This window comes from Cellulomonas denverensis (assembly GCF_012396125.1).
GTDB lineage: Bacteria > Actinomycetota > Actinomycetes > Actinomycetales > Cellulomonadaceae > Cellulomonas > Cellulomonas denverensis.
The window spans coordinates 514610-570314 of the sequence record NZ_JAAXOX010000001.1 but is presented as its reverse complement, the minus strand read 5'-3'; the positions used below and the strand labels follow the sequence as shown (position 1 = coordinate 570314).

55 protein-coding genes, 1 tRNA gene and 1 pseudogene (2 of these 57 cut by a window edge) are annotated in these 55705 nt (G+C 71.5%); 30 read left to right on the top strand and 27 right to left on the bottom strand.

Going from position 1 to position 55705, the window contains the following annotated elements; all coding sequences use genetic code 11:
* The 4 genes from HGA03_RS02560 to HGA03_RS02545 all read right to left on the bottom strand — a co-directional run.
* Positions 1-1137 carry the 5' end (the start) of an LPXTG cell wall anchor domain-containing protein gene (locus tag HGA03_RS02560; protein WP_168628620.1) on the bottom strand. It extends 1254 nt beyond the left edge of the window, so the window shows 1137 of its 2391 coding nt (coding positions 1-1137); the start codon lies at positions 1135-1137; its stop codon lies off the left edge, out of view.
* A 157-nt stretch (positions 1138-1294) separates the two neighbouring features.
* Positions 1295-1561, bottom strand: a complete 267-nt coding sequence (locus tag HGA03_RS02555) for a GlsB/YeaQ/YmgE family stress response membrane protein (protein ID WP_168628619.1) — start codon at positions 1559-1561, stop codon at positions 1295-1297.
* Positions 1562-1630: 69 nt separating this feature from the next.
* Complete coding sequence (crcB, locus tag HGA03_RS02550; RefSeq protein WP_168628618.1) at positions 1631-2008, bottom strand: fluoride efflux transporter CrcB; 378 nt, start codon at positions 2006-2008, stop codon at positions 1631-1633.
* Positions 2005-2439 (bottom strand): fluoride efflux transporter FluC, encoded by a 435-nt coding sequence (locus HGA03_RS02545; RefSeq protein ID WP_168628617.1) that lies wholly within the window; start codon positions 2437-2439, stop codon positions 2005-2007. Before HGA03_RS02545 ends, crcB begins: the two co-directional genes overlap by 4 nt.
* A gap of 231 nt (positions 2440-2670) precedes the next feature.
* Between HGA03_RS02545 and HGA03_RS02540 the strand changes: the two genes are divergently transcribed.
* The 15 genes from HGA03_RS02540 to HGA03_RS02470 are packed head-to-tail and all read left to right on the top strand — an operon-like array spanning position 2671 to position 16881.
* A complete protein-coding gene (locus tag HGA03_RS02540; protein ID WP_168628616.1) occupies positions 2671-2976 on the top strand; it encodes an urease subunit gamma in 306 nt (101 codons plus the stop codon).
* Positions 2977-2979: 3 nt separating this feature from the next.
* On the top strand, positions 2980-3909 hold the full coding sequence (locus tag HGA03_RS02535) for a sirohydrochlorin chelatase (RefSeq protein ID WP_168628615.1): 930 nt from the start codon (positions 2980-2982) through the stop codon (positions 3907-3909).
* On the top strand, positions 3828-4244 hold the full coding sequence (locus tag HGA03_RS02530; RefSeq protein ID WP_168628614.1) for an urease subunit beta: 417 nt from the start codon (positions 3828-3830) through the stop codon (positions 4242-4244). The genes HGA03_RS02535 and HGA03_RS02530 overlap by 82 nt, the downstream gene beginning before the upstream one ends.
* Complete coding sequence (gene ureC / locus HGA03_RS02525) at positions 4244-5968, top strand: urease subunit alpha (protein WP_168628613.1); 1725 nt, start codon at positions 4244-4246, stop codon at positions 5966-5968. Before HGA03_RS02530 ends, ureC begins: the two co-directional genes overlap by 1 nt.
* Before the next feature lie 7 nt (positions 5969-5975).
* Positions 5976-6671, top strand: a complete 696-nt coding sequence (locus HGA03_RS02520) for an urease accessory protein UreF (protein ID WP_168628612.1) — start codon at positions 5976-5978, stop codon at positions 6669-6671.
* A 10-nt stretch (positions 6672-6681) separates the two neighbouring features.
* Positions 6682-7314, top strand: coding sequence for an urease accessory protein UreG (ureG, locus tag HGA03_RS02515; RefSeq protein WP_168628611.1), 633 nt, complete (start codon positions 6682-6684; stop codon positions 7312-7314).
* A complete protein-coding gene (locus HGA03_RS02510) occupies positions 7311-8267 on the top strand; it encodes an urease accessory protein UreD (RefSeq protein ID WP_168628610.1) in 957 nt (318 codons plus the stop codon). The genes ureG and HGA03_RS02510 overlap by 4 nt, the downstream gene beginning before the upstream one ends.
* 20 nt (positions 8268-8287) lie before the next feature.
* The gene (locus HGA03_RS02505; protein ID WP_168628609.1) at positions 8288-9202 is read left to right on the top strand and encodes an urea transporter; all 915 of its coding nucleotides are present in this window, start codon (positions 8288-8290) and stop codon (positions 9200-9202) included.
* Complete coding sequence (locus tag HGA03_RS02500; protein ID WP_168628608.1) at positions 9199-10299, top strand: FecCD family ABC transporter permease; 1101 nt, start codon at positions 9199-9201, stop codon at positions 10297-10299. Before HGA03_RS02505 ends, HGA03_RS02500 begins: the two co-directional genes overlap by 4 nt.
* Positions 10296-11270, top strand: a complete 975-nt coding sequence (locus HGA03_RS02495) for an ABC transporter substrate-binding protein (RefSeq protein ID WP_168628607.1) — start codon at positions 10296-10298, stop codon at positions 11268-11270. The genes HGA03_RS02500 and HGA03_RS02495 overlap by 4 nt, the downstream gene beginning before the upstream one ends.
* Complete coding sequence (locus tag HGA03_RS02490) at positions 11267-12028, top strand: ABC transporter ATP-binding protein (RefSeq protein ID WP_168628606.1); 762 nt, start codon at positions 11267-11269, stop codon at positions 12026-12028. Before HGA03_RS02495 ends, HGA03_RS02490 begins: the two co-directional genes overlap by 4 nt.
* Position 12029: 1 nt before the next feature.
* Positions 12030-15461, top strand: a complete 3432-nt coding sequence (locus tag HGA03_RS02485; RefSeq protein ID WP_168628605.1) for an FUSC family protein — start codon at positions 12030-12032, stop codon at positions 15459-15461.
* Positions 15462-15482: 21 nt separating this feature from the next.
* Complete coding sequence (locus HGA03_RS02480; protein WP_168628604.1) at positions 15483-16157, top strand: DUF1345 domain-containing protein; 675 nt, start codon at positions 15483-15485, stop codon at positions 16155-16157.
* 29 nt (positions 16158-16186) lie between these two features.
* Entirely contained in the window at positions 16187-16759 is a 573-nt protein-coding gene (locus HGA03_RS02475) for a GNAT family N-acetyltransferase (protein ID WP_168628603.1), read from the top strand.
* The gene (locus tag HGA03_RS02470) at positions 16738-16881 is read left to right on the top strand and encodes a hypothetical protein (RefSeq protein ID WP_168628602.1); all 144 of its coding nucleotides are present in this window, start codon (positions 16738-16740) and stop codon (positions 16879-16881) included. Before HGA03_RS02475 ends, HGA03_RS02470 begins: the two co-directional genes overlap by 22 nt.
* Before the next feature lie 4 nt (positions 16882-16885).
* On the opposite strand, the gene HGA03_RS02465 is transcribed toward HGA03_RS02470, so the two are convergent.
* Entirely contained in the window at positions 16886-17980 is a 1095-nt protein-coding gene (locus HGA03_RS02465; protein ID WP_168628601.1) for a substrate-binding domain-containing protein, read from the bottom strand.
* A gap of 124 nt (positions 17981-18104) precedes the next feature.
* Here HGA03_RS02465 and HGA03_RS02460 point away from each other — a divergent pair, with 124 nt between their 5' ends.
* The 9 genes from HGA03_RS02460 (at position 18105) to kduI (ending at position 27615) form a co-directional block, all read left to right on the top strand.
* Positions 18105-19991, top strand: coding sequence for a DUF2264 domain-containing protein (locus HGA03_RS02460; RefSeq protein ID WP_168628600.1), 1887 nt, complete (start codon positions 18105-18107; stop codon positions 19989-19991).
* Positions 19992-20040: 49 nt separating this feature from the next.
* On the top strand, positions 20041-21354 hold the full coding sequence (locus HGA03_RS02455; RefSeq protein ID WP_168628599.1) for an ABC transporter substrate-binding protein: 1314 nt from the start codon (positions 20041-20043) through the stop codon (positions 21352-21354).
* A gap of 92 nt (positions 21355-21446) precedes the next feature.
* Positions 21447-22382, top strand: a complete 936-nt coding sequence (locus HGA03_RS02450) for a carbohydrate ABC transporter permease (protein WP_168628598.1) — start codon at positions 21447-21449, stop codon at positions 22380-22382.
* Between the two features lies 1 nt (position 22383).
* Positions 22384-23226, top strand: a complete 843-nt coding sequence (locus HGA03_RS02445) for a carbohydrate ABC transporter permease (protein ID WP_168628597.1) — start codon at positions 22384-22386, stop codon at positions 23224-23226.
* Between the two features lie 5 nt (positions 23227-23231).
* A complete protein-coding gene (locus tag HGA03_RS02440; RefSeq protein ID WP_168628596.1) occupies positions 23232-23933 on the top strand; it encodes a DUF624 domain-containing protein in 702 nt (233 codons plus the stop codon).
* A gap of 59 nt (positions 23934-23992) precedes the next feature.
* Positions 23993-25150: a glycoside hydrolase family 88 protein gene (locus tag HGA03_RS02435; RefSeq protein ID WP_168628595.1), complete on the top strand. Its 1158-nt coding sequence runs from the start codon at positions 23993-23995 to the stop codon at positions 25148-25150.
* Positions 25147-26004 (top strand): fumarylacetoacetate hydrolase family protein, encoded by an 858-nt coding sequence (locus tag HGA03_RS02430; RefSeq protein WP_168628594.1) that lies wholly within the window; start codon positions 25147-25149, stop codon positions 26002-26004. Before HGA03_RS02435 ends, HGA03_RS02430 begins: the two co-directional genes overlap by 4 nt.
* Positions 26001-26765 (top strand): 2-dehydro-3-deoxy-D-gluconate 5-dehydrogenase KduD, encoded by a 765-nt coding sequence (kduD, locus tag HGA03_RS02425; RefSeq protein WP_210732088.1) that lies wholly within the window; start codon positions 26001-26003, stop codon positions 26763-26765. The genes HGA03_RS02430 and kduD overlap by 4 nt, the downstream gene beginning before the upstream one ends.
* A gap of 31 nt (positions 26766-26796) precedes the next feature.
* The gene (gene kduI / locus HGA03_RS02420; RefSeq protein WP_168628593.1) at positions 26797-27615 is read left to right on the top strand and encodes a 5-dehydro-4-deoxy-D-glucuronate isomerase; all 819 of its coding nucleotides are present in this window, start codon (positions 26797-26799) and stop codon (positions 27613-27615) included.
* Between the two features lie 102 nt (positions 27616-27717).
* Here the strand turns inward: kduI and HGA03_RS02415 are convergent, their stop codons facing one another.
* The 16 genes from HGA03_RS02415 to HGA03_RS02340 form a co-directional block, all read right to left on the bottom strand.
* Positions 27718-28893, bottom strand: coding sequence for a PP2C family protein-serine/threonine phosphatase (locus HGA03_RS02415; RefSeq protein ID WP_168628592.1), 1176 nt, complete (start codon positions 28891-28893; stop codon positions 27718-27720).
* A gap of 27 nt (positions 28894-28920) precedes the next feature.
* Positions 28921-29343 (bottom strand): ATP-binding protein, encoded by a 423-nt coding sequence (locus HGA03_RS02410; RefSeq protein WP_168628591.1) that lies wholly within the window; start codon positions 29341-29343, stop codon positions 28921-28923.
* The gene (locus tag HGA03_RS02405; RefSeq protein ID WP_168628590.1) at positions 29330-29665 is read right to left on the bottom strand and encodes an STAS domain-containing protein; all 336 of its coding nucleotides are present in this window, start codon (positions 29663-29665) and stop codon (positions 29330-29332) included. The genes HGA03_RS02410 and HGA03_RS02405 overlap by 14 nt, the downstream gene beginning before the upstream one ends.
* Positions 29665-31653 carry a glycosyltransferase gene (locus tag HGA03_RS02400; protein ID WP_168628589.1) on the bottom strand — a complete coding sequence of 663 codons (1989 nt, stop codon included), beginning with the start codon at positions 31651-31653 and terminating at the stop codon, positions 29665-29667. Before HGA03_RS02400 ends, HGA03_RS02405 begins: the two co-directional genes overlap by 1 nt.
* Positions 31650-32795, bottom strand: a complete 1146-nt coding sequence (locus HGA03_RS02395; protein ID WP_168628588.1) for a PP2C family protein-serine/threonine phosphatase — start codon at positions 32793-32795, stop codon at positions 31650-31652. Before HGA03_RS02395 ends, HGA03_RS02400 begins: the two co-directional genes overlap by 4 nt.
* Before the next feature lie 107 nt (positions 32796-32902).
* Positions 32903-33856, bottom strand: a complete 954-nt coding sequence (gene arcC, locus HGA03_RS02390; protein ID WP_168628587.1) for a carbamate kinase — start codon at positions 33854-33856, stop codon at positions 32903-32905.
* Between the two features lie 10 nt (positions 33857-33866).
* Positions 33867-34874, bottom strand: a complete 1008-nt coding sequence (ptcA, locus tag HGA03_RS02385) for a putrescine carbamoyltransferase (RefSeq protein ID WP_168628586.1) — start codon at positions 34872-34874, stop codon at positions 33867-33869.
* 96 nt (positions 34875-34970) lie between these two features.
* Positions 34971-36068: an agmatine deiminase gene (gene aguA, locus HGA03_RS02380; protein WP_168628585.1), complete on the bottom strand. Its 1098-nt coding sequence runs from the start codon at positions 36066-36068 to the stop codon at positions 34971-34973.
* Positions 36069-36079: 11 nt separating this feature from the next.
* A complete protein-coding gene (locus HGA03_RS02375) occupies positions 36080-37552 on the bottom strand; it encodes an APC family permease (protein WP_168628584.1) in 1473 nt (490 codons plus the stop codon).
* Positions 37553-37685: 133 nt separating this feature from the next.
* Positions 37686-38291 (bottom strand): TetR/AcrR family transcriptional regulator, encoded by a 606-nt coding sequence (locus HGA03_RS18395; protein ID WP_203767713.1) that lies wholly within the window; start codon positions 38289-38291, stop codon positions 37686-37688.
* A 57-nt stretch (positions 38292-38348) separates the two neighbouring features.
* The gene (locus HGA03_RS02365; protein WP_168628583.1) at positions 38349-38762 is read right to left on the bottom strand and encodes a GNAT family N-acetyltransferase; all 414 of its coding nucleotides are present in this window, start codon (positions 38760-38762) and stop codon (positions 38349-38351) included.
* Complete coding sequence (locus tag HGA03_RS02360) at positions 38755-39777, bottom strand: hypothetical protein (RefSeq protein WP_168628582.1); 1023 nt, start codon at positions 39775-39777, stop codon at positions 38755-38757. The genes HGA03_RS02365 and HGA03_RS02360 overlap by 8 nt, the downstream gene beginning before the upstream one ends.
* Complete coding sequence (locus HGA03_RS02355; protein WP_168628581.1) at positions 39774-40478, bottom strand: helix-turn-helix domain-containing protein; 705 nt, start codon at positions 40476-40478, stop codon at positions 39774-39776. Before HGA03_RS02355 ends, HGA03_RS02360 begins: the two co-directional genes overlap by 4 nt.
* Positions 40479-40536: 58 nt before the next feature.
* Positions 40537-40609, bottom strand: a tRNA-Lys gene (locus tag HGA03_RS02350).
* A gap of 751 nt (positions 40610-41360) precedes the next feature.
* The gene (locus HGA03_RS02345) at positions 41361-41684 is read right to left on the bottom strand and encodes a tyrosine-type recombinase/integrase (protein WP_345719323.1); all 324 of its coding nucleotides are present in this window, start codon (positions 41682-41684) and stop codon (positions 41361-41363) included.
* Positions 41685-41706: 22 nt separating this feature from the next.
* Positions 41707-42048, bottom strand: coding sequence for a hypothetical protein (locus tag HGA03_RS02340; RefSeq protein WP_168628580.1), 342 nt, complete (start codon positions 42046-42048; stop codon positions 41707-41709).
* A gap of 627 nt (positions 42049-42675) precedes the next feature.
* Here HGA03_RS02340 and HGA03_RS02335 point away from each other — a divergent pair.
* The 3 genes from HGA03_RS02335 to HGA03_RS19685 all read left to right on the top strand — a co-directional run bounded on the left by HGA03_RS02335 (position 42676) and on the right by HGA03_RS19685 (position 46856).
* Positions 42676-43803: an EcsC family protein gene (locus HGA03_RS02335; RefSeq protein ID WP_168628579.1), complete on the top strand. Its 1128-nt coding sequence runs from the start codon at positions 42676-42678 to the stop codon at positions 43801-43803.
* A gap of 238 nt (positions 43804-44041) precedes the next feature.
* The gene (locus HGA03_RS19530) at positions 44042-46156 is read left to right on the top strand and encodes a DEAD/DEAH box helicase (protein ID WP_203767709.1); all 2115 of its coding nucleotides are present in this window, start codon (positions 44042-44044) and stop codon (positions 46154-46156) included.
* Entirely contained in the window at positions 46140-46856 is a 717-nt protein-coding gene (locus HGA03_RS19685; RefSeq protein WP_373307718.1) for a DUF2290 domain-containing protein, read from the top strand. Before HGA03_RS19530 ends, HGA03_RS19685 begins: the two co-directional genes overlap by 17 nt.
* Positions 46857-46896: 40 nt before the next feature.
* On the opposite strand, the pseudogene HGA03_RS02320 reads toward HGA03_RS19685, so the two are convergent.
* From HGA03_RS02320 to HGA03_RS02310, 3 genes and pseudogenes are all read right to left on the bottom strand, one after another.
* A pseudogene (locus HGA03_RS02320) lies at positions 46897-47391 on the bottom strand (DDE-type integrase/transposase/recombinase); the annotation flags it as partial.
* Positions 47392-47421: 30 nt separating this feature from the next.
* On the bottom strand, positions 47422-47793 hold the full coding sequence (locus HGA03_RS02315) for a hypothetical protein (protein WP_168628576.1): 372 nt from the start codon (positions 47791-47793) through the stop codon (positions 47422-47424).
* A 716-nt stretch (positions 47794-48509) separates the two neighbouring features.
* Positions 48510-48773, bottom strand: a complete 264-nt coding sequence (locus HGA03_RS02310; RefSeq protein ID WP_168628575.1) for a hypothetical protein — start codon at positions 48771-48773, stop codon at positions 48510-48512.
* A 9-nt stretch (positions 48774-48782) separates the two neighbouring features.
* Between HGA03_RS02310 and HGA03_RS02305 the strand changes: the two genes are divergently transcribed.
* Together HGA03_RS02305 and HGA03_RS02300 are read left to right on the top strand one after the other, a co-directional pair.
* A complete protein-coding gene (locus HGA03_RS02305) occupies positions 48783-48986 on the top strand; it encodes a hypothetical protein (protein WP_168628574.1) in 204 nt (67 codons plus the stop codon).
* Between the two features lie 263 nt (positions 48987-49249).
* Complete coding sequence (locus HGA03_RS02300; RefSeq protein WP_168628573.1) at positions 49250-50659, top strand: hypothetical protein; 1410 nt, start codon at positions 49250-49252, stop codon at positions 50657-50659.
* Positions 50660-51395: 736 nt separating this feature from the next.
* Here the strand turns inward: HGA03_RS02300 and HGA03_RS02295 are convergent.
* Positions 51396-52418 carry an aldo/keto reductase gene (locus HGA03_RS02295; RefSeq protein ID WP_168628572.1) on the bottom strand — a complete coding sequence of 341 codons (1023 nt, stop codon included), beginning with the start codon at positions 52416-52418 and terminating at the stop codon, positions 51396-51398.
* Between the two features lie 91 nt (positions 52419-52509).
* Between HGA03_RS02295 and HGA03_RS02290 the strand changes: the two genes are divergently transcribed.
* Positions 52510-53079, top strand: a complete 570-nt coding sequence (locus HGA03_RS02290; RefSeq protein WP_168628571.1) for a TetR/AcrR family transcriptional regulator — start codon at positions 52510-52512, stop codon at positions 53077-53079.
* Positions 53080-53110: 31 nt separating this feature from the next.
* On the opposite strand, the gene HGA03_RS02285 is transcribed toward HGA03_RS02290, so the two are convergent.
* Positions 53111-54673 (bottom strand): InlB B-repeat-containing protein, encoded by a 1563-nt coding sequence (locus HGA03_RS02285; RefSeq protein WP_168628570.1) that lies wholly within the window; start codon positions 54671-54673, stop codon positions 53111-53113.
* 127 nt (positions 54674-54800) lie between these two features.
* Positions 54801-55705, bottom strand: the 3' portion of a protein-coding gene (locus tag HGA03_RS02280) for a LacI family DNA-binding transcriptional regulator (RefSeq protein ID WP_168628569.1). Its footprint extends 118 nt past the window's final position; only the last 905 of its 1023 coding nucleotides appear in the window; the start codon falls outside the window, past its right edge; it ends in the stop codon at positions 54801-54803.

The following is a 55705-nucleotide window of genomic DNA, read 5'->3' as shown; positions in this document are numbered from 1 at the left end:
GAAGTAGTCCGCCTGCTCCGGGTTCGGCCCACCGGTGTAGAACGTCTCGCCGGACAGTGCCCGCAGGTTGAGCCGGGTGGTGTCGTCGATGCCGGAGCCGACCCCCATCACCACCAGGCGGGAGCCCTTCGCCTTGACCGCATTGGCGGAGAAGATGCCGGCCTCCACGTCGGAGAAGTGGGTGGTGCCGCCGGTGCCCTGCAACGGGTCGGCGCTGAACCGGGTCGGGTTGCCGTCGGTGATCATCACCACCAGCTCATAGGTGGGATCGGCCTCGGCCACCGCCCAGAGGCCCTGGTCCCAGTTGGTGCCCGACCCGGTGGTCCAGTCCGCGTACTGCGCGGTGAACTGGGCGGCGCTCTGGGCGGTCGCCACCGAGACCAGGTCCGGGTAGTTCTGCGCGCCGGTGCTGGGCGAGGTGGCGTCGAAGGAGAACACCGCCGCCCGGGACGGGGTGCCGATCAGCGAGGTCGCGATGGTGTCGGTGGCGGCCTTGAGGTTGGTGATCTGGCTGCCCAGCGAGGCGGACACGTCCAGCACGAACGCGATGTCGATCCCGCAGGCGGCATTGAACGGCGGGTTGGTCCGGGACTGCTGCCAGACCCCGCCCGAGGCGTCCTCCGGGCTGCCGGAGACGGTCGGCTGGTACATGAAGTCCGACTCGGAGGAGTAGGTCTGACCCTCGGCCAGCGCGGGGGTGGTGAAGACGTACGGGCGGGCGGTGGACACCGATCCGCTGCCGTTGCCGGTGCGCAGGACCGGGTTGGCGTACCAGCCGGTGGGCGCCGAGATCTGCTTGACCACGAACTGGGCCCCGGCGTTCGTCCCGCCGGCCTGGGTGTCCGGGACCACGAAGGAGCAGTCGCCGTCGGCGTCCGAGGTGCACACCCCCCAGCCCGGGTCCACCGGGTCGGTGTCCTGCTCGGCGGCGTACAGCCCCAGTTGCGTCCCGGCCAGCGGCGCCGTGGTGTGGGTGCCGGTCCGGTCGCCGCCGACATGCACGGTGACCACGGATTCCCCCGCTGCCGGGGTCGGGACGGCGGACCACGCGGGAGTGGCGGTGATGCCCAGCCCGGCCAGGATGACCGCTGCGACCGCGGCCACCCCTCGTGCGCGCGGATCGGTGGAGCGTGTCATCGGTGCCTCACTTCAGTTGCGACTCTCCCTTGCACCGTAGGGAATCGGCGGTCCGGGCGAAAGTGGAACGCTCGGGCGGTTCAGGCGCATTCAGTTCCGGCCGGACACACGACGCGGCCCCGGGGTATCCCACCCCGGGGCCGCGTCGAGACTGTCGTCAGCCGCGCACACCCTTGCGGCCGGTGATCGCGCCGTAGATCGCCAGAACGATCACGGAGCCGACGATCGCCAGCAGCCAGGTCTGGATCGACCAGAAGTCCTCCAGCGGCGCATCGAAGATCACGCTGCCGAGCCATCCGCCGACCAGTGCACCGACCACCCCGAGCAGCAGGGTGACGAACCAGCCGCCGTTGTCGCGCTTGAGGATCGCCTTGGCGATGGCGCCGGCGATGAGCCCGAGAATGATCCAGCCAATGAGTCCCATGTCAACCTCCTGTATCGATGGGATGACCGTCGCATGCGGCCCCGGGCTCCGCATCCGGAACGACGCAGATCACATCCGCGACCCCCAGGCGTAGCCGGCCAGGGCGAGGCCGACGCAGCCCAGCAGGATGCCGACGCCGTAGGCGACCGCCGCGGTGTACCGCCGCTCGCGCAGCAGGGTGACGGTCTCGTAGCTGGCGGTGCTGAACGTGGTGTACCCGCCCAGGAACCCGGTGCCGAGCACGGCGCTGATCTCGCCGGAGTCGACCCGGGCGACGGTCAGGCCGGTCAGGATGCCCAGCAGCAGCGATCCGCTGAGGTTGATCAGCGCGGTCGGCCAGGGGAAGTGGTCGCCGGTGCGGGCCCGGATCATCGCGTCCACCAGGTAGCGCAGCGCGGCGCCGACCCCGCCGGCCAGGGCGAGCAGGAGCAGGGTGCCGATCGTCATGCCGGTGCGCCGCTGGCGGTGGTGGTGTGCCGGCCGGTCCGCCGCCCGGCCAGCAGGATGCCGGCCATGGTGGCGAGGGCGCCGAGCAGCACCGTGGTGAGCAGGTAGACCGCGGCCGCCCCGAACCGGGAGTGGTCCAGCAGGACCGCGGCGTCGGTGGCCAGGGAGCTGTAGGTGGTGAACCCGCCGCAGAAGCCGGTGCCGAGCAGCAGCTTGAGCCGGGTCGCCATCGGTGGCGGCGGAGTGCCGGCGCGGGCGAGCGAGGCGGTGAGGTAGCCGAGCAGGAACGCGCCGACCACGTTCACCACCGGGATCGCCGCCGGGGCGCCGGCCACCGAGGGGATCAGCAGGCACACGCCCTCCCGGCAGGCGGCCCCGACCCCGCCGCCGAGCGCGACCAGCCCGACGGTGCCCGCGGAGATTCCCTTCATGCGGCACACGGTAGGGGCGGCGTGTGTTCTGGGCAAAAGCGATGTGGAAATATCCGGAATGCCGGACATGTGCGGACACTCACGGGCGGATGACTACTCACAGAATGACAGCACTCATGGGTGGTGTCAATGCGCAGGTCAGGCAGGTCTTTGCTGAACACGCTTGCGGACGGGGGCCGGGGGAGTACCGTCAAAATGCACATGATCCTGACGGGCAGAAGGGTTATTCGCGTGAATCTCACTCCGCGGGAAATCGACAAGCTGATGATCTACCAGGTCGCCGAACTCGCGCGGCGACGGCGTGATCGCGGAACCAAGCTCAACCTGACCGAGGCGCAGGCGCTCATCTCCGAGGCGATCCTGGAGGCGGCCCGGGACGGCAAGTCGGTGGCCGAGTGCATGGAGCTGGGCACCCACGTGGTGTCCGAGGCCGACTGCATGCCCGGGGTCCGGGAGCGGCTGAGCCTGCTGCAGGTCGAGGCCACCTTCGTCGACGGCAGCAAGCTGGTCTCCTGCCACGACCCCGTCGCCGCCTGAGCCATGCGCAGGGGGAGGGCGATCACCGGCGGCGTGGTCCTGGTCGCGGGGCACGAGAGCCGGCACGGCGGTGACCTGTGGCCGGTGTCCGCGTCGATTCCCGGCGGGGTGCTGACCACCCCCGGGCGGCCCCTGCACCGGGCGGTGAGCGAGTTGCTCGCCGCCGGCGCCGACGACGTCGCGGTGCTGCCGATGACCTGGGGCCGCGACCCGGTGCTGATCGCCGACACCGCCCAGACCCTGCGCTGGGCCACCACCGGCGAGGGCCGGGGCCGGGTGACGCTGTGCCGGCCGCTGGGCGCCACCGACCACCTGGTGACCCTGCTGCGCAAGGCCGCCAACGACGTCACCGAGACCCACCCCGACGCGGCGCTGGTGGTCACCGGCTACCGGTCCAATCCCTTCGACGACGCCGAACTGCACCGGGTCGGCCACCTGGTCCGGGCCTACGGCAACGGCTCGGACATCGAGATCGCCTGCGTCGGCGACGAGTCCGACATCGAGCGGGCCGTGCTGCGCACCCGGTTGCTCGGATTCCGTTCGACCGTCCTGGTGCCGGCCGACTTCGCCCGCACCATGCCGGCGGTGGAGGTGATCGACAAGGTCTGGTTCCACGGACCGTTGCTGCCCACCCCGGCGCTGCTGCGGCTGATCGGCATGCGGGTGGCCGCGGCCCGGCACGCCCTGGCGCACGGCGACGACGGCATCGGCGCCGGACTGCTCGCCGATCACGATCACGGGTTCGCCCATTCGCACGACGTGGACGGACACCCGCACCCGCATTCTCACGGTCCGGGCGGGCACGGCCACGTTCCCGGGCACAGCCATGACACCCGACGCACGGAGGAATCATGCTCGGCAGCCCCACCTACCAGCACGACGGCGACGACATCGAGATCAATGCCGGTCGCGCCACCACCACCCTCACGGTGAGTAACACCGGGGACCGGGCGGTGCAGGTCGGATCGCACTTCCATTTCTTCGAGGTGAATCGCGCCCTGCTGTTCGACCGGGAGCAGGCCTACGGGATGCACCTGGACATCCCGGCCGGGACCGGCGTGCGGATCGAGGCCGGTGACACCCGGGAGGTCACGCTGACCGCCTTCGCCGGGTCGCGGTGCGTGATCGGCTTCAACGGACTGGTCGACGGTGGGCTCGACGCCCGCCAGACCCGCATCGACGCCCTCGCCCGCATGCGCGAGCGCGCCTTCCATGACGGCGTGCCGCAGACCGGTGGCGCCGGAACTCAGCAGGGGAGCGACCACTGATGGCCATCATCTCGCGCAAGCAGTACGTGGACCTGTTCGGTCCGACCACCGGCGACCGGGTCCGGCTCGCCGACACCAACCTGGTGATCGAGATCGAGAAGGACTACAACGAGGGCCACTACGGCGACGAGGTGGTCTACGGCGGCGGCAAGTCCGCCCGGGACGGCATGGGCGCCGACCCGAATGTCACCGGCGCCCAGGGCGGCCTGGACCTGGTGATCACCAACGCGATCGTGCTGGACCCGGTGCTCGGCGTGGTCAAGGGCGACATCGGCGTGAAGGACGGCCGGATCGTCGGGATCGGCAAGTCCGGCAACCCGCTGGTGCAGTCCGGGGTGGACCCGCGGCTGGTGGTCGGCGCGGTGACCGAGGTGATCTCCGGCGAGCACATGATCGCCACCGCCGGGGCGATCGACACCCACGTGCACTACATCTCCCCGCAGCAGGCCCAGGCGGCGCTGTCGAACGGGATCACCACGCTGTTCGGCGGTGGCACCGGCCCGTCCGACGCCACCAACGGCGTCACCAGCACCCCGGGCGCCTGGTACATCCAGCGGATGCTGCAGTCCGCGGAGGACCTGCCGGTGAACATGGGCTTCCACGGCAAGGGCAACGGGTCGCGGATGCCCGCGCTGGTCGAGCAGATCTTGGCCGGGGCGTCCAGCCTGAAGGTGCACGAGGACTGGGGCGCCACCCCCGCGGTGCTGGACGCCGCGCTGCGGGTGGCCGACGAGTACGACATCCAGGTGTCGCTGCACTCGGACAGCCTGAACGAGGCCGGGTACGTGGAGGACACCCTGTCGGCGATCAACGGCCGGACCATCCACACGTACCACACCGAGGGTGCCGGCGGCGGGCACGCCCCGGACATCCTGCGGGCGGCCGGCTTCCCGCACGTGCTGCCGTCGTCGACCAACCCGACCCTGCCGTACACGGTGAACTCGGTGGACGAGCTGCTGGACATGGTGATGGTCTGCCACCACCTGTCGCACGACATCCCGGAGGACGTGGCCTTCGCCGACTCCCGGGTCCGGGCGGAGACCATCTCGGCCGAGACCGTGCTGCAGGACGAGGGCGTGATCTCGATGATCTCCTCGGACTCGCAGGCGATGGGCCGGGTCGGGGAGTCGTTCACCCGGGCGTTCCAGGTCGCACACCACAACAAGGACAAGCGCGGCAAGCTGCCGGAGGACGCCGAGCGGAACGACAACTTCCGGGTGCTGCGCTACCTGGCCAAGGTGACGATCAACCCGGCGATCACCCAGGGCGTCTCGGACCACATCGGGTCGCTGGAGGACGGCAAGGTCGCCGACATCGTGCTGTGGCCGGTGGACTCCTTCGCGGCCAAGCCCCGGCTGGTGCTCAAGGGCGGGATGATCAACTGGGCGCTGATGGGCGACCCGAACGCCTCGCTGCCCACCCCGCAGCCGGTGTTCTACCGCCCGATGTTCGGTGCCTTCGGCCGGGCGCAGCAGCTGACCCGGGTGTCGTTCATGTCCCAGGCCGCGATCGCCGCCGGGGTGCCGGAGCAGCTCGGGCTGAGTAGCCAGGTGCTGCCGGTGCGCCGCTGCCGGGGGATCGGCAAGCAGCACATGGTCCGCAACGACCGCACCCCGGTGATCGAGGTCGACCCGGAGACCTACAAGGTCACCTTCGACGGGAAGCCCGCGCACATCGAACCGGCCACCTCCCTGCCGCTGAACCAGCTGTTCTTCCTGGCGTGAGCCCCCGATGACCGAGCGCGGCCTGGGCGGACTGCTGGTCAGCCTGCAGCTGTCCGACTCCGCGTTCCCGAGCGGCTTCTACACGATGTCGCACGGGCTGGAGGGATTCGCCCAGGCCGGGGCGGTCGGGCCGGACGGGGTGCGGGCGCTGCTGGTCGACCTGCTGCGCTGCTCGGTGGGCCCGGGTGACGCGACCGCGCTGGCCCGGGCGCACGAGGCGGCGTCGGCCGGCGACTGGGACCGGGTGACCGAGGTGGACCGGCTGCTGCTGGCCACCAAGCTGAACGCCGAGCTGCGCCGGTCCGCGGTGCGCAGCGGCCGGCAGGTGGTCCAGATCGCCCGGGCCGCGATCGGTGGTCCGCTGCTGGCGGAGTGGGAACGCCGGATCACCGAGCGCCGGACCCCGGGCTGTCAGGCGGTGGCCACCGCGGTCGCCTACGCCGCCGCCGGGGCCGGCACCCGGACTGCGGTCGCCTCGGACCTGTTCGCCTTCACCGCCAGCGTGCTCGGCGCGGCGCTGCGGCTGCGACTGGCCGACCACCAGCAGGTCCAGGTGCTGCAGTACGCGGTGCACCCGGTGATCGAGGAGGTGACCCGGGCCGCCCTGCGCCGCCCGCTGCACGACCTGGGCGGCTGCGTGCCGGTCGCCGACGTGGCCAGCGCCCGGCACGAGCTGGCCGAGGCCCGGCTGTTCGCGAGCTGAAGGAGTGAGGATGAACGACGCAGTGCTGAGGATCGGCATCGGGGGACCGGTGGGCTCGGGCAAGACCGCGCTGGCCGAGGCGCTGGTGCCGCGGCTGATCGCGGCCGGCCGGCACCCCGCGGTGATCACCAACGATATCTACACCCAGGAGGACGCCCGGCACGTCCGGCGCGAGCTGGCCGGGGTGCTGGACCCCGAGCGGGTGGTCGGGATCGAGACCGGGGCCTGCCCGCACACCGCGGTCAGGGACGACCCCACGATGAACCTGGCGGTCGGCGCCGAGCTGGTCGAACGCTTCCCGGACCTGGACACCCTGCTGTACGAGTCCGGCGGCGACAACCTCACCCTGACGTTCTCCCCGGCGCTCGCGGACGTCTTCGTCTTCGTCCTGGACACCTCCGAGGGGGAGAAGATGCCGCGCAAGCGGGGGCCGGGGATCACCGACTCGGACATCCTGGTGATCAACAAGATCGACATCGCCCAGTACGTCCGCACCGACCTGGCGGTGATGGAGGCCGACGCCCGCCGGGTGCGGGACGAGCGGCCGGTGGTGCTGACCAACTCGCTCACCGGCGAGGGCGTGGACGAGCTGCTCGGCCAGATCATGGCGCTGTACCGGCAGACCCCGGCATCGATCCGATGACGGCCGCCGTCCTGGGCTACGGCGGCCACCGGGTCCGGCCCGAGCACTACGAGCCGGACCGGGTGCCGCCCGAGCTGGCCCGCCTGCGCGGGACGCCGGACACCCTGGTCCCCGGCAGCCCGGGCAAGGTCGGGGTGCTGGAGCTGGGCTTCGCGCACACCGGGTCGCGCACCGAGCTGGTGCGGCGCTACCAGAAGGCCCCGCTGCAGATCATGCGGCCGCTGTACTACGACCCGTGGCGGCCGGACCTGCCGATCACCTACCTGATGTCCACCGGCGCCGGGATCATGCAGGGCGACCGGCTGCGCACCGACCTCGGCTTCGGCCCGGGCAGCAGCGGGCACGTGACCACCTCGGCGTACACCAAGGCGCTGCGGATGGAGCACGACTACGCGGTGGCCCAGGTGAACCTGCGGGTGGCGGACGGCGCCTACGTCGAATACCTGCCGGACCCGCTGATCGCCTTCGCCGGGGCGCGGTTGTTCCAGCGGATCCGGGTCACCCTGGCCGAGTCGGCCACCCTGATCATCGGCGACACCCTGATCGCCGGGCGGCTGGCCGCGGGCGAGCGGCACCGGTACACCGTGCTGGCGCTGGACCTGGAGGTCGACCGGCCGGACGGGCTGCCGGTGCTGGTGGACCGGATGCGGTTGGACCCGGTGAGCGCCCAGGGCCCGGCGGTGCTGGCCGGCCGGGGCCTGGTCGCCACCCTGACCGTGCTCACCCCGGACGTCCCGGCCGAGGAGATCGCCGATCTGCTGCGCGCCGCGCTGGCGCCGCTGGCCGGGACGGAGCTGGCGATCGGGGTGAGCGTGTTGCCCGGCGACGCCGGCGCCTGGCTGCGGGTGCTGGGCGACGACCCGGTGCTGGTCGCCCGGGCCCGGACCCTGGCCTGGCAGGCGGCCCGGCTGCGGCTGACCGGCCGGCCCGCGCCGACGATCCGCAAGAGCTGAGCCGGGACACAGGGGGAGACATGACGACGGCACAGAGCGCATGGGCGGGCTTCACCGCACGGTCGCTGGCCCGAGGGCTGGGGCAGATCTTCTTCCAGCCGCGGGCCTGGACCGGGGTGGCGATCCTGGCCGCCTTTGTGGTGGCGGACTGGCGGATGGCGCTGCTGGTGCTGGTCGGCACCGCGGCCTCCACCGCCGCCGGCTGCCTGCTGCGCCCGCCGCGGGACACGGTCGAGGCCGGGTTGCTCGGGTTCTGCGGTGCCCTGGTCGGCGCGGCGGCGTTCACCGCGCTGGGCAGCCAGTGGCTCGCCTGGCTGGTCGCGGCGGCAGGGGGCGTGCTCTGTGCCCCGGTCACCTGGGTGCTGGCCCGGCTGTTCGCCACCCCGCCGCTGCGCCGCTTCGCACTGCCCACCACCACCGCGCCGTTCTGCCTGGTCGCCGGGCTGGCCTATGCGCTGACCACCGACCGGCACGTCGCGGCCGCCTCGGCGCCCTCGGATGCCGGGGTGGTGCTGGACCTGGCCCGGTCGCTGCTGACCAACATCGCGGAGGTGGTGCTGGTCGGCGGGGGGTGGAGCGGCCTGCTGATCCTGATCGGGCTGTTCCTGGCCTCCTGGCGGGTCGGGGTGGCCGCCCTGATGGGCAGCGCGATCGGCTCGGTCACCGCCCTGGTGCTGGGCACCGATCCCAGCCGGATCGGCGAGGGGCTGGCCGGCTACTCCGGGGTGCTGACCGCCATCGCGCTGGCGGTGGTGTTCCTGCGCGAGTCGGCGGCGTCCTGGTGGTACGCCGCCCTGGGCGCGGTGCTGACCGCCGGGGTGACCCTGCTGATGAACGACCTCACCGGCGGGCCGGTCTACACCTGGCCGTACATCCTGACCACCTGGGTGATGCTGCTGATCGCCGCCCCGATCCGCGGCCTCGACCGGTCATGACCGCCGCCGGAGGGCTGCTCGACCCGGCCGGGATCGACCACGACCCGCTGGGGGTCCGGGGCCGGGCCCGGCGGCGTGGCCTGCTGCTGGCCGCTCTGGTCGCGCTGACCGTGGTCAGCGCCGGGACTGCCGCGGTGCTCGGGCCGGTGCTGGTACCCCCGAGCACCGTGGCCAGGATCATCGGCCACGCGCTGGGTGGACCGGGGGAGGTGACCTGGTCGCCGGACCAGGAGGCGGTGGTCTGGGCGGTGCGGGTGCCGCGGGTGCTGCTGGCCCTGGCGGTGGGTGCCGGGCTGGCGGTGTGCGGGGCGGCTCTGCAGACCATGACCCGCAACCTGCTGGCCGATCCGCATGTGCTCGGGGTCAGCTCCGGGGCCTCCTGCGGTGCCGCCGCCGCGCTGCTGTTCGGACTGGGCGCCGGGCTGGGGCAGTACGCGCTGTTCGGCAGCGCCTTCGCCGGGGCGCTGGCCGCCGCGGCGCTGGTGTTCGGGGTCGCCCGGCACCGCGGCGAGGTCACCTCGGTGCGGCTGGTGCTGGCCGGGGTCGCGGTGGGCTATGCGCTGTCGGCGGCGACCAGCTTCCTGGTGTTCGCCTCCGGGTCGGCCGAGGGTGCCCGGTCGGTGATGTTCTGGCTGCTCGGGTCGCTGTCCCTGGCCCGGTGGGGGATGCCGCTGGCCGTGGTCGCGCTGGTGGTCGTCGCCGCCTGCCTCACCCTGGTGCTCTGGTCGCCGGGGCTGGACGCCCTGGCGCTCGGCGACGAGACCGCCCGCACCCTGGGCATCTCCCCGTCCCGGCTGCGTACCCGGCTGCTGCTGCTGGTGTCGCTGACCGTGGGGGTGGTGGTGGCCGCGGCCGGGACGATCGGCTTCGTCGGGCTGGTGGTGCCGCACCTGGCCCGCCGCCTGGTCGGGGTCGGTCACCGCTGGCTGATCCCGGTCGCCGCCCTGCTGGGCGGGTCGCTGCTGCTCTGGGCCGATGTGCTGGCCCGGATGGTCCGGCAGCCGCAGGAGCTGCCGATCGGGATCGTGACCGCGCTGGTCGGTGCGCCCTTCCTGCTGCACCTGGTGCGGTCCCGCCGGGCGGTGGCGCTGCCGTGAACCGGACTCCTGCGCTGATCCTGGCCGCCGGGCTGCTCGCCCTGGCGGCCTGCGGTGCGCCCTCCGCCGTGACCGGGACCGGTGACGGCTACCCGGTCACCGTCACCAACTGCGGTGCCGAGGTCACCTTCGATGCGCCGCCGCAGCGGGTGGTGCTGCTCAAGAGCGCCTCGGTGTCCTACCTGCACGACCTGGGGGTGCTGGACCGGGTGGTGGCCCGGGCCGGCCGGTACCCGCAGGCCTACTACGACGACGCCACCCGGGACCAGCTGTCCGGTATCCCGGTGCTCACCGACACCACCGACGCCGCCGGTCACGTGCAGATCTCCCGGGAGGTGGTGATCGCCCAGCGTCCGGACCTGGTGCTGGGCGCGACGGCCACCGCCGACCGGGACTCGCTGGCGGCCGCCGGCATCCCGCTGCTGGAGGAGCCGGCGCTCTGCCCGGACGGGCCGTCGGCGGTGGACTACGGCGACATCGACGACCAGTTCGCGCTCTACGGCCGGGTGTTCGGGGTGCCGGAGCAGGCGGAGGCAGCCGCGGTGGCGCTGCACGAGCGGTTGGACGCCCAGCTCGACCGCGCCGACCCGGCCGAACGGCGCACCGCCGCGGTGCTCTACCCGACCCTCGGCGGCGGGGTGACCTACGCCTACGGCAACTCCGGGATGGCCCAGGCCCAGCTCACCGCCGCCGGACTGACCAACGTCTTCGCCGACGTGGACGACCGGGTGTTCGAGGTGACCCGGGAGGAGTTGATCGCCCGCGACCCGGACGTCCTGGTGCTGCTGCACGAGGACGGCGACCCGGAGCAGGTCCGGGCGGCGGTCACCGGCCTGCCCGGTGCGGAGGGGATCACCGCGGTCCGGGACGACGCGATCCTGGTGCACCTGTTCAACTTCACCGAGCCGCCCGGCCCGCTGGCCGTGGACGGGTTGGTGCACCTGCTGGACCTGATCGAGGCCGGGTCATGATCGAGGTCAGGGGGTTGTCCGCGGGCTACGGCCCGGTCCCGGTGCTGCACGGCGTCGACCTGACCGCCCCCGACGGCAAGGTGCTCGGGCTGCTCGGCCCGAACGGCAGCGGCAAGACCACCCTGCTGCGCTGCCTGTACGGCGGGCTGCGGCCGGCCGCCGGCGACCTCCGGCTGGACGGGGAGGACCTGGCCCGGCTGAGTGTCCGGGACCTGGCCCGCCGGGTGGCGGTGGTGGTGCAGGAGCACGGCGACGACCCGCCGATGCCGGTGGCGCAGATGGTGCTGCTCGGCCGCACGCCACACCACCGCGGCCCGGCCCGGACCACCCGGGAGGACCTGGCGATCGCCACCGACGCGCTGTGCCGGGTCGGCGGGCTGCACCTGGCCGACCGGGAGTTCGCCGACCTGTCCGGCGGCGAGCGGCAGCGGGTGCTGCTGGCCCGGGCGCTGACCCAGTCCGCCGGGCACCTGCTGCTGGACGAGCCGACCAACCACCTGGACGTGCGCTACCAGCACGAGGTGCTCGACCTGGTCCGCCGGCTCGGGGTGACCGTGGTGGTGGTGCTGCACGACCTGAACCTGGCGGCGGCCTACTGCGACCGGGTGCTGCTGCTGGCCGACGGCCGGGTGCGGGCGGCGGGCACCCCGGCCGAGGTGCTGGTGCCCGAGGTGCTGGAGCCGGTCTACCGGTTGACCGTGCGCCGGATGGCCCTGGACGACGGCTTCCAGCTCGCGTTCCGCCCGGCGGTGAGCTGAGATGTCCTCGCTCTGGACCCTGCTCGGGCTGGTGATCCTGTTCGGCACCCTGCTGGACATCTTCCTGACCGCGCTGAACTACGACGAGGCCGGGTTCATCTCCGCCCGGGTGTCCGCCTGGCAGTGGCGGCTGACCCGGCTGGTCACCCGGCGGCTGCCCCGCCGCTGGCGACCGGTCGCGCTACGGCAGGTCACCGGCGCGCAGGTGGTCGTGCTGGTGATGGTCTGGCTGGCCGGGGTGATCGCCGGCTTCGGGTTCGTCTACTACGGCCACATGTCGCGGACCTCCTTCACCGGGTGGGGGAAGGGCGCACCGCTGGACCTGTTCGGCGCGTTCTACTTCAGCGCGGCGCAACTGTCCTCGGTGGGCGGCTCCTACCTGACCGCCGCCACCGACCTGCTGCGCTTCCTGTCCATCGCCGAGACGCTCACCGGCGTGGTGCTGATCTCGCTGATCCTGACCTTCCTGCTCGGCGTCTATGGCGTGATCACCGACCTGAACGCGCTCTGCCGGCACTTCCTGGTCGCCGAGCGCGGCGCCGGGTCCGCGGTGGCCGGACTGGCGCCGTACTTCCGGGACGGGCAGTGCTCCGGGCTGGACGGCCACCTGGACGGGATCGCGGAGTCCTTCGCCTCCTACACCGAGGGCCTGCGGCTGCACCACAGCGCGTACTACTTCCAGAGCGGGCGGGACCAGTACGCGCTGCCCTACGCAATCCGGATGCTGGGCGGCACGATCGGGGCGCTGCGCTGGGGACTGCCCGCCGGTCACCCGGCCACCACCGAACCCACCCTGGTGCCGCTGACCTTCCAGTTCCTCGAGTTCGGCGAGTACCTGCAGGGCATCCTGCGCTGGCAGAGCACCGACGTGCCGGAGGTGCTGGACCGGGCGCGCTTCCTGGACCGGGTGGGCCGGGCCGGCCGCGGCGAGCAGGTGGACGAGTGGACCGGCCGGTTCCTCCAGCTCGACCGGGACATGGCCGACCTGGCCGGGCTGTCCCCGCTCGCCGACCCGGAGGAGGCCTACCGCCGCTACACGCGGTGGCTGCCCTTCGCCTACCGCGCGCAACAGATCGCGCTCGCGGTCGGGCACGACCTGGACTACCAGCCGGTGATCCTGACCGACCACCCGGTGGCGATCCTGGCCGACGACGACCCGGTCGCCCACGCGGCCCTGCGCGGCCGGGTCTTCCAGCCGCAGGACCACCACCCGCGCGCCGGCCGGCGCTGGTCGCCGCGGCGCTGGTGGCGGGCATCGCTGCGGCGGCTCGCGCTGGCCGACCCCGGGCACGCCCGGCTGCGCACCGCGGGCCGGACGGTGCTGGCCGCCGGGGCCGCCGCGCTGACCGTGTTCGCGCTGCACCGCGGCGACCAGGCGGCGTCGGCCGCGCTCTACGGCGGGTTCGTGGCGATGCTCGGCGCCGGGGCGGGTGTCGGCGCCACCCCGCGCGCCCGGCTGGTCAGCGGCCTGCTGGTGCTGGTGCCGGTCGGGGTGGTGCTGGTGCTGCGCTCGCTGACCGCCGGGTCGCCCGGCTGGACCGCCGTGCTGCTGGTCGCGGTGGCGCTGGCGGGGGTGGGTGCCGGGCGGTTCGGCCCCCGGGGCGCGGCGCTGGGCCAGATCACGTTCATGGCGTTCTACTTCGCGCTGGTCCTGGGCCCGCAGTTCACCGGGGTGGGCTGGTTCGCGCTCGCCGCCGTGGTCGGGATCGGCTGGTCGCTGCTGTTCACCTGGGTGCTGCTGCCGGACCGCCCGCGCCGGGCCCTCACCCAGGGCGCCACCGCGCTGGACGTGCACCTGGCCGGCGCGCTGGACGTGCTGGTGGACGCGGTGTCCTGGGCGCGCTGGGACCCGGACATCCGCCGGCGGGTCGCCCAGGACACCCGGCAACTGCACCGCGGGGTAGCCTTCGTCGGCGGACGGCTGACCGCGCCCGGCGGGCTGGACGCAGTGGACCCGACCCGGGTGGCCGAACTGCGGCTGCGGCTGTTCGACGCCGAGCTGGCGGTGGAAGGGCTGGTCGGCGCCGCCCGTAGTGTCACCGGCACCGCCGTCCCGCTCGAGCTGCGCGGCCGGCTCGCCGGGCGGCTGGAACTGCTGCGCGCCCACCTGTCGGCGCTCGCGGCCCGGCCCGTGCGCCCCGCCCCAGACCCGGCCGTCGCAAACCCCGCCGCCGCGGACCCCGCCGGCCCAGACCCCGCCGCCGCGGACCCGGAGGCCGGGCTCGACCCGTGGCCGGGCGCGGCCACCCCCGACGACTGGCCGCGGTCCGCCCGGGTGCTCTGCCTGGCCGCGGACGAGCTGTTCCGTGCGGCCCACGATCTGCGGCGCGCCGAGGTCGCCGTGCTCGACCCCTCGGCGCCCGCCCTCACCGTCCTGGACCCCGACGACGACGCCGAGGGCATCGACCTGGAACGCATGACAGGTCTGGCCACCGGCGACGTCTCCCCCCGTCGGGGTCCAGGACCTGCCACCCGCCGGGCGGTGCAGGCGGGGGTCGCCACCGGGGTGGCACTGCTCGCCGGGGAGGCGGTGTCCAGCAGCCACCAGTACTGGGCGACCATCTCCGCCTACCAGGTGCTCGGCAGCACCGACGGCGAGACGCTGATGAAGGGCACCCAGCGGATCATCGGCACCGTCCTGGGCTCGATCGCCGGCTTCGGCATCGCGCTGGCCACCGGGGCGGACCTGCTGGTGGTGGTCCCGCTGCTGGCGCTGACCGCCTTCGCCTCCACCTACGCCCAGCCGGTGTCGCCGGCCCGGGCGGTGTTCTGGCGGATGGCGATGCTGGCGCTGGTCTACGAGTCGCTCGGCCGGCTGACCAGCGTGGCGCTGGAGCTGCGGGTGCTGGAGACGGTCTTCGGCGCGGTGGTCGCGTTGCTGGCCGCCTGGCTGATCCTGCCCACCCGGACCCGCTCCGCGCTGGACCGGGACGCGGCCGCCGTGGTCCGTGACGTCGACATCCTGGTCACCGGTGCCCTGGACCGGCTCGGTGGCGGCGGGCAGGTCACCCGGCACGCCCTGCGCGAGCGCGAGCTCCGGCTGGACCGCGACCTGCGCACCCTGGTCGGCACCGCCCGCCCGCTGCGCCGGGTCACCGGCTCGCTGGACCCGGACGGCGTGGAGGCCCGGCTGACCGCGTATTGGTCGCTGGCCACGTACACCCGGCACCTGCTCCGCGCGGTGGAACCGGCCCGGCACGGCGACCGCTCGCGCCTGGCCGAGGAGCGCGACCGGGCCGGTGCCGTCACCCGGCGCAACCTGTCCGCCCTGAGCGCGGTGCTCACCGGCCGCCCCGCCGAGGCGGTGGACGACGACCTCGACTTCGCCGGGCACTTGGACACCGCCGGGCCGGAGGCGGACGTGCTACGCCAGCTGGAGCGGATCAACCTGACCCTGCTCCGGTTGGTCGGCGCCGCGAATCCGCCCGGCTGACCGCCCGGCATACTCGGGGTCATGCCCCGCACGGACTTCGCCCGCGCCACCCTCGGCAGCTCGGTGGCCATGGTGCTGACCGTGGTCGCCCTGATCCCGCTCCTGGACGACCCGGAGGACGTGGGCGCGGCCCTGGTGGCGACCTTCGTGGTCTTCTACCCGCTGTACGCGCTGATCTACGTCGCCTGGAGCGGGACGGTGTACTCCCGGCTCGGCCCCGAGGAGCTGCGCCGGGTCGCCCGCGCGGAGCACCACGCCAGCCGCCGGTGGTACCAGCGGATCTCCGGCGCGAACGGCACCGCCGGCGCCACCATCACCGCCGCCGTGATCGCGGTCGCCGGGACCATCGGCATCGCCCTGACCCCGGAGTTCCGCGGCGACGTCCGCTACCTGGTGCTCGGCCTGCTCACCGTGGCCGGGGCGTGGGCGGTGATGGTGTTCTCCTTCGCCCAGTCCTATCTGCGGCTGGACGCGACCGGCGACACGCGGCAGGTGACCTTCCCGTTCCCGGAGGCGCCCCGGTTCGGCGACTACGTGACCTTCACCGTGCTGATGTCCACCATGGCCGCCACCGCCGCCGGGCGCGCCACCACCCGGGCGGCCTGGCGGCTGGTCCGGGCGAACGTCCTGGTGGCTTTCTGCTTCAACTCGGTGCTGATCGCGATGATGGTCTCGCTGCTGTTCGGCGGGATCTGAACCGCAGGACGGCCCGCTAGCCTGCGGGGATGAGCCTGTCCGACCTCGCCTGGCCGTTGCGGTCCGACCGGCTGCTGCTGCGCCGCGCCACCCCGGCGGATGCCGCCCTGCTCTGGCCGATCCGGCGGCTGCCGGAGGTGTCCCGCTGGATGACCACCCTGCCGGTGGACGAGGCGGACTTCGTGGCCCGGTTCGCCGAGCCGGACCGGTTGGAGCCGACCCTGGTGATCGAGCACGACGGCCGGGTGATCGGCGACCTGATGATCCGGATCGAGGACGCCTGGGGACAGAGCGAGGTCGCCGACCGGGCCGCACGGACCCAGGCGGAGCTCGGCTGGGCGCTGGACCCCGCGTTCCAGGGCCGGGGCTTCGCGGTCGAGGCGGTGCGCCGGGTGCTGACGGCCTGCTTCGACGAGCTGGGCCTGCGCCGGGTGACCGCCGGCTGCTTCGCCGACAACATCCCGTCCTGGCGGCTGATGGAGCGGGTCGGGATGCGCCGGGAGGGCGACTTCCGGGCGGACTCGCTGCACCGGGACGGCCGCTGGTACGACAGCTACACCTATGCGCTGCTGCGTGAGGAGTGGGACCGGGCGGCTCACTAGGCTCGGCGCAGGCCGCCGCCGGGTGGCTGCTCGGGCTGCTGCGGCTGCGGGCCGGCAGCGTGCTGCCCGGCACGCTGGTGCACGCCGTGAGCAACCTGGTCGCCGGGCTGATCGCCGCCTGAGGGGTCAGTGCGCGGGGGCCGGGCCGGTGGACTCGCGGATCTTGAGCTCGGGGCTGATCAGGGTGCGCTGGGCCGGGGTGGTCGGGTCGGCCATCAGCTGCTCCAGCCGGTCCAGGGCGACCCGGGCGACATGGCCGGTGGGCGGGCGCACCGCGGTCAGCCGGGGGCTGAGCGAGTCGGCCATCACGTCGTCGTAGGCGATCACCGACAGGTCGCCGGGCACGTCGTAGCCGCGTTCCAGCAGGTTCTGCACCACCGCGAACGCCTCCGGGTCGGAGAGCACCAGCAGGCCGGTGGTGCCGGACTCCAGCACGTTCTCCACCAGGTCGTTCACCAGCGGCGCGAAGTCGGCGGTGGACCGGATCGACACCAGCCGCTCGAAGCGCTCGTCGCTGGTCAGGCCGAGTTCGGCGCAGGCGGTCCGCCAGCCGGCCACCATCTTCCGGGAGGTCGGCGAGTGCCGGGACAGCACGATGCCGACCTTGCGGTGACCGAGTTCGGCCAGGTGGTGCACCGCCTTGACCGTGCCGAGGGCGTGGTCGCTCATCACCGAGTTGAAGATGCCGTGGCCGGCGGTGGTGGTGGCCTCCCGCTCGATCAGCACGGTGGGGATGTCCGACTCCTCCAGCCAGCGGACCAGGGCCTGGGTGCCGGGGCCGTCGGTGCGAGGGGCGATCACCAGGCCGTCCACCCGGTCCTGGCTGATCAGCCGGTCCAGGATCGGGCGCTCGTCGGCGGCCTCGTAGGAGGAGGCGCGCAGGAAGGTCCGCATCCCGCGGGTGCGGGACTCCGATTCCAGGGTCTGCACCACCCCGGGCCAGTAGTAGGCCAGGCTGGGCACCAGGACCCCGATCCGGGCCGGCTCCTCCACCGGCTCGCCCACCGGGGCGGGCGTCGCCGCGGCGACCGCGCCGCCGTGCACCCGGCGCAGCAGGCCCTCCTCCTCCAGCTGGGCGATGTCCCGGCGGACGGTGACCGGGGTGACGCCGAGGTCGGCCACCAGGTCGGCGACCCGGATGATGCCGTCCCGCTCCAGCAGGGCGAGGAGTCGGGCGTGCCGCTCGGCCGGGATCGGGGAGCGCGGTGCGGGTGTCGTCATGGGGTCCTCACGGCTGGATGATCGTCACGGATCAGTAACGATCATAAGCGATCAGAACATGATTGACAGTGCCAATCGGTGACTGTTTTGCTTCGGGTCGTTCCGACTTCGAAGGAGAATCCGGATGGCCCCGCAGCACCCCCACCCCACCTCCCCGCTCACCGGCTGGGACCGGCAGCGGTGGGCGGCCCTGGCCGACGGGATGCTGGCGGCGGTCCGGCCGTGGGCGTCCCCGGGGCATGCCCGGATCACCCTGCCCGGCGTCGAGGGCGGCTACGGCACCGCGGTGGACGGCCTGGAGGGCTTCGCCCGGACCTTCCTGCTCGCCGGCTTCCGGCTGGCCGGTGACCACGGCGCCGACCCGCACGGCTATGCCGAGTGGTACGCCCGCGGGATCACCACTGGGGTCGACCCGGACGCCGCCGACCGCTGGGTCCGGCTGGACGAGCACCCGCAGGCCAAGGTCGAGGCCGCCTCACTCGCCCTGGTGCTCGACCTGACCCGGCCGTGGATCTGGGACCGGCTCACCCCGCGTACCCAGCAGCAGTTGGTCGAGTACCTGGCGGTCTGCGTGGGCGACCACGGCTACCCGCGCAACAACTGGTGCTGGTTCCGGCTGGTGGTGCAGACCTTCCTGCGGTCGGTGGGCGGGCCGTCCTCGGACCAGGACATGGCGGACGACCTCGCGCTGCACGACTCCTTCACCCGCGCGGACGGCTGGTTCTCCGACGGGGACGAGCGCAACTTCGACCACTATGTCGGCTGGGCGCTGCACCTGTACCCGACGCTCTGGGCCCGGATGGCCGGCGCCGAGGACCTGGCCGCCGGGCGCCGCGAGCGCGACCGGGCGGCGCTGGACCGGTTCCTGACCGACGCGGTGCACCTGGTCGGCGCGGACGGCAGCCCGCTGATCCAGGGCCGCAGCCTGACCTACCGGTTCGCCGCCGCCGCACCGTTCTGGGTCGGGGCGCTGGCCGAGGTGCCATCGGTGACCCCCGGGCTGCTGCGCCGGGCCGCCTCCGGGATGGTCGACCACTTCGGCGCCCACGGCGTGCCGGACCGGCGCGGGCTGCTCACCCAGGGCTGGCACCACGAGTGGCTGCCGATGCTGCAGTCCTACTCCGGCCCCGGCTCCCCGTACTGGGCGAGCAAGGGCATGCTCGGACTGGCCCTGCCCGCCGACCACCCCGCCTGGACCGCGGTCGAGGAACCGCTGCCGGTGGAGCGCGGCGACGACCTGCACGTGATCGGTGCCCCGGCTTGGGTGGTGTCCGGGACGCAGGCCGACGGGGTGGTCCGGGTGATCAACCACGGCACCGACCACGCCCGCCCCGGCGACCAGGTCGGCGACTCGCCGCTGTACGCCCGGCTCGGCTACTCCACCGCCACCTGGCCCTGGCTGGACGAGGGCTCCTGGCGTCACCCCACCGACCAGAGCGCCGCGCTGGTGGACGCCGCCGAGCGGGTCAGCCACCGGGCCGGCTGGACCCCGATCGCCCCGGTGCTCGCCGGGGAGGTCGCGGTCGCCGGCAGCGTGGCCGACGCGCACTGGATCGACATGCCGGTCCGGCAGACCCTGCACGGTTCCGGCTGGACCGGCCAGGTGCAGGCGGCCGGGCGGCTGACCGTGCTGTCGCTGGTCCGCGGACCCTGGGAACTGCGCCTGGTCCGGGTGGACGAGCTCGCCGACCCCGCCGCCGCCGTGACGCTGCGGCTGACCGGCTGGCCCACCGTCGACGACGACGGACTGACCTCCACCCTGTCGCCCGTCCTCGGGTCGGCGACCGCGAGCACCCTGACCCGCCCCCAGGTCAGCCCGATGGGCCCGGGCGCCCGGATCCCGGCGCTGACCTACCCCGCACGGCCCGGCCGGTGGATCGCCGCACTGACCGAGCTCAGCCGCACCCGGGCCGCCACCGGCCCGGCGGCGCTCGACCTGACCGGCACCGTCGCCACGGTCACCTGGCCGGACGGCGCCGCCACGTCGACGGACCTGCCGATCGAGGGCTAGTCCACACCCCCCACCGCCCGATCCGGGCATCTCAAAGGAGAGATCAGGAATGACGAATCGCAGGTTCGCGGCAGGCTCCGGGCTCGCCCTGACCGCCGTCCTCGCACTCACCGCCTGCGGTGGGTCCGGCGACGCCGGTGGCGAGGAGAGCGCAGGCGGCCCGACCACCATCACGATGGCCGGCTGGGACCTGGCCAAGACCCCGGAGTTCACCGCACTCGCCGAGGGGTTCAACGCCCAGAGCGACGACGTGACCATCGAGGTGGTCGAGTACCCCTCCGGCGACGACTACGTCACCGCGATGACCACCGACATCGCCGCCGGCACCGCCCCGGACATCGTGATGATGAAGCAGAACACCGACTTCATCCGGTTCTCCGGCAACGACCTGCTGCTGGACGTGGCGGATGTCGCCGACGGGCTCGACCCGGCCACCAGCGCCCTGGACGTCTACCAGACCGAGGACGGCCAGACCCTGGCGGTGCCGTTCCGCAACGACTTCTGGGTCGTCTACTACAACAAGGACCTGTTCGACGCCGCCGGGGTGGAGTACCCGGACGGCAGCTGGACCTGGGACGACTACCAGGCCACCGCGCAGGAGCTGAAGGACGGCGGGCTGCCCGAGGGCGCGTTCCCGGTCTACCAGCACGCCTGGCAGTCCACCGTGCAGGGCTTCGCCCAGGCGCAGACCCCGGGCGCCGACCTGCTCTCCGGCGACTTCGAGTACCTGAAGCCGTACTACGAGCGGGCGCTGGCGATGCAGGACGCCGGTCTGCAGCAGCCCTTCGGCACCGTCACCACCGGTTCGCTGCACCACTCCTCGGAGTTCGGCCGCCAGCGCGCCGCGATGGTCCCGATGGGCACCTGGTTCTCCTCGCAGCTGATCGCCCAGGTCGGCGCGGGTGAGGCGGACGAGTTCGCCTGGGGGATCGCCCCGGCCCCGCAGTACGACGAGTCGACCACCGGCCTGGACAACACCCCGGTCACCCTGGGTGGCCCGACCGGGATGGCGATCAACGCCCGGATCGACGAGGCCAAGATCGAGGCCGCCAAGGAGTTCCTGGCCTACTCCGCCGGCGAGGAGGGTGCCACGGTGCTGGCCGACCTGGGCCTGACCCCGGCACTGGTCAACGACGCCACCGTCGACGCGATGTTCGCGGTCGAGGGCATGCCGCAGGACGAGCTGTCCGCCTTCGCGCTGGGCACCTCCGAGGTGAAGCAGGAGAACCCGGTCGACCCGAACGTCGCCCAGATCCAGTCGATCCTCAGTTCCCTGCACACCGAGGTCATGCCGGGGGCGACCGGGATCGACCAGGCGATCGAGACCGCGCAGAGCCGGTTCGAGAGCGAGATCCAGGACTGACGTCCTGACGGTGCGGGGCCCGGAGCACACGCCCTCCACGGCCCGGGCCCCGCACCCCTCGACTCCGCCGACCTCATCCCCCAGGAGATCCCATGGTCACCACCGCGGCGCCCCCGCACCTGGCCCCGGACCGCGCGCCGCGGCGCCGACGGGGTTCCCGGCTCATGCTGCGCAATCTGCTGATCGGCTGGACGTTCATCCTGCCGAACTTCATCGGGTTCGCCGTCCTGACGCTCGTCCCGGTCCTGACGTTGTTCTACATGTCCTTCACGGACTGGAACATCTTCGGCTCGTCCAGCTGGATCGGGCTGGACAACTTCACCCGGCTGGCCGGCGACGCCACCTTCCGCACCTCGCTGTGGAACACGCTCTACTTCACCGCGGTGCACGTGCCGCTCACGCTGGCCGCCTCGCTCGGCCTGGCCCTGCTGCTGAACCGCAAGCTGCGCGGCGTCACGTTCTTCCGCACCGTGGCGTTCTTCCCGTACATCACCTCGATCGTCGCGATCGCCGCGGTCTGGAACATGCTGTTCAGCCCGGAGCTGGGGCCGATCAACCAGTTCCTGCGCTTCATCGGGATCGAGAACCCGCCGGAGTGGACGGTGTCCACCACCTGGTCGATGCCCGCGGTGATCATCGTGTCGACCTGGCGGTTCATGGGCTACTACATGCTGCTGTTCCTGGCCGGGTTGCAGACCGTCCCGCGGGAACTGCACGAGGCGGCCCGGATGGACGGTGCCGGGGCGTGGCAGCGATTCCTCAACGTGACGATGCCCTGCCTGCGGCCGACCACGTTCTTCGTCACCGTGATGCTGACGATCAACGCACTGAAGGTCTTCGACCTGGTGCTGGTGATGACCAACGGCGGACCGGGCACCTCGACGATGGTGATCAGCCAGTTCATCTGGCAGCGCGGGTTCACCGAGAACCAGTTCGGCTACGCGGCCGCCGCTGCGGTGGTGCTGTTCGGTCTGTCCATCGCCATCACGATCTTCCAGTTCCTGTGGAACAAGCGGCGGGAGGCCTGACATGGCGCACAAGGAATCCCGGCTGGCCGCCGGCACGCTGCGCGCGGTGGGCTATGCCGCGCTGATCGTCGCCGCCTTCGGCCTGTTGCTGCCGTTCATCTGGATGGTCATCTCCTCGCTGAAGCACAACGTCGACGTGTTCACCGCGCCGATCACCTGGATCCCGGACCCGTTCGTCTGGTCCAACTACGTCGACATCTTCGAGCGCGCCGACATGGGCACCTGGGTGGGGAACACCCTGTTCATCTCGGTGGTGGTCACGGCGTTGCAGGTGTTCACCGGGTCGTTCGCCGCCTATGGCTTCTCCCGGATCCGGTTCCCCGGCCGCGACGTGCTGTTCCTGGTCTACATCGGCACCATCGCCGTGCCCTGGCAGTCGTACATGATCCCGCAGTTCGTGATGATCTCGGACTGGGGCCTGGCCAACACCCGGTTGTCGATCATCCTGCTGCAGGCCTTCGGCGCCTTCGGGGTGTTCCTGATGAAGCAGTACTTCGAGTCGGTGCCCGAGGCGCTGTCCGAGGCCGCGCGGATCGACGGGCTGTCCGAGTACGGGATCTGGCGCCGGATCATGCTGCCGCTGTCGGTCCCGGCGATCGCCTCGCTGACCCTGATCACCTTCGTCAACACCTGGAACGACTACCTCGGCCCGCTGATCTACCTGCGCGACCGCGACCTGTGGACGATCCAGATCGGCCTGCGGACCTTCATCACGCAGTTCAGCGCCGAGCACGCGATGATCATGACCGGCTCGGTGCTGTCGATCCTGCCGATCGCGGTGATCTTCGCGCTCGGTCAGCGGTTCTTCGTCGAGGGCATCGCCGCCACCGGTGTGAAGGGCTGAGCGTGATGGCCACCCTCGCCCCCGCCGCCCGGCAGCGCCGGATCTTCAACCACGAGCTGTACGAGCTGCTGTTCGGCACCGTCTACACCGGGCTGATGACCAACCTGCTGGTGGTGGTCGCCACGCTGCCGGCGGTCGGGCTGCTGCTGTTCAGCGACATCGCCGGGACCTGGCCGCTGCTGGTGCTGTCCGCGCCGCTGCTCGGGCCCGCGCTGGTCGGCGCCTTCGCGGTGTTCGCCGACTTCAGCGATCACGGGTCGACCACCGCGATCCGCACCTTCGCCCGGGCCTGGCGCACCCACCTGCGGCGCTCGCTCGCGATCGGTGCCGCGGTGACCGCGATCGTCGCCGTCGCGGCGGTGAACATCCGGTTCTTCATGGCCGGGGCCGGCGGTGCCGGGGCGCTGATCATCCCGGTGCAGGCGGTGCTGCTGCTGCTCGCCCTGGCCACCGGGCTGATGGCCCTGGTCGGGGTGCCCGAGCTGGGTCACCTGCGGCTGCGCGACCTGGCCCGGGCCGCCCTCTACCTGGCGGTCCGTCGCTGGTACCTCACCGCGGGGGCCTTCCTGGTCCTCGGGCTGCTGAGCAGCCTGGTCGTCACCCGGCCGGCCATCGCCCTCGGGGTCGCCGTCGCCCCACTGCTGTTCGTCGTCTGGGGGACGCTGCGGTTCGCGCTGCGCCCGCTGCTCCCCGACGACTCCAGATGACCCCATCCACCACTGAGCGACGCGGCGCGCCCCAGCGCCGAGGAACGGACCCGATCGTCATGACCGACGTGCTCGCGCACGCCCTCGACCAGGCACTGGTCACCGTCCGCCGCAACATCGCGGCCTTCGGCGACCGCTATCCCGACGACTGCACGGTGGCGGGCCGCTACCCGCTGCGGCCGGCGGTGGACGGATTCGCCGAGGGCGACAACCGCGGCTGGACCACCAGCTTCGTCCCCGGCCAGCACTGGCTCGCCTACGAGCTGACCGGGGAGGACCTGTTCCGCACCGCCGGGCAGGCGCACGCCGCCGACTTCGCCGAGCGGGTGTTCGGGAAGCGGGACCTGGACACCCACGACCTGGGGTTCCTCTACACGCTGGCCTCGGTGGCGCCCTGGCGGCTGTTCGGCGACCAGGAGGCCCGGGCGGCGGCACTGGAGGCCGCCGACCGGCTGATGGACCGCTTCCTGGAACCGGCCGGCATCGTGCAGGCCTGGGGCGATCTGTCCGACCCGGCCCAGCGCGGGCGCACCATCATCGACTCGCTGATGAACATGCCGCTGCTGGCCTGGGCCGGTGAGCAGACCGGCGACCCGCGGTTCCTGGCGGCCGTGCAGCGGCACACCGCCCAGCTGGCCACCCACATGATGCGCGCGGACGACACCACCTTCCACACCTTCTACTGGGACCCGGAGACCGGCGCACCGCTGCGCGGGGCCACCGCCCAGGGCGCGGCCGACGACTCCTGCTGGGCGCGCGGCCAGGCCTGGGGGATCTACGGCTTCGCCCTGACCCACCAGCTCACCGGGGACGAGCAGCTGCGGGACGCCTCGCGCCGGTGCGCCGACCGGTTCCTGCGGGAGTTGCCCACCGACGGGGTGCCGTTCTGGGACCTGATCTACGGCGACGGCGACGACCAGCCGCGGGACTCCTCCTCCGCCGCGATCGCCGCCTGCGGGTTGCAGGAGCTGGCCCGGATCGAGACCGACCCGGAGCGGGCGGCCGGCTACCTGCGGGCCGGGCGGCAGCTCCTGGTGGACGCCGCCACCGGCTACACCCCGCAGGCCGAGGGCGTCGACTCCGACGCCCTGCTGCTGCACTCGGTCTACGACCTGCCCACCGGCAACGGGGTGGACGAGGGCTGCCTGTGGGGCGACTACTTCTACCTGGAGGCGCTGATGCGCTACACCCGCCCGGACTGGCGGCGGTACTGGTGAGGCTGGTCACCTGGATCACGCCGGCGGGGGAGCACCGGCCCGGCGCCGTGGTCGGTGACCGGGTGTGCGACCTGGGCGCCGTGGCGGCCGACGTGGTCACGATCCTCGCCGGCCCGGGTGCGCGGGCGCGGGCGGAGCAGGCGGTGGCGGGCGCGTCGGCGATGCCCGCGCTGGCCGACGTGGCCCTGGCTCCGCCGGTCACCCCCGGCACCCTCCTGTGCCTGGGCTACAACTACGCCGGTCACGTCGCCGCCGGTGCCGACCCGGACGACGTGCCGGAGTACCCGAACGTCTTCGTCAAGACGCCGAACACCCTGGCCGGTCCGCGGGACCCGGTGCCGCTGCCCGCGGTGTCCGCGCACACCGACTACGAGGGCGAGATCGCCCTGGTGATCGGCCGCCGGGCGCACCGGGTGCCACTGGACCGGGCGGCCGAGCACATCGCCGGGTACACCCTGCTCAACGACGTCTCCTCCCGGGACTGGCAGGACCGGTCCTCGCAGTGGACCCTCGGCAAGTGCTTCGACCGGTTCGCGCCGCTCGGGCCGTGGATCACCACCGCGGATGAGGTGCCGGACCCGCAGGACCTGTTGCTGGAGGTGATCCGGGACGGCGTGGTCACGGTGTCGCAGAGCACCGCCAGCACCGTGTTCCCGATGACCCACCTGGTGCACTACCTGTCCCAGGTCCTCACCCTCGAACCCGGCGACGTCATCTCCACCGGCACCCCGCAGAAGTTGCCCACCGCCCAGGCCGTCCACCGGCCACTCGCCCCCGGTGACGCCGTCACCGTCCGGGTCGCCGGGCTGGGCGAACTGACCACCACCTTCGTCTCCCAGGAGGACCACCGATGATTCTCGACTCGTTCCGGCTCGACGGGAAGGTCGCCCTGGTCACCGGCGGTGGCCGCGGACTCGGCCAGGGTGCCGCACTGGCACTGGCCGAGGCGGGCGCCGACATCGCCCTGCTGGACCGCACCGCCCCGGCCGAGACCGTCGCCGCGGTGGAAGCGCTCGGCCGGCGGGCGTTCGCCCTCGAGCAGGACCTGATCACCGCCACCCCCGCCGAGCTCGCCGCGTCGGTGGACGCCGTGGTCGCCGCGCTGGGCCGGATCGACATCCTGGTGAACAACGCCGGGATCATCCGGCGGGCCCCGCTGCTGGAGCACCCGGCCCAGGACTGGGACGAGGTGCTGGCGATCAACCTGGACGCGGTCTTCCACCTGTCGCAGGCCGCCGGTCGCCGGTTCGTCGCCCAGGGGTCGGGCAAGATCATCAACATCGCCTCGATGCTGTCCTTCCAGGGCGGGATCCTGGTGCCGGGCTATGCCGCGACCAAGCACGCGGTGGCGGGGCTGACCAAGTCCTTCGCCAACGAGCTCGCGGCGCACGGGGTGAATGCCAACGCCATCGCGCCGGGCTACATGGCGACCGAGAACACCGCGCCGATCCGGGCCGATCAGGAGCGGTCGGCGTCGATCCTGGACCGGATCCCCGCCGGCCGCTGGGGCACCCCCGCCGACCTGCAGGGCGCCTTCGTCTTCCTCGCCTCGCCCGCCTCGGACTACCTCAACGGCGCGATCATCCCGGTCGACGGCGGCTGGCTGGTGCGCTGAACGACCCCTCGACCCCGAAAGGACCCCACCCATGGACCAGCGTTACGCCACCAACCCCGAGCAGCTGCCGGGCATGGACACCGCCGAGCTGCGCGAGCGGTACCTGCTGCCGGAGATCTTCGTCCCCGGCCGGATCACCCTGACCTACACCCACCACGACCGGATCGTGCTCGGCGGCGCCGCCCCGGCCGACGGCCCGCTCACCCTGGACGCTCCGGACGAGCTGCGCGCCGAGTACTTCCTGGCCAACCGGGAGCTCGGCATCGTCAACGTCGGCGCCGCGGGCACGGTCACCGTGGACGGCACCGGCTATCAGCTGCCCACCGGCGCCTGCCTCTACGTCGGCCGCGGGTCCGAGCAGGTGGTCTTCGACGGTGCCGGGGCGCAGTTCTACCTGTTCTCCGCCCCCGCGCACACCAGCTTCCCGACCGTGCTGACCCTGCCCGGCCAGGGCAACCGGCTCGAACTCGGCGACCAGCTCACCTCGAACGCCCGGACCCTGAACCAGTACATCCACCTGAACGGCGTCCGGTCCTGCCAGATCGTGATGGGCGTGACCGAGCTACACCCGGGCTCGATGTGGAACACCATGCCCGCCCACACCCACGACCGGCGCACCGAGTGCTACCTGTACTTCGACCTGCCCGAGGACGCCCGGATCATCCACCTGCTCGGTACCCCGGCCGAGACCCGGCACCTGGTGGTCGCCGACCGGCAGGCGATCATCTCCCCGTCCTGGTCGATCCACTCCGGCGTCGGCACCTCCGCGTACTCCTTCGTCTGGGCGATGGCGGGGGAGAACCAGGAGTTCACCGACATGGACCCCGCCCCGCCGACCGCGCTGCGCTGACCGGACCCGGCGGCGCGCGAGTTCGTTACTCCGGTGCCGAGTGCGGCTGCGCGGTCGCCGCACTCGGCGCGGATGTACCGAACTCGGCGCCGGGGACGGCGGTCAGGCCGCCCGGCGCAGCGCGACCACCGTGATGTCATCCGGACGGGTGGAGGCCTGCGCCGCCAGTCGCAGCACCGCGTCGACCGCGGCCTGTGCCGAGTCGGCGCCGCGGACCGCGTCCGCCACCACCACCGCGCCGGCCAGGGTGCCGTCCGTCAGGTCGAGCAGCCCGTCGGAGAAGGTGACCAGCAGGTCGCCGGGGTCCAGCCGCACGGTCCGCTGGTCGCGGCTCTGTTCGTCCAGCACGCCGAGCGGTAGGCCGGTGGCTGTCAGCCGCTGGTGGCCACCGTCGGGGCGCTGCAGCAGGGTCAGGCCGTGCCCGGCGTCGGCATAGGTGAGCTCACCGGTGCCGGCATCCAGGGCGGCGTGGAAGGCGGTGGCGAACAGGCCGGTGCCGGACAGGTCGGCGTGCAGGATCGCCCCGGCGTAGAGCAGCGACCGGGCCACGTCGGTGCCGTGCGCCGACCCGCGCAGCACCGCCCGGATGGACGCGGCCATGATCCCGGCGCCGGTGCCCTTGCCCATCACGTCGACCAGGGTGAACACCAGCCCGTCGTCGGTGGCGGTCCAGTCGTAGAAGTCACCGCCCACCGCCCGGCTCGGCAGGCAGGCGCCGGCCAGCTGGTACCCGGGGATCTCGGGCGCGGTGCGGGGCAGCAGCCCGGCCTGCACCCGGGCGGCCCAGGCCAGCTCGGTGTCGGTGGCGAGCTCCTTCTCCACCCAGCCGGCCAGGTCGCGCAGCAGCGCCGCGTGGTCCGGGTCGAAGGTGCGGGGCTCGTGGTCGGCGATGCACAGCGTGCCCACCCGGTGCCCGCCGGCGGTGACCAGCGGCTGTCCGGCGTAGAACCGCAGCCCGTCCGGCCCGGTCACGAACGGCTGGTCGCGGAACCTGGCGTCGAGGGCGGCATCCGGGACGATGAGCATCTGGTCGCTGAGCACCGCGGTGCCGCAGAACGACTCCTCGCGCGGCACCACCCGCTGCTCGAACCCGGCCATCGCCTTGTGCACCACGACGTCCCGGTCCACCAGCGACACCAGCGCGGTGTCCACGCCGAACAGTTGCCGGGCCAGCCGGACCACCCGGTCGAACCGGTCCTCGGCGGGTCGGTCGAGGACCCCCAGGTCGTGCAGCGCTGCGACGCGCGCCTCCTCGGGGCCGGAGAAGTCGGTGTCCACCTGGCGACGGTATGTCACGGCCACGGTTCACCCCACTCGGCGGCGCACCAGCCACCAGATGTTGTGCCCGTCGCGGTAGGACAGGCTCAGGGTGTCCACCGCCCGCTGGACCAGCGCGATCCCGCGACCGCCCAGCGCCAGGTCGTCGACCGGCGCCGGATCCAGGTCGACCCGGGCCGGGACGCCGGTGTCCGCGAACTCCGCCTCCAGCGCATCCGGCAGCACCCGCATCAACAGGCCGGCGTGCACCGGTGACCCGTCCGCGGTCCGGCCGTGCCGGGCGATGTTGGTCGCCACCTCGATCACCGCGGTCTCGAACCGGGTCCGGTCCAGGGCCGCGACCCCGGGCGCCCGCCCCCACAACCGGGCGAAGGCGGTGTGGATCTCGTCCAGCCAGCCCAGGTCCGCGGGACCGTCGACCCGGAGTTCGGTGCCCTCAGGGGCGGTCACCGACCGCGTCCTCAACGGTCGGATACGGCCGCAGCACCCGGTCCATCGTGGTCAGCTCCAGCACGGAGGCCACCTGATCGCCGGCCCGGGCGATCCGCAGGTCGCCACCGGCGGCGCGGGCGGTCCGCAGGCCGCCGACCAGCGCGCCCAGGCCGGAGGAGTCCAGGAAATCGGTCTCCGCGAGGTCCACCACCACGAAGGTGTCCCCGCCGGCCACCACCTGGTCCACCGCGGCCTTGAGCTCGGCGGCCGCGCCGATGGTCAGCCGTCCCCGCAGTCGCAGCACCGCCGCGTCCCCGTGCCGGTCGTTCTGCAGTTCCATCAGGGCCTCCTGGTCATGTCGTCGTCGCGTCGCCGCACGGCACTCGCCGGCGGGGTGGCCTCGGGGCCGGTGAATCCGCGGTAGCGCAGCGCCTGGAACAGCACGCTGAGCACCACCAGGTCGTAGGCCACCCAGCCCAGGTTCACCACGGTGCCGACCCACCAGGACAGTCCGAGTGCCGCACGGACGATCCCGACGATCGCGGCCACCACCAGCAGCACCATCGCGATCAACTGCGGCCGGATCAGCCGCCACTGGCTCGGCGACCCGTCCGGGCGGACCTTCGGCGTGACCGCGAAGCCCAGCGGGCGGCCGAACCAGACGTTCGCCGCCGCGGTCCACACCGCCGTGATCCAGACCGGGAACAGCGCCAGCGCGTACTGCTGGCCACGCCAGGTGCGCACCCCCCGGGCGGCCAGGGCGAATAGCAGTTGGTTGGCCAGGAAGTACGGGATGAACCGGGCGAAGAAGTCGACGCTCCACGCCGTCACCGGCATGGTGCCGAAGCAGAGGAAGATGATCGGCGCCGCCAGGTAGACCACGGCGGCGAAGCCGGACAGGTACGACCACATCGTGGCGAAGTACATCAGCCGCTGGCCGGCGCTCAGGCCGCGCACCCGCAACGGGTTCTCCTGCAGCATCACCTGCATCGTGCCCTGCGCCCATCGCAGCCGCTGGGTGAGCATCGTGCCCAGGTCCTCCGGCGCGAGGCCGTGCGCCAGGCTCTCGTGGTGGTAGACCGTGCGCCAGCCGAGGGAGTGCAGCCGCATCGCGGTGGCCATGTCCTCGGTCACCGACAGCGTGGCCACCGGCATCACCGCCTGGGCCTCCGCGGACCGGTCGACGTCCACCGCCCGGACCAGCGCCTGCACCGACTCGATCGCCCCCAGCGGGGACCAGTGCCGATCCGCCAGCCCGGACAGCGCCGACTCGTCGACCACCAGGGTGCCGAGCTGGTCGTCCCGGGCGATCGGCAGCTCCGCGATCGCCGCCAGGTCGGCCTTGATCCCGGCGACGTCCTCGGTCACCACCCGGTCCGAGATCGCGTCGACCGCGCGCTGGAAGGCGTAGGTCACCTCGGACAGCGACGCCCCGGCGTCCAGCGCGCCGAGTGCCCGGGCCGCCGCCTCCTGGACCTCGTGCAGCACGGCGGCCTGGGCGGCATCGGGGGCGTCCCGCTGCGCCCGGGCCAGCACCCGGCGGGCGGTCTGCAACGCGGTCCGCACCGACCGCTCGGTCTCCCGGACGTATCCGACCAGCCCGAGCTGCATCAGCGCGTCCCGGCGCAGCACCGCGTTCGACCCGCAGAAGAACGCGGCGTTCCAACCGTCCTTGCCCTGCTGGATCGGCCCGTAGAACAGCGGGGCCTGGCTGCCCAGCGGGTCCGCCTCGGTGACGTTGGTGAAGAACTGCGGGGTCTGGACCAGCGCGACCAGCGGGTCGTCGAAGTAGCCCAGCGTGCGGTCCAGGATCTCCGGGTCCGGGATCTGGTCGGCGTCCAGGATGAGCAGGAAGTCGCCCGCGGTCTGGAACAGCGCGTTGTTCAGGTTCCCGGCCTTGGCGTGCCGGGGGCGATCGATCCAGTCCGGTGACCGCTCGATGTACCCGATCCCGGCCGCCTGCGCCGCGGCCGCCAGCTCCGGGCGGGACCCGTCGTCGAGCACCCAGGTGTGATGCGGGTAGGCGATGTCCCGGGCGGCCACGGCCGTGCGCATCACCAGCTCGACCGGCTCGTTGTAGGTGGTGATGTACACGTCCACCGTCAGGTCGCGGGGCGGCGGTGGCGGGTCTTCCCGGGTCCGGGCCCGCCACATCGTCACGCCGAACAGCGCCATGTCGATCAGTGAGTAGGTCTCGGCGATGACCAGCGGCACGGCGATCCACCAGGCCGACCAATTCACCGAGTCCAGCCACCGCCAGACGATGTAGTTCACGCCGAGCAGCAGGGTCAGCACGACCACCACCCGCAGCACCATCTGCCGTCTCATCGGTCCCCCCTGCGCAGTGCCAGCATCGTCACGTCCTCGGTCAGCACGGTCGGTGGCCCGGCGGACAGCAGCCGGTCCAGCGCCTCGCGTGCCGTGCCCGCACCGGTCGAGCGTTCCGGGACCAGGCCCCGGCCGTGGCTGGCGACCACCAGGGTGTCCCCCGGCAGCAGCACCAGCTCCGCCGCCGTCCGCGGCCCGGCGTCGCGCCCCGACAGCGGGGGACCCGGCGCCGCCGGCCAGACCAGGTCACCCCCGGCGGTCCTGATCAGCGCCAGCCCGTCACCGGCCCGGGTGTACCGCAGCACCCCCGACTCCGGGTCGAGCTGCCCGTGGAAGACCGACACCGTCGTCCCGGTGCTGGTCAGGTCGGGGCCGACCAGCCGCCCGGTCAGCTCCACCGCCGCGGCCACGTCCTCGTGCCGGCCGAGCCCGCGCAGCACCGACCGCACGGTCGCCGCGATGATCGCCGCGCCGAGTCCGGGGCCGGTGACCTCCGCCAGGGTCAGCACCAGTTGCCCGTCCACCTGCCGCCAGTCGTAGAAATGACCGCCGACCCCCCGCGCGGTCAGGCGCTCTCCGGCCAGGTCCCAGCCGGGGATCGCCGGTGGAGCGGCCGGGATCAGACCCCGCTGCACCGCGGCCGCCTGCGCCCACTCGGCCTCCCCGGCCAGCTCCTTCTCCACCCAGTCGGCGAGGTCGGTCAGCACCGCCTCGTCCTGCGCGGTGAACTCCCGGGGCTGGTGGTCCATCACGCACAGCGTGCCGACCCGCTCGCCACCGGACGCGACCAGCGGCCGGCCGGCATAGAACCGGATGTGCGGGTCGCCCACCACGAACGGCGCGTCCCGGAACCGGTCGTCGCCGGCGGCGTCCGGCACCACGAAGATCGACGGCTGGCTCACCGCAGCGGAGCAGAACGTGCCGTCCCGCGGCATCTCCGGATCCGGGCTGCCCTGCCGCGACTTGAAGAACAGCCGGTCGGTGTCGACCAGCGAGACGAACGCCAGCGGCACCTGGAGCATCCGTTGCGCCAGCCGGGTGACCCGGTCGAACCGGTCCTCCGGCGGGGTGTCCAGCAACCCCAGCCGATGCAGCGCCGCGAGACGGTCCACCTCGGCCGTCGTGGTCGTGCCCTCGCTCATGTTCACCCCCAGCGGGGTGAGGCTAACCGCGCCGACGGCGTCCTGCGCGGTGGAGCGTGCTGCCGGCCCGGGCGGCGGGCCCATCGCCTCCGCCGCCCGGACCGGGGTCAGACGGCTCCCGCTCCGCCGTGGATCACCGTGCCGCTGCGGCCCTGCATCGCCTGCGGTGCCTGCTCCAGCGAGCAGATCACCGCCCGCCGGCCGGGCCCGCTGGCGGCGAACTGCACCGCCGCCTCGACCTTGGGCAGCATCGACCCGGCCCCGAACTGCCCCGCGGCGGCCAGTGCGCGGGCGGTGTCCAGGTCGAGTTCGTCCAGGTCCCGCTGCTCGGGAGTGCCGAAGCCGGTGGAGACCCGGTCGACGGCGGTCAGGATGAACAGCACGTCCGCGCCGACCGCCTCGGCCAGCGCCGCCGCGGCGAAGTCCTTGTCGATCACCGCCGGCACCCCGTGCAGGTCGCCGCCGGAGTCGCGGACGACCGGGACCCCGCCGCCCCCGCAGGCGATCACGATGAACTCGTGGTCCAGCAGGTTGAGGATGGACTCCCGTTCCACGATCTCCACCGGGCGCGGCGAGGGCACCACCCGGCGCCAGCCCCGGCCGGAGTCCTCGACCATGGCCAAACCCGGTTCGGCGGCCATCCGCTCCCGGGCTGTGGCCTGGTCGTAGAACGCGCCGATCGGCTTCACCGGGTGGTCGAAGGCGGGATCGTCCGGGTCCACGATGACCTGGGTGACCACGGTGGCGACGTGCCAGGGCATGCCCACCCGGTGCAGCTCGGCCAGGATCCCCTGTTGCAGGTGGTAGCCGATGTAGCCCTGGCTCATCGCGGTGCACTCCGGCAGCGGCACCGGGACGATCCGGTCGCTGTGCGCCGACGCCAGGTCGAAGGCCAGGTTGATCGCGCCGACCTGCGGGCCGTTGCCGTGGGTCACGATGATCTCGTGACCCTGGGCGATCAGCCCGACCAGGGACGGGGCCGCCGCGGCGATCCGGTCCCGCTGCTCGGCGGGGGTGTCGCCGAGGGCGTTGCCGCCCAGGGCGATCACGATCCGGGACATCGGGCGGCCCTCAGAGGATCTCGGCGAGCAGGGCGTCGAGCCGGGACTTCGCCGCGGCGACCTTGTGCGGGTTCGCCAGGTCGGGGCGCAGGAAGTAGACCAGCAGGGCGCGCTGGGCGGTCAGCCGGTTGCCGGCCTCCTCGAAGGCCAGGGACGCCGCGGAGTCCAGCACCTCGTCGGTGACCTCCTCGCCGCGGGTGGCGGGCAGGCAGTGCAGGAACTGGGCGCCCGGACCGGCCAGCGCCATCAGCTCGGCGTTCACCTGGTAGTCCGGCATGAACACCGCCAGCCGCTCGGCCTCGCCGAGTTCGGCCTCGTAGTCGCCGTACCAGACGTCGGTGTAGACGAAGTCGGCCCCGGCCAGCACCGCCCGGTCGTCGGTGACCGTGACCGACCCCCCAGAGGCGGCGGCATTGGCCCGGCCGATCTCCTGCATCGACTCCTTCAGCTGAAAGCCCGCCGGCCCGTACTGCGCGAAGTCCATCCCGACCTTGGTGCTGACCATCATCAGCGAGGCGCACACCTGGGTGGCGTCGCCGACGAACACCACCTTGCAGTCCTCCAACCGCTTCCCGGCGGGCAGGTGCTCGACCATCGTGATCAGGTCACCGATCTCCTGCGTGGGGTGGTTGTAGTCGGACATCCCGTTGATTACCGGGATCGTGGCGTGCGCGGCCAGGTCGACCACGGTGTGGTGCCGGGCGACCCGGGCCATCACGATGTCGACCAGCTTCGACAGCACCCGGGCGGTGTCCTGCATCGACTCGTGGCCGCCGAGCTGGATCTGGCCGGGCGCCAGGTACTGCGCGTGCCCGCCGAGCTGGGTCATCGCGGTCTCGAAGGACACCCGGGTCCGGGTCGAGGACTGCTCGAAGATCATCCCGAGCGTGCGGTGGGCGAGCAGCGGCGGGTAGTAGCCGACCCGGATGCACTCCTTGAGCGTCAGGCCGAGTCGGACGATGTCGAGCACCTCGTCCTTGGTCAGGTCGGTGGTGTCGATGAAGTCGCGGACGGTCATGGCAATCTCCTGTGTCTGGTGCCGGCGGGCAGCGCCGACCACGGCCCGGGCGCATCGGCCCGTCCGTTCGGGGTTCTGGTGGGGGTTCTTGCGGGGTCAGCGCCCGGAGGGCACCTGCTGGGTGATGCAGTGCACGTTGCCGCCGCCGAGCAGGATCTCCCGGCCGGGCACGGTGCGGATCCGGCGCGGGGCGAACATCGTGGTGTAGGCGTCGATCGCGGCCTGGTCGTGCGGGTCGTCGAAGACCGGCAGCACCACCACGTCGTTGCCGATGTAGGAGTTCACGTAGGACCCGGCCAGCCGGTCGCCGGCCTCGCGCGGCAGGGTGCCCTCGATCGAGTCCACCCCGGCGGACTCCTCCGCGGTGATCGTGATCGGGCCGGGCTGGTGCAGCCGGATCACCTCGAGGGCGCGGCCCCGGGCGTCGACGCTCGACTCCAGCACCCGCAGTGCGGCGGCGGAGCGTTCATACTGCGGGTCGGACTCGTCGTCGGTCCAGGTCAGCATGACCACCCCCGGCCGGACGAACCGGCAGAAGTTGTCGACGTGACCGTTCGTCTCGTCCAGGTACACCCCGAACGGCAGCCAGATCACCGTCTGCACCCCGAGGTAGTCGCGCAGGTGCTGCTCGATCTCCGCCTTCGACATCGACGGGTTGCGGCCCTCGGACAGCAGGCACTCCTCGGTGACCAGCAGGGTGCCCTCGCCGTCGACGTCGATCGAGCCGCCCTCCAGCACCAGCGGCGCCTTGTACCGGTCGCGGCCCTCGATCTCCAGTGTCTTGCGGGCCACCTGGTCGTCCAGCGCCCACGGGAAGTACAGCCCGTCGACCAGGCCGCCCCAGGCGTTGAAGTCCCAGTCCACGCCGCGGACGTCACCGGCGTCGTTCACCACGAACGTCGGCCCGGTGTCGCGCATCCAGGAGTCGTCGTTGGACATCTCGACCACCCGGACCTGCGGGGGCAGCATCGAGCGGGCGTTGTCGAACTGCCGGGCGGAGACCGCGACGGTCACCTGCTCGGTGCCGGAGATCGCGGTGGCGACCTCGGTGAACACGGCCTGGGCCGGGCGGGCCCCCAGCCGCCAGTTGTCCGGGCGTTCCGGCCAGACCAGCCAGCAGCCGTCGTGGTGCGCCCATTCGGCGGGCATCCGGTAGCCGTCGGCGGCCGGGGTGGACTCGATCGTGCGGGACATATCGACCTCTCTCACTGCGCCAGATCGGCGAACTGCTGGACGGCATCGGGATCGTCGCCGCGCTCGATGGCCCGGTCCCGGGTCCACTGCGGCGACTTGTGGCAGAACCACTCCTGGAGGGCGACGGTGACGAGCAGGCCGAGCAGGATCGACCCGGTCACCGGCCAGGAGTAGTCGAAGGGGTTCCAGACGAAGAACACCGCGGCCAGCGCGAGCAGCACGGTCGGGATCCAGGTCACCACCCAGGCCAGGCCCTGGCCGCCGGGCACCCGGTACGGCCGCGGGCGGGCGGGGTCGATCCGGCGCAGCTTCGCGAACGCCAGCATCATCACGATGTACGGCAGCAGGAAGATCACCGAGGAGAACGCGAACAGGTTCCAGAACACGTCGTCCACCGCGCCGTCGGTGAGCGCGAATAGCCCGGCGTAACCGACCGTGAACACCGTGCCGACCACCGAGCAGAGCATCGCCGCACCGGTCGGGGTGCCGCGCCGGGGGTGGGTGCGGGCGAAGACCTTGGGCAGGTCGCCCTGCTGCGCGGACTCCGCCGCCGCCAGGTTCGCCCCGATCGTCCACGGCACGAGGCAGGCGAAGAAGCAGAACAGCGACCCGATGCCCAGCGCGGTCACCAGCACCTGCGCGAGTGCCGAGTCGCCGAAGCCGAGCCGGAGCGCGTCCAGCAGCCCGGTGGTCTCGGAGACCTCGTCCGCCGGGAAGATCAGCTGCATCCCGACCGTGGCCAGCAGGTAGAACCCGCCGATCAGCACCCCGGCGATCGCGATCGTGCGCGGCACGTCCCGCTTCGGGTTCTCCATCTGGCTGGACGCCGAGGACATCAGCTCGAAGCCGAGGAAGTTGTAGATCAGGATCGGCAGCGCCGCCGCGAACGCCGGCAGCGTGTTGGTGGGCAGCACCTCCGACCAGGTCCAGTCGGTCGCCGACCCGTGCGAGCTGGCATAGATCCCACCGGCGACCGCCAGCGCCACGATCACCGCGATCGTGATCCATGCCCCGGCGTTCGACACCCAGGTGCCGGTCTCCAGGCTGCGCGCGTTGACCCAGTAGTTGACCCAGATCAGCACGATCGTGATCGCGATCTGCACCCAGAAGTTCAGCTCCCCACCGAAGAACATCGACGAGATCGCGCCGGAGAACATCAGGTACACGCTGGGCACCCACAGACCGACGTTCAGCCAGTACCACCAGGACACCCGGGTGCCCCACCGGTTGCCGAACGCCCGGACCACCCAGGCGTAGATCCCGCCCGCGTCCGGGTAGGCCGACCCGAGCTCGGCGGTGACCAGCCCGTAGGGCAGGAAGAACGCCACGATGATCAGCAGCGTCCAGAAGATCGCCGTCGGCCCGACCGAGGCCGTCACGGTGATCTGGGAGAGCAGGAGCATGGCCGCCACGGAGAACAGCACCATGTCGAACATGCGGAAGGCGGGCCGGCCAGGGGGAGCCGCCGCGGGGGTGGAACTCATCGTCACGTCCTCACGCTCGTCGTTGAGCGGAGCTGCGGCAGGGGCCGCGGTTCCGAAGGTGTACTGATGTACAAGTACATATGTACAGGTTCGGCGGTGGACGTTCCCAGGGACGTAGGTCCTCGCGCCCGGACTAGATCACGAACCGGCTGATCGTCACCCGCAGATGCTCCGACAGCTCCGGCAGCGTCAGCTCCCGGTTCGACGCCGCCTCCAGCATCAACCCGTCGATCAGCGCCGCCACCACCTGCACCACCGTCGACCGCGGCACCTGCGGCGTCGTCGCCGGCAGCACCCGGTCCACGATCCCCGCGATCAACGTCGTCCACCGCTGGGTCTGCTCCCGGGCCACCGGATTCCGGGTCGCCTCCAGGAACAGCTCGAACAGCGCCAGGTCATACAGCGGATCCGCCACCGACTTGTCCAGGAAGATCTCGGTCAGCAACGCCACCGACCCGTCCACACTCGGCGTCTGCGGCGCCCGGTCCACGATCGCCGCCATCCGGCCCGCCTCGACCTCGATCGCATGCTGCATCGTCTGGCGCAGCAGATCGTCCCGGTCCCGGAAGTAGTACGTCGTCGACCCCAGCGGCACCCCCGCCTCGTCCGCCACCGCCCGGTGCGTCATCGCCCCCAGCCCGCCGGTGCCCACCACCCGCACCGCGGCCTCCAGGATCCTGCGGCGACGGACCTCACCACGGCCGGCCCGGGGGGTGGTGCTGGGGCTGGGGTGGGTCACGCGGGTCGCCTCCGGGGTGCGGGGTGGGGACGCAGGTGAGCTTAGCCGCCGGGCTGATCAGCGGCCCACGATCCACCGGTACTGCCGCTGCGCCGGTTCACCGGTCTCCGGGTCGCCCGGCCGATCGCCCGCATGCACGAAGCCGCACGATTCGTAGAACCGGTGGTTCGACGTCGCATGCTCCGGGGTCTCCAGCGTCCAGGTCGTCACCTCCGGCAACCGCGCCCGCATCTCAGCCAGGATCCGCCGGCCGAACCCCTCCCGCTGCCGTTCCACCGCCACCTTCAGACACCCGACGTGCCCACGTCCCGCACCCTGCTCGAAGGCCGCGCACATGAGGTCGGCCAGGGCGGGGACGGCGTCGGCGGTGACGGGGTCGAAGCGCAGGGGGATGGGTCGAGGGTGACGCGAGAGGGGGTGGGCGCGGGTGGACCGTAGGTCCCTGGGGGGTGGTGTGGCGGGTTCAGGCATCCGGTGAGATCAGCAGGTCGAGCGCGTCGCGCGCCGCGGGCTCGTCCATCGACGAGCGCCAGTCCGACTCGGTCAGCGACGTCGACGCTCCCGCCAGCCGCGCGCGGTCCTCGGGCCGGACTTGCGGTGCGTACGTCATGACCTGCCCGGATGCGACCAGCGCATCGAGGAGCACGATCATGTCGCCGAGATGCCGGGCAGGGTCCCGCCGGTCGGCCCTGGCCGCGATCGCCTTGATCGTCAGCGCACCGAGCAGGTCGGGGCGACGAACGGGTCCGGCGCGCCCGTCGTCCAGGACGACCGTGACCCGCTCTGTCCGCGCCAGGGCCTGCTGGATGCCGGGAAGCTCCACCGCCGGATGCCTGCTCATCGTGGTGGGCACCGTGCGCTGGGTGTTGACCTTCGCCGGGACCACGAGGTCGATCAGCACCGCACCGCGCGACCACCGGTAGGACAGCTGGTCGCCCGACATCGCGTCGGGGGTGATGTCGGCGAATCCGAGGTCCCGTAGTCCCCTCGACAGCTCACGCAGCGCGCTGCGGTGGGTGAACACACCGACCGCGAGGTCCGCGTCGGCCGTGACCCGGCGGAACGGCACCCCGTGTTCGACGGCTTGCAGCAGCACCATCAGGCCGCCGACGACGGTCCAGGGCTGAGCGACCCCGTCGAGCGCCTGCACCACCGCGAACGTCTCGGTGAGGATCGGATCGAGCGCGGGTAGCTCGACCGCTTCGATCGTCGCGGGGAACCGTGGCGGATAGCGCCGCAGGATCTCCGCAGCGGCGTGCAGGGTGCTCCCGATCGCGTAGTGGTCCGCGCCAGACAGTGCGGCGAGCAGACGCACCCGGTCGTCGTGGGTGGCCGGGGCCTGGCGCACCAGATTCGCCAGGATCGATCCGGCAGCCGTGTGGACCCCGGGGTCGTGATCGGAGGTCAGTGTCGCGCGGGTCGTGCCGGCATCGATCGTGGTCAAGGTGGTGACGACGTCCACCAGGGCCTCGATCGTCGCGTTCACGAGAGCAGCCGTGCCGCGTCGCCGGCGACCGAGTGCAGTAGGGCTTCCCCGGCAGATCGTGCGCGCGGTTCGTCCTCGTCGAGCAGGTCCCGGGCGACCACGAGCCGGAAGGCGTTGACCCCGTCAGCGCCGAGGCCGGTCAATCCGATCGGTGGCGGCACGTTGATCGTCACGTTCCCGGCTGCCGATCGCAGGAGCCCGAGCGTCCGGCGCAGGCGCTCCGCCTCCTCGGCCGAGCGGGTCCACACCACCGCGCCCGGTGCACCGACAAGCGGGTCCGTCACCAGGGTGGTCGCCGATCGGCCGGAACGGACCGTCGAGGCGTCGGCCAGCACCGCCTCCACCTGGTCCGCGGAGCCGCGCAGCGACAACTGCTCCATGGCCAGATGTCTCGCCCACGTGCGCCACACCACCGGAAGGGACGTCCTGGACAGGCGGGACCGCAGCCGGGAGAGCTCGTCGGAACGGAGCCACGTGGGTGAGGCCCCGTCCAGCAGAGCGGCGACCGCCCAGGCGATGCGCGGCGCCATCGCGCGGGTGTGCGGCGGGCGGGTGTGACGGAGGAAGGCGTCCACGTCCAGCTCGTCCACGACGTACCGGGTGCCGATCTTCGTGGCGGGCAGGGCGCCGTCCGCGATCAGTGCACGAACGCGGCGGTCCGACAGGCCCGTGCGGGCGGCCACCTCGGCGACGGTCTCCATGACACTGATGTTCCGACTTCGGCACATCAGTGTCAACAGCGAGGGCGGTCCCCACGGGTGGGCCCCGTGGGGATCGAACCCACAACCCGCGGATTAAAAGTCCGCTGCTCTGCCAATTGAGCTAGAGGCCCGGGTCGTGCGGGATTTGGCCTGAACAACCCTAGGTGAAGAGAAAGGGAAAGGCGCCAGTGCGCCGCTACTCCCGCCCCTCAGGTGGAAGCGTAGCGCGGAGACACCCGGGTTGGCCCGTGCGCCACGGACATGTCGGTGATGCGCCTGGTCGCGTAGATCTGGCCCACCGCCCGCCTCGCCGGCGCGGTGCGCCAAGATGGTGTCGACGGTTGGGCGGGGGTCACTGGTCCGGCGCGACGCGCTCAAAGACGGTGCCCGCGACTGATCGAACGCCGCTCAGGACGGATGCAGCGGCTGTCGGGGTGTGTCCCGGCGTGCTCGAGTTCGGGATCTCCGAACTACCCAGGCATGACCCGATCGTGAGCGCCCGAGGCGCGCCGGGCCACGCCACTCCGACCGGGCTCCCATCGCCCGTGCGAGGTGGACTACGAACCGTCCGAGCCGCGGGGATCAAAGTCGACCGTGATCGCATTCGCCTGAATCTTCGGGTAGATAAATGAAGGGAGGTAAAACGTTGGAGGGGTGCCATCCCCTGGAAGCACCATCGCAAATGGGACGTCGCCCGCGGCCTCAACCCCTTCTGGTGTAGTCCCGAGCTCGGACTCCACGCGGTCCTGCGCTGGGACGGCGGCGGCCATCTCGTACAGGGCGCGGTGGGTGAACACCGCGGTGATCTGCTCGGCGGTGGTGAGGGTTGCGGCCGGGGAGCGGCGGCCCCAGGGGCTGGCTGTAGGGCATAGGCGCGGGCGCTCATCGGTGATCGACCTCCCTCGCCCAGTCCAAGGCGATGTCCTCGGCCGTGGCGTCCAGTGAGCGGTGTCCGAGCAGCGTGGCGACCTGCTCGATCGGTGCGCCGGCGTCGAATGCGCGGCGTCCGACCCAGTGTCGCAGCGAGGACGGGCGCACGTCCGGCTCGCCGCTGAGCCCTGCCGCGTTCAGAACGTCGCGCAGGGCGTTGCAGACCGTCGCTTGTGCCTTCGCCCCACCGGGAGGCATCGTGCCCCCGTAGGCGAGCAGCGTGCCTGGACCGCCACGGCCTGCGCGCCGCAACGTCATCACCCGGTAGGCGAGCACCTGGTGAGCCCACGGGGTCAGTTCAGCCCGCCGCGGCCGCAATCGCCGGGTGCTGGGCAGATGGACGTACTGGGAGTTGTCCGGGTCGTTGAGGTCGCCGACCCGTCGCGGTGATCTCAGAGGACACCGCGCCCGCCTCTCCGAGCGCCCACGCGGTGGCCCGCATCCATCCGCGACGGCCGGGCATCGCCTGCGCGGACGCGCGCGCGAGCGTCACCTTGTCGTCGGTCATCGGCCGGGCGACCCTCAGCCCGCGGGGCGGCAGGACCAGGTCCAGCGTCGGGTCGCCGACCGGGTGGTCCAGGCGGCGCAAGGTCTTGTACAGCGTGCGGACAACGGTCCGCCGAGCGTGCTGGGTGGTCACCTCCGGGCGCCGCCCCCTCACCCGTCGGGGCCAGGACGAAGGCCGCCGCGTGCTCGGCCGTCACGGCGGCGAACGTGCCGACGCCCTGTGCGGCGAGGCGGCTGGCGAACCGGTGCACTATCTCGGTCATCCGGGCGTAGGTCTGAGATGAGTGCACCTCAGAGATCTGCCACTGGAGCATCACGCCCTCCAGCTCGTCCTGCATCCCGCGCGTCGGCTGGTGCGGACGGTTCGGGACGTCGTCGGTCGGCAGTCGTCGTGCCATGGGGAGTCAACCTCCGGCGCCGAGACATCCACGGCCTCGCAAAGCACCGACACCGTGATCGAGACTCGCCTGGCGACATTGGCCCGAAGAACCGACAACGGCGACCACGACGGGGCCATGGGTGCTGACTGTGTATCCAAGGGTCCGCAACACCATGGCCCGCATGGGACTGCGAGTCCTACCGCCCCTGCTCGACGCCGAACGGGCATCAGGCGTGCTGTCACGGCCCGACCCGCGGCCCGGGTTCTGCACGGGTAGGCGACGGTCCCACCTACCCGTGAAGCAGTGCGGGACGAGGGCTGCGTGGTTGACGGTGCGCCCGTCCCTTCCGGGGTGTCTGTGGCAGGTCGTACTGTGCGGCCATGACGCAACCCTCGAGGTACGAGCAGGCGGCGTGGTTGGCGCTGCAGCGCTCGCGTCCCCGTGCTGGTGCCCGTGCGCTGAACGTGGTCGGAGACACTACGGCGCGTGGTGTCCGAGCGATTGGGGACCGTGTCGGGAAGGTCACCTCGAGCAGCCCGACGCTGTCACGCACGACCGACGCGGTCGCCCGTGCCGCACGGCGGGTCGCTGGCGGCGTGCAGGACCTCGTGCCCGGCCCCTGGGTCTCGGGGGCAGCGCAGTCGGCGGAGAGAGCGGTCGCGTCGATCGCCCGCACGGGGCTCACGCCGGAGCGGGTAGTCGGCAAACACCAGCGCCGTGGCCATGATGTCGAGCTGCTGATTGATGTACGCGCCTTGGACCTGCAGCAGGTCGACGCCGTGAAGGGCTGGGCGTTCAAGACGTACTACCCGGGTCTGGCTGCGGCGTCCGGTGCGATCAGCAGTGCGGCGATCACTGGTGGTCAGCTCGCGATCCCGGTGTCGGGGGGCGCTGCGGCTGCGCCGGCGGGGGGTGTGGTCTTCGCAGCCGTTGCCGGGGACATTGCCGCTGTCCTGGCGCTCGCGTCGAGGGTTGTGGGTCAGGTCGCGCTCGCGTACGGGTACGACGCGAGGGACCCGAACGAGAAGGTCTTCGTGCTGTCCGTCGTGAACGCCGGCACGGCGATGTCGTCCACGGCAAAGCTTGCGGCGATGGCGGAGCTGTCCTCCCTGACCCAGCAGCTGTACCGCGGTGCGACCTGGAAGGCGATGGACTCCACGATCGCCCGGCTGTACACGCAGTTCGCGTCGAAGTTTGCGCTGCGGTACACGAAGCAGAGCTTGGGTCGGTTCGTGCCTGCCCTCGGTGTGGTGGTGGGCGCGAGCTTCAACTGGGCGACGCTCGAGAGCATCGTGGATGCCGCTGACCTGGCGTACCGCCGCCGGTTCTTGCTCGAGAAGTACCCGTTCCTTGCTGAGCAGCCGCCGGTCTCCGACGTCAAGGCCGCCATCGACGCGGAGCCGGGCATGGTGGCCGATGTAGCGATCAGTGTCTTGGATGAGCTTGCGGAGGCCGGAGGGCCGGACTTGCGTGCGAGTTTTGGAGGATTGCCGACGGCGGAGCACTAGCGCACCCGCGGCGCCGGTAATGCACGGCTGCGAGGAAGATCTGCGGCACGTCCTCGCTAGGTGTGCCGGGCGGGCCGAGCCGGAGGTGCCAGGCGTCCGTCCAGATTGGCGGGCGGCGGCGTTAGGGTCAAGCAGATAGTTCAGGGCGGCTGAGGGTCGTCGCAGGAGGCACAGCTCGATCAGATCGGAGCACGCGGTGACGTTGGAAGTCGTGCAGGGGGAGAGCCGGAATCGGGCTGTGGCCGAGCAGCTTGCCACCGCGCTCGGCAGGACTGTCGATGAAGGCGTCTTGTACCTCGGATACCCCGTGCTGGCGACGGCGGATGACCGCGTCGACATTGACGCGCTGCTTGTCACCCGTGAACATGGCCTCGTCGCGCTGCTGTTGAGCGACGAGGTGCCCCAGTCGCCAGCGGAGTGGGACGAGGTGATCGCCGAGCAAGATCGCCTGTACGCAGTACTCGAGGGTTATCTCAGCCGACACGAGGGACTGCGGACCGGCCGTCGCCTCGCCGTTGTCCCCAGCACAGCCACCGTCTTCGCGGACGTACCGCCAGAGCATCCAAAGCCAGAGGGCGAGGGATTCTACGGAACCCTCGGGGAACTCGACGAATGGCTCCGCGGACTCGGCGGGATCAGCGAGAACGTCGAGCACAACGTGCACGCAGCGCTCCAGCGCGTCACGACGATCAAACCGCGAAAGAAGCGCGCGCAGGTCACGCAATCCGACTCGCGGGGCGCGAAGATCAAGTCCATCGAGAAGGGCATCGCCAACCTTGACCGGTGGCAAAAGCAGGCCGCCATCGAGAGCCCGGACGGTCCGCAACGCATTAGAGGGCTCGCCGGCTCCGGCAAGACGGTCGTTCTTGCGCTCAAAGCCGCCTACTGGCACACCACCCATCCTGAGTGGCGGATCGCCATCACCTTCCACTCTCGCGCGCTCTACCAGCAGATCGACGACCTAGTCACGCGGTTTACGTTCGAGCACATCAACGACCGACCTGACCCGGAGCGGATGCAGATCGTTCACTCCTGGGGCTCCAGAGGACGGGCCGGCGTCTACAGCCAGATCGCACAGGCCCTCGGCGAGACACCCCGGGATTGGTCGTACGCGTCCGGGAAGTACGGCATGGACGACGCCTTCCGCGGAATTTGCGCCGAACTCTTGGCCGTCGCGCAGAACACCATTGTGAACCCGATCTTCGACGCGGTTCTCATCGACGAGGCACAAGACCTGCCACCCGAGTTCTTCCAACTCGTCTATCTCTTCACCCGGAAGCCGAAGCGGATCGTGTGGGGCTACGACGAACTGCAACGGCTCTCCGAGGCCGCCATGCCCTCGACACAGGAGCTCTTCGGTTCAACCGCCGCCGGAGCGCCCCGAGTCAACTTGGACGCAGCTCCCGGCTCGCCGCGCCGCGACATCGTCCTGCCGGTCTGCTACCGCAACACCCCATGGGCGCTGGCAACCGCGCATGCGTTGGGTGTCGGCATCTACCGGAAGGAGGGGCTGCTCCAGCATCCCGACGAGGCCAAGCTTTGGCAGGACATCGGATACGACGTCGTCCATGGCGAACTCGTGCCTGGCGCACCGGTGGCGTTGAAGCGATCTAGCGAGAGCTACCCGTCTTACTTCCCAGAGTTGCTCGACCCGGTGGACGCCGTGCAGGTGCTTCGGTTCGACGACGAGGATGCGCAGGATGCCTGGATTGCGAAGGAGATCGCCAAGAACCTGGAGTCTGATGAACTTGAGCCCGACGACATCCTGATCGTCCTTCCCGACACATACCGCGCGAAGAGCCGTGGGCCACGTTTGATGCGCCACTTGCATCGCCGCAACATTCCGTCGCATCTCGCCGGGGTGAACACGAGCGCCGACGAGATCTTCCAGCCGGGCTCTGTCGCCATCGCACACATCTTCCGTGCCAAAGGCAACGAAGCGCCGATGGTCTACGTCCTCGATGCGCACTACACGGCCACCAACTTCAACGCCGTCAGCCGGCGGAACACGCTCTTCACGGCAATCACCCGTAGCCGGGCCTGGGTCCGGATCGTCGGCTGGGGCGACCAGATGGCGGCGATCATGAGCGAGGTTGAGCAGACCATCGCCAAGAACTTCCAACTCGAGTTCACGATCCCGACCGGCCCGCAACTCGACCAGCTACGCCACATCCATCGAGACCGTCCCGAACATGAGGAGGAAACGGTCCGGCGCGCCACCGAAGGAGTGCAGGCCTTCCTGGAGGCCATCGACCGCGGCGAGATGGACCTCCTAGATCTCCCGCCCAACGTGAGGACCCGGCTCTCCCGCCTCCAGGCAGGCACGGGTGACCCCGATGCTGACGTCATCTAGAGCCGTACGTGACGACATCCAGAATGCCCTCGACTACCTCCTGGACGCCGATCTCTGCCTGGTGGTGAACCCGGTTGCGATCTTCTCTAGGTCACCGCTTGAGGATGGGACCCGGGTGGAGAGCGTCCGTTTCGTGTCGCACGTGCGAGACGTAGGCTTCCTGCTCTCCCATGATCACCCAGGTATTGACCAGTACCTGGCCTGGATCAGGTCCGGGTCGTACTCCGCTGTCTTGTTCGATGGCAGCCTCATCCAGGTCACCTATGACGTCTCGGTGAAGGGAGAGGTTGTCGGTCATCGGCTCGCGTACATGCCGTGCCCCTACGACGTGGACCCCGCCCTCTTCGCGCAGGAGTCGTTGCAGGATGCCATCGAGTTGTATTACGGCAGCACGGACATCCTGCTGAGAAGCCAGCTGCGTTTCGACTTCGACCCTCGCGCGAGTGCCCCCGGCCACCCGGCGGCGCACCTCACCTTCAACAACCCTCAGTGCCGGATCCCATGCGTCGCCCCGGTCCACGTCTTGCGTTTCCTCGACTTCGTGTTCCGGCACTCCTACCCTACGCAGCGTCGATTCCACGAGCCGTTCTTCGCGTCCGGCTCATGGAGACACCTCGGAGACTCGGTCCTGACGGCCAACGATCGGTCTTCACCCCACCTGATGTGGGACATCCGCGCCACCATGTCGAGCGCCAGCTAGCCGCGTCTCCTAACGCCTGAGGCTGACCAGGATCGCCCGCAGGACGGCGGCTGTTGCGGATGGCCATGTCGAGGGCGTTGATCACGAGGCGGGTGTCCTGGGTGGAGTCGATCGACCAGCCGATGATCGTGCAGCTGAAGGCGTCCAGCACGCAGCAGTGGAGCTTGACCTCGCGGATGTGGTGTTCGGTGATGTCGGTGACCCACAGCTCGTTGGGGCAGAGCCGATGGAACTTGTCGTTGACCAGGTCACCGGCTGTGACCGCGCGCTGGCGCTGGAGCCGGGCCTGTCCGGGGAGTCCGTAGATCCCGGCGCCGCGCGTCAGGGCGAACACCAGCATGGAGGAGACGGTCACGTCCTTCGCCGTGGTCAGCTTGGCGCGCACGCGCCGGTAGCCGTAGGTGCCACGCGAGGCGACGTGGACCTCACGAATCAGCTCGGTCAGCCACTGGCGGCGTAGCTGAGTCTGGGACGTGGCGCGGGTGCGGTAGCGGTAGTAGCCGGGTTTGCTGACGCCCAAGACACGGCAGCACGTCAGGACCGCATGCTCGGCACCGGACGGGCGTCAGGAGTGCTGGCCATCGCCCGGCTCGCGGCCCGGGTGCGCCAGTGTCCACAAGCGAAGCTCGCCGCACACGCCGGTCCCGCCCGGCGCCGGGGTAGCGGAGTAGCTCAGCTGCCACGGGCAGGCCGCGGGCGGCCATGCACCGCCGCAGCGCGTCCAGGCTGGTCGTGCCCCCGTGTCGAGCGTCGCGCCGGCATGTTCGTGCGTGTCGAGGTCCTCGCTGTCGAGCACCTCGAGCTCGTCACCGTTGGACAGCACGAGCTCTGCGCATGTCACCTGGCGCGACTCGGACAGCTCAAGGCGGACCGTCGCGCGTCGGACTGCGGCGTCGAGCAGGTCCGCCCGCCACACGGGACCCTCGAACCGGACCATGGTCGCAGTGAGCGGGACCTCCAGTTCGGCCTTGACCCAGTCGACCGCCAGGCCGTGGAAGTCTGCGTCGTAGGCGATCGCGTGCCGCCTGAGTAGCAGTGCCGCCTCATCTGCGGCATGCCGGGGCCCTCTGGCTTGCGCGTCCGCAGCGACTCCGAGGCGGCCAGAGCGGACGTGGACAGGGCTACCCGCCCCGTCCGCGAGCCGGGCGCCGCCAGTGACAGCGCGCCGCTTAGTGGACGGTCGTCGCAGCCGAAGTCGAGGCGCCCCGACAGCGTGTGGCATTCCGCAGCTCAAGCCGCCCGTGCAGATCCGGGGTCTCGTCCATGCCGACATCGTGCCCGGCCGCCGGGACACGATCACCCGATCGGTTTCCTTCCGCGCCATGGTCGCGTGGATGCACCAGCGCGATCGGTCGTCGCAAGACGCACGACCACAGGCTGAAGACAGAGCTGCGCACCGATGGCGAGGGCGCTGGCTGTTCCACAGCACGAACTCCACGGCCTTCCCGCTCGACGCGGACGCAATGCGCTCTTGCCTGGGCGGCCATGGCAGCACCGCCATGCCGTGCCCCGACTGCAGCCCAGCCACGACGCCGCACGGTGCGAGCAGCACTGCACCTTGACACCTGAACGGCGCCCCGGCCCCGCGTCCGGGGAGCAAGCAGCCACCGACGAGACGAGGTGATACAACCGGCTGCCCTCCCACCCCACGGGTCAGTCATTGCCACAGCTCGTCGGGCCGTCAGGGTGCGTGACGAGCGCCAGCGGCGCTTCGGACGACAGGCCGCAACCCCGCGACCCGCGTGCCAACCAGGAGGACGACATGCCCACCACCACCAACGCCCCTCGACCGACTCGGCTGCAATCCACATCAGCGGGCTGCGCCTGACGCGCCACGTTGCGCGGCTCCTCGAAGTCCGCGACCAACTCGCCCTGTACGCCATCGAGCGCGAGAGCCACAACCTCGACGACGCCCACGACGCCTTCATGGCGATGATCGCAGTCGAGGACGAGCTCGCCGCCCAAGCGCCGCAGGTCCACGCGACGCTCTTCGCAGCCTGGCCCACGGCGCACGAGGCGATCGCCCACGAGCCGGGCGAGTTCAACGGCGCCTGCGGGATCTGCCGTGCTGCAGACGCGAAGCCGAAGATCCAGCCCGACGTCGCCCACATGGTTAGCAAGGCGGCATGAAGTGGGGCGTGGCCGGTCCTAAGGGCCGGCCACGCCCCGCAGGGCTCACGATCCACGAGCGCCGCAATCGACCATCGATCCCGTGCGCACCGCGGCACCAGAGATCAGGCCGCACAACGGCGCAGCAGGCCCGTCCGTGCTGTCGTCGCCGCTTCTCAGCCTGCGTCGGCGTGCACCCGAAGCCCAGGCTCTGGAGGTACCTCGCCCGCGCAAGACTGGGCTTACGACTACTTCCGGCGATGCACGCCGTGTAGACATGGTGCATGACCTCGGACGTCGCCGACTACTTCCTGTTCGTTGGATCAGCAGATAGCGAATCTGCCACTACGCGGCTGCGAGCAGGCGGCGTCGTCTACCGCAAGAAGTTGCTGAACTCGAAGCCCGAGAACTGGACTCGGATCGTCGACCTGATCGGCGCGCCCCACTGCCGCGGCGTTCTGGTCGTCTTGACGGGCCGCGACTACGAGGCGATGTGCCAGCCCGCGTACGACGCGCTCGCCTGTGAGCTGTTGGACGCCCTCATTGCTCGGCCTCACATCCTGCTCGTTCATGAGGCGGTGTTCCTGACCGATGAACAACGCCAGGCCGCCGATGGTCAACGCTCGGATGGTGCAGGGCGGGTCGACGTGGGGGCGATCTTCGATGACGTAGGAGATGACGACTTCGGCCCGATCGACGATGACTTCTTCCGCATGGACGAGTACTTCAGTTTCATCCCAGACGGTGTTCGAGCGCAAGTAAACACGATGATGAGGGAGAGGGAACTCAACGTTGTACCCTACCGAACCAACGTCGAACGCTCAATCCTTGCGAGCGGATTCATAGAGGATAATGAGCGTCACCTTCTCTTTCGCCTGTACGTGCCCAGCGGGCGACTCTACGCACAGGAAGCAGAGGCGCTCTTGGGAATGTTTCGAGAATGGCTCGGACAGACTGGTAGAGGCGGTGTCCGACAGGAGGGATACAGCACGATAGCTGGCCAAGTCTTCGAGTTCTTCAGCTCCGAGGCAGCTCCTCCTGGCGGGTTGACCCGTTCCTTTGATGACTTCTCATCGTTCCTCACGGACTGCGTGGCCAACCCGGAGTCGGCGGCCGAAAATCTGGTTGCGAGTGGCGTGAATGGAGCCGCCGCCACCACGATCGTGTCGCGGTTCGCTACTCGTGCACGGCGCCTTCGGCTCGACTTGAAGCAACGGCGGGAGGAGCGGCTACTGCGTCTCAAGCATGAGTTTGAGAACGTCGTGCTTGAGGCTGACGGCCTGACGGGGGAAGCGTTGGCTGACCTGCTGGACGCGATGCTTCCGCCACCCACGGCCCTGGGAGTAATCGAGGGGCCGCGACTGGGCCCTGGGGGGTCGATGACGGTCAACTCCTACAGTCCGCAGTTTATCGAGCACGTCACCGGTTCAGTCGTCCAGAGCATCGCAGGAACCGTCAATCTTGGGCCCGAAGCATCGGACCTCCTCCACCTTGCGGCTGTCTTCGGCGGGGGCGAACGCGGGCAACTTGAGACTGCAGTTCACGAACTCGAAGACGTCGGAGCCCGCGCGCCCGAACGAGTGGCTGCGCGAGCTCGTCTGAAGCGGTTCCTCGCGGATCTTGGTAATCGAGGGCTCGGTATCGGCTTGGACGTGCTTCAGAAGTATGTCGAGCACAAGGTTGGCGTCTCGTAGTTAGGAACTGGTCGGCGCGCATCCGCGCCCTCGGCGCGGGTGGCAGGAGCACTCGTGGGCTCCCTGCGAAAGCAGCCCTGCGTGGCCGTCTGTCGAGGCCCTGTTCAGCCGCACAGTACGCAGTACCCGTCGTCGGTTCGATCCGACAACTGATCCCGGACCAGGCCCGTCGTCCCGCACCCTTTGGTTGCGTTCAACTGTCGTCGCAGCGTCAGACCGACGACCGAGGTGGCTCCGGCCAGTTCAGGGCAGCTGCCGTGCTCCGCATCGACGCGCCACTGGTCCACGTCTGCTCGCGGTCGGGCGACGGCGCCCGTAGAACTGCAGCGGCGATCCGTCGGCAGCAGCCGCGAGCTCGTGCGTTGTGTCCACGTCGACGCGTTCAATGACGCGAGCCGTCTCGTCCCAGGGCGCGCCTTTGTGCATCCGCGTCTGGCTCCGGGTCGGACTAGGTGAAAGTCGTCTTCTCGCTGGAAGGAGACGATTACCCCACGTCCCAGAGGCCCGGGTGATGCGGCACAGCACCTGAACGACCCTGGGTGCAGCCAACGGGAGAGGTCGCCAGGTGCGCGGGTGCCGCGTACCCCGTCGCAGCGTACCTGCGGGCGGACGCTCGCGGTCCGGAGGGTTCGCCGATCAGTGGCGCCGGCGCCCGCCTCGCCCGACCCGACCCGAGGAGGGTCGCGAGCGGGTCGAGGGCGAGCGGTACGACGCAGTCGGATACTCCCGAGCGGGCCTAACGGGCGGAGCGCTCCGCGGTCGGGCGCCGGCGGAGCGCGGCGTCGGCGACCTCGGGGCCGCGGTAGACCATGTCCATTGCGCCGATGCTCTCGCCCGGCGGCACGATGGCGTCGATCCGGTCGAGGATCTCGTCCGACAGCGAGACGTCGGCGCCGGCGAGGGTGTCCTCGAGCTGCTCGAGGGTGCGCGGGCCGATGATCGCGGACGTCACGCCCGGGTGGGCGAGGGTGAAGGCCATCGCCAGGTGCGACAGCGGGATCCCGGCCTCGCCCGCCAGGTCGAGGAGCTGCTCCACCGCGGCGAGGCGCCGCTCGTCACGGAAGTGGCGCATCCCGGTGCTCGCCCGGAACGTGTCGTTCGCGCGCCCGGCCCGGTACTTCCCGGTGAGCGAGCCGCCGGCGAGCGGGCTGTACACGAGGGTGCCCATCCCGTAGCGCTGCGCCACCGGAAGGATCTCCCGCTCGATCTCGCGGTCCAGGATCGAGTAGTTCGGCTGCTCGCTGCGGAACCGCTCGAACCCGCGGCGCTGGGCGGCCCACTGCGCCTCGACGATCTCGGAGCCGCGCATCGAGGACGAGCCGATCGCCCGGACCTTCCCCTGGCGGACGAGGTCGGTGAGCGCGGAGAGCGTCTCCTCGATGTCGGTGTCGGGGTCCGGGCGGTGCAGCTGGTACAGGTCGATGTAGTCGGTGCGCAGGTTGCGCAGCGAGCGTTCCACGGCCTGCACGATCCAGCGGCGGGAGGCGCCGCGGTGGTTCACGTCGTCGTCGACGGGCCCGTGGAACTTCGTCGCGAGGACGACCTGGTCGCGGCGGCCCTGCAGTGCCTCGCCGACGACCTCCTCGGAGTCGCCATAGCGGTCGGCGGTGTCCACGACGTTGATGCCGGCGTCGAGCGCGCGATGGATGATCCGGACGGCCTCGCGGCGGTCCGGGTTGCCGAGCGAGCCGAGCATCATCGCGCCGAGCGCGTAGGGCGTCACCTTGATCCCGGTGCGGCCCAGGGTGCGGTACTGCATGCGTGCCTCCAGTATGCTGGGGGCGGAACGATGTTCCGCTTGATGCCCCGACCATACGGAACGACGTTCCGGTTGTCTAGTGAGGTGAGCCATGACCTCGTCCCCCCGCTCACGTCCGGTGCGCGCCGACGCCCGGCAGAACGCCGATGCCCTGCTCGTCGCCGCCCGCGCGGTGTTCGAGCGCTCGGGCGTCGACGCCCCCGCGCGGGAGGTGGCCGCGGAGGCCGGGGTCGGCGTCGGGACCCTCTACCGGCACTACCCGACGCGGACGGACCTCGTGACCGCGGTCTTCACCACGGAGATCGACGCCACGGCCGCCGCGGCCGAGGAGCTTGCGGGCAGGCTCCCGCCGGGGGAGGCGCTCGAGCAGTGGATCGCGCGGTTCACCCAGTTCGTCGCGACGAAGCAAGGGCTCTCGGCGGCCCTTCGCTCGGGCGACCCGGCGTTCGACGCGCTGCCGGCCTACCTGGAGGCGACGCTCGGGCCGGCGCTGCGCTCGCTGCTCGACGCTGCCGTGGCGAGCGGTGAGGTCCGGTCCGACGTCGACGCCATGGATCTCCTGCAGGCGATCGGCGACCTCAGCCACCGGGCGCCGTCTCCGGACGGCTCGCCCAACCCGATGGTGCGGCTCCTGGTCGACGGGCTCCGGGTGCGGGGCTAGGGGTACTGCCCAGGCAGGGTGGCCGATCGGGTCAGGGGTGGGACCGCGTGGTCCGCGCCCGCCGCGCCGCGACGACCAGGACCACGCCCGCCAGCACGGCGGCCCCCGCCGCCCCCGCCGGCGCCGGCGAGCCACCGGTCACCGCGAGGATGGCGGGGCTGTCGGACCGTGCCGGCGCCTCCGCGGGCGCCGGCGTCGCCGCCGCGGGAGCGGGTGTGGCCGGGTCGGGACCGGCCGCGGGGGGCTCGACCGGAGCGGCCTCGATCGCGTAGTACAGCCGCAGGATCAGGGAGCCGTCGCCGGCGATCACCCCCTGCGCCACCGTGCCCGGCGCCGCCAGGTCCGGGGCGTACCCGGTGAGGTCCTGCGCCACGGCCGTCGCCACCGAGCCGGTCGTGCCGGTCAGGCTCTCGGTCGCGAACGGGATCGCCTCCGGCGTGCCGTCGGCCCCGAGGCGGTAGTGCTCGACCAGATAGGGGGTGTCGGTCCGCGCTGCCCAGGTCGCCTGGTAGGTCCGGTCGCCCACGGATCCGGTCGGCACGGTGACGGTCTCGGTCGGCGCGGCCAGATCGGTTCCGGTCCAGCCGTCGAACAGGTAGCCGGTCTTCGCCGGGTTGGTCAGGGTGAAGGTGTCCTCGATCGTGTAGCTGTCCCGGTTCGGGCTGTCGAGGACTCCGCCGTCGAGCTGGTAAGTGATCGAGTACTGCATCAGGTCGAGCGAGGCGGTGGCGGTCAGCCCGGTCATGGCCTTGACCTGGGCCAGCTGCGCCGCGGTGAGCGCGGTACCGGCCGGCACGGCTGTGCCGTCCGTCAGCGTGACTGCCGTGTCGAGCGTCCAGGTGAGGGTCGCCGGGTCGTAGCCGGTCTCGGCGTTGCTCGCGTCCACCACGGGCACGCCCTGGGGGCTGCCGCCACGGAAGGCCTTGCCGACCGGATCGGTGGCCGCGCCGCCGCCGAAGTGCTCGGCGATCCCGTCGCCCGCGAGGTAGGTGATGTCCACCGGTGCGGTCATGCCCACGCCCACGGCGAAGGTCGCGGTCGAGTCCTCGGGGACCTCGAAGGTGTAGACGGCGAACGACTGGTCGGCGGCGATGCCGGGGGAGCCGGGGCCGGCCGGGACGCCCTGCACCACGTCCATGAACCAGACCGTCGCACCGAACGGAGGCTGGCCGATCGTCGAGTGGCTGGCGGACGTCGTGGTGGTGAACCCGCGCGCCGGTTGCAGGTCGGCGTCCAGGTTCCCGTCGTTGTAGAACGTCAGGGTGTACCCGCCGGCCTCCAGCAGCGACGCGCTGAACAGGCCGTTCGCGCCGATCGTGACGGCCACATCGCCCGCGGCGCCGGAGGGCGGGGTGAGCACCGCTCTCATGCCGGACAGGGTGGTGTACGACTCGCCGGCGTCCAGCACGCCGTCTGTGTCCAGGTCGTTGAAGATCCGGCCCTGGAGTGTGGCGTCGGCTGCTGCCACCTCGGCCGCACGCGCCGTCGTCGCGGTCGAGGCGATGGCCGTGACCGCCAGGAGTACCGCGGCGAGCACCGCCAGCGCCGTGCCTGCCCCCACCGTGCCCGCCGGCGTGCGCCCCCGAGTCAGCACGTCCCTCTCCTCGCCCTGTCGTCGTTCACCGATGCCGCCCGTGCAACAGCCGGGTGTCCCCGGTTCTTCCCGTGATCCCGGGGTGCACCGCTGCCGCACTGGCGCTCGGCCGTGTCCCGCCGGGTGGTCAGGCGGGCGCCGCCGTCGACTCCCGCACCACCAGCTGGGTGGACAACTGCACGTGCCGTGAGTCGACCGGTTCCCCACGCAACTGCTGCAGCAAAGTCCGGATCGCGACCCGCCCCATGTCGATGATCGGCTGCCGGACGGTGGTCAGCGGCGGCGCGGTGGACTCGGCGGCGTAGGTGTCGTCGAAGCCGACGACGGACAGGTCGGCCGGCACCCGCAGGCCCTGGCGCCGGGCAGCCTCCAGGACGCCGAGGGCGGTGGCGTCGCTGCCGGCGAAGATCGCGGTGGGCGGGTCGGGGAGGGCCAGGAAGTCGGTGGCCATCCGGACGCCGGAGGCGAAGTTGAAGCCGAGCTCCTGGATCAGGGTGGGATCGACGGGGGCGCCGGCGGCGGACATCGCGTTCATGAAGCCCTGGAAGCGTTCCCGGGAGGCCATCGAGATCGGCAGGCCGCCGGCGAAGGCGATCCGGCGGTGGCCGAGGTCGAGCAGGTGCCCGGTGGCCTGCATGCCGCCGGCGAAGTTGGTGGCGCCGACCGAGATCACGGTGTCGTCGAGCGGGTTGAGCGGGTCGATCGCGACGACCTGGACGCCGAGCGAGTGCAGCAGGTCGCGCTGGCGGGCGGTCAGCTCGGAGGTCACGACGATGACTCCGGTGCGGCCCTGGGCGGCGACCCGGCGGATCCAGGCCTCGCCGAGCGGGGTGTCGTCGCCGGCCCGCGGGTCGAGGGTGTTGACGACGACCTCGACCGCCTGGGTCCGCGCGGCGGCGAGGATCCCGTCGAGGACCTCCATCGAGTACGTGTTGACCAGGGTGTCGAAGACGACGTTGACCTTGTGCAGCGGGTGCGGGTCGCGCGGCCCGGTGCTGGGGACGTAGCCGAGGTCGGCGATCGCGCGTTGCA

What these genes read in the sequence shown, in the direction of transcription:
- HGA03_RS02555 (WP_168628619.1), bottom strand. Translation starts at nt 1,561, where the DNA reads ATGGGACTCATTGGCTGGATCATTCTCGGGCTCATCGCCGGCGCCATC.
- crcB (WP_168628618.1), bottom strand. Translation starts at nt 2,008, where the DNA reads ATGACGATCGGCACCCTGCTCCTGCTCGCCCTGGCCGGCGGGGTCGGC.
- HGA03_RS02545 (WP_168628617.1), bottom strand. Translation starts at nt 2,439, where the DNA reads ATGAAGGGAATCTCCGCGGGCACCGTCGGGCTGGTCGCGCTCGGCGGC.
- HGA03_RS02535 (WP_168628615.1), top strand. Translation starts at nt 2,980, where the DNA reads ATGCGCAGGGGGAGGGCGATCACCGGCGGCGTGGTCCTGGTCGCGGGG.
- HGA03_RS02530 (WP_168628614.1), top strand. Translation starts at nt 3,828, where the DNA reads ATGCTCGGCAGCCCCACCTACCAGCACGACGGCGACGACATCGAGATC.
- ureC (WP_168628613.1), top strand. Translation starts at nt 4,244, where the DNA reads ATGGCCATCATCTCGCGCAAGCAGTACGTGGACCTGTTCGGTCCGACC.
- HGA03_RS02520 (WP_168628612.1), top strand. Translation starts at nt 5,976, where the DNA reads ATGACCGAGCGCGGCCTGGGCGGACTGCTGGTCAGCCTGCAGCTGTCC.
- ureG (WP_168628611.1), top strand. Translation starts at nt 6,682, where the DNA reads ATGAACGACGCAGTGCTGAGGATCGGCATCGGGGGACCGGTGGGCTCG.
- HGA03_RS02510 (WP_168628610.1), top strand. Translation starts at nt 7,311, where the DNA reads ATGACGGCCGCCGTCCTGGGCTACGGCGGCCACCGGGTCCGGCCCGAG.
- HGA03_RS02505 (WP_168628609.1), top strand. Translation starts at nt 8,288, where the DNA reads ATGACGACGGCACAGAGCGCATGGGCGGGCTTCACCGCACGGTCGCTG.
- HGA03_RS02500 (WP_168628608.1), top strand. Translation starts at nt 9,199, where the DNA reads ATGACCGCCGCCGGAGGGCTGCTCGACCCGGCCGGGATCGACCACGAC.
- HGA03_RS02490 (WP_168628606.1), top strand. Translation starts at nt 11,267, where the DNA reads ATGATCGAGGTCAGGGGGTTGTCCGCGGGCTACGGCCCGGTCCCGGTG.
- HGA03_RS02485 (WP_168628605.1), top strand. Translation starts at nt 12,030, where the DNA reads ATGTCCTCGCTCTGGACCCTGCTCGGGCTGGTGATCCTGTTCGGCACC.
- HGA03_RS02480 (WP_168628604.1), top strand. Translation starts at nt 15,483, where the DNA reads ATGCCCCGCACGGACTTCGCCCGCGCCACCCTCGGCAGCTCGGTGGCC.
- HGA03_RS02475 (WP_168628603.1), top strand. Translation starts at nt 16,187, where the DNA reads ATGAGCCTGTCCGACCTCGCCTGGCCGTTGCGGTCCGACCGGCTGCTG.
- HGA03_RS02465 (WP_168628601.1), bottom strand. Translation starts at nt 17,980, where the DNA reads ATGACGACACCCGCACCGCGCTCCCCGATCCCGGCCGAGCGGCACGCC.
- HGA03_RS02460 (WP_168628600.1), top strand. Translation starts at nt 18,105, where the DNA reads ATGGCCCCGCAGCACCCCCACCCCACCTCCCCGCTCACCGGCTGGGAC.
- HGA03_RS02455 (WP_168628599.1), top strand. Translation starts at nt 20,041, where the DNA reads ATGACGAATCGCAGGTTCGCGGCAGGCTCCGGGCTCGCCCTGACCGCC.
- HGA03_RS02450 (WP_168628598.1), top strand. Translation starts at nt 21,447, where the DNA reads ATGGTCACCACCGCGGCGCCCCCGCACCTGGCCCCGGACCGCGCGCCG.
- HGA03_RS02445 (WP_168628597.1), top strand. Translation starts at nt 22,384, where the DNA reads ATGGCGCACAAGGAATCCCGGCTGGCCGCCGGCACGCTGCGCGCGGTG.
- HGA03_RS02440 (WP_168628596.1), top strand. Translation starts at nt 23,232, where the DNA reads ATGGCCACCCTCGCCCCCGCCGCCCGGCAGCGCCGGATCTTCAACCAC.
- HGA03_RS02435 (WP_168628595.1), top strand. Translation starts at nt 23,993, where the DNA reads ATGACCGACGTGCTCGCGCACGCCCTCGACCAGGCACTGGTCACCGTC.
- kduD (WP_210732088.1), top strand. Translation starts at nt 26,001, where the DNA reads ATGATTCTCGACTCGTTCCGGCTCGACGGGAAGGTCGCCCTGGTCACC.
- kduI (WP_168628593.1), top strand. Translation starts at nt 26,797, where the DNA reads ATGGACCAGCGTTACGCCACCAACCCCGAGCAGCTGCCGGGCATGGAC.
- HGA03_RS02405 (WP_168628590.1), bottom strand. Translation starts at nt 29,665, where the DNA reads ATGGAACTGCAGAACGACCGGCACGGGGACGCGGCGGTGCTGCGACTG.
- HGA03_RS02400 (WP_168628589.1), bottom strand. Translation starts at nt 31,653, where the DNA reads ATGAGACGGCAGATGGTGCTGCGGGTGGTGGTCGTGCTGACCCTGCTG.
- HGA03_RS02395 (WP_168628588.1), bottom strand. Translation starts at nt 32,795, where the DNA reads ATGAGCGAGGGCACGACCACGACGGCCGAGGTGGACCGTCTCGCGGCG.
- arcC (WP_168628587.1), bottom strand. Translation starts at nt 33,856, where the DNA reads ATGTCCCGGATCGTGATCGCCCTGGGCGGCAACGCCCTCGGCGACACC.
- ptcA (WP_168628586.1), bottom strand. Translation starts at nt 34,874, where the DNA reads ATGACCGTCCGCGACTTCATCGACACCACCGACCTGACCAAGGACGAG.
- aguA (WP_168628585.1), bottom strand. Translation starts at nt 36,068, where the DNA reads ATGTCCCGCACGATCGAGTCCACCCCGGCCGCCGACGGCTACCGGATG.
- HGA03_RS02375 (WP_168628584.1), bottom strand. Translation starts at nt 37,552, where the DNA reads ATGAGTTCCACCCCCGCGGCGGCTCCCCCTGGCCGGCCCGCCTTCCGC.
- HGA03_RS02365 (WP_168628583.1), bottom strand. Translation starts at nt 38,762, where the DNA reads ATGCCTGAACCCGCCACACCACCCCCCAGGGACCTACGGTCCACCCGC.
- HGA03_RS02355 (WP_168628581.1), bottom strand. Translation starts at nt 40,478, where the DNA reads ATGGAGACCGTCGCCGAGGTGGCCGCCCGCACGGGCCTGTCGGACCGC.
- HGA03_RS02335 (WP_168628579.1), top strand. Translation starts at nt 42,676, where the DNA reads ATGACGCAACCCTCGAGGTACGAGCAGGCGGCGTGGTTGGCGCTGCAG.
- HGA03_RS19685 (WP_373307718.1), top strand. Translation starts at nt 46,140, where the DNA reads ATGCTGACGTCATCTAGAGCCGTACGTGACGACATCCAGAATGCCCTC.
- HGA03_RS02315 (WP_168628576.1), bottom strand. Translation starts at nt 47,793, where the DNA reads ATGGTCCGGTTCGAGGGTCCCGTGTGGCGGGCGGACCTGCTCGACGCC.
- HGA03_RS02305 (WP_168628574.1), top strand. Translation starts at nt 48,783, where the DNA reads ATGGCGATGATCGCAGTCGAGGACGAGCTCGCCGCCCAAGCGCCGCAG.
- HGA03_RS02300 (WP_168628573.1), top strand. Translation starts at nt 49,250, where the DNA reads ATGACCTCGGACGTCGCCGACTACTTCCTGTTCGTTGGATCAGCAGAT.
- HGA03_RS02295 (WP_168628572.1), bottom strand. Translation starts at nt 52,418, where the DNA reads ATGCAGTACCGCACCCTGGGCCGCACCGGGATCAAGGTGACGCCCTAC.
- HGA03_RS02290 (WP_168628571.1), top strand. Translation starts at nt 52,510, where the DNA reads ATGACCTCGTCCCCCCGCTCACGTCCGGTGCGCGCCGACGCCCGGCAG.